Source organism: Archangium sp., assembly GCF_036277355.1.
In the GTDB taxonomy this organism is placed as follows: Bacteria; Myxococcota; Myxococcia; order Myxococcales; family Myxococcaceae; genus Archangium.
The window spans coordinates 1-57,671 of record NZ_DASUNC010000059.1 but is presented as its reverse complement, the minus strand read 5'-3'; the positions used below and the strand labels follow the sequence as shown (position 1 = coordinate 57,671).

Here is a 57,671-nt window from a genome sequence, read left to right as displayed (position 1 = left end):
CCGAGCGCAGCAGCCGCGTGTACGGGTGCCGGGGCGCCGCGAGCACCTGCGCGGTCGGCCCCGACTCGACGACGTTGCCCGCGTACAGCACCATGACGCGGTCCGCGAGGTGCCGCGCGCTCGCCAGGTCATGGGTGATGAAGAGGATGCCGATGCCGCGCGTCTTCGTCAGGCCGCGCAGCAGCTGGAGCACCTCCCGGCGGGTGGACACGTCCAGCATGGAGGTGGGCTCGTCCGCGATGATGACGTCCGGCTCCACCGCGAGGGCCCGCGCCACGGCCACGCGCTGGCGCTGGCCGCCGGACAGCTCATGCGGGAAGCGCCGGGCGAAGGACTCCGCGGGCGTCAGCCCCACCGACTCGAGCAGTGCGTGGACGCGCGCCTGGAGCTCCGCCCGCGTGGCCCGCCCGTGGCGCAGCAGGGGCCGCTCCAGGTGGTAGCCCACGGTGTGCACGGGGTTGAGCGAGGCGAACGGATCCTGGAACACCATCTGCACGCGGCCCCGGTAGTGGAGCGAGGCGCCCTGCTTCTCCGCGGCGAGCATGTCCTCACCGCCGAGCCGCAGACTCCCGCCGTCCGGCGCGTCCAGCCGCGCGAGCACCCGGGCCAGCGTGCTCTTGCCGCTGCCGGACTCGCCCACGAGCGCGACGATCTCCCCGCGCTCCAGGGTGAACGACACGCCATTGAGCAGCGTGCGCCGGGAGCGGGAGAGGAAGCCTCCCACGGGGACGCTGCGCGACAGCCCGGTGACCTCCAGCAGGGGAGGGCTCATTGATGACCTCCACGGAGCGCGGTCCGCACGGGAGCGGGCCCGTTGGCCGCGAGCGCGAGCTCCGGTGACGGCCCGGCCGCGTCGTCGGCGCTGAGATGGGGGAAGGACGACAGCAGCAGGCGCGTGTACGGGTGGCGGGCCCCGGCGCGCAGACGCTCCGAGGTGTCCACCTCCACCAGCTTGCCACCCTGGAGCACGCCCACGCGGTCGGAGATGGCCAGCAGCAGCGGCAGGTCATGGGTGATGAAGAGGACCGCGAAGCCCAGCCGCTCCTTCAGCTCGAGCATCCGCTGGAGCAGCTCCTTCTGCACCACCACGTCCAGCGCGGTGGTGGGCTCGTCCATGACCACCAGTTTGGGCTCCAGCGCGAGCGCGAGCGCGATGCCCACCCGCTGGCGCATGCCGCCCGAGAGCTGGTGCGGCCAGGCATTCACCAGCTCCGGCGACAGCCCCACCATGGCCAGCAGCTCTTGTGCCCGGGCGTAGGCGGCCGCCTTCGAGGTGCGCCCGTGCGCCGCCAGCGTGTCGTGGAACTGCTCGCCCAGGGTGAGCACGGGGTTGAGCGCGCTCATGGCGCTCTGGAACACCATGGACACCTGGGACCAGCGGAAGGCGCGCAGTGCTTCCGCGTCCAGGGCCGTGACGTCCGTGCCGTTGAACAGGATGCGCCCCTGGCTGATGCGCGCGGCGGGCGGCAGCAGGCGCAGCAGCCCGAAGCCGATGGTGGACTTGCCGCTGCCGGACTCGCCGGCCAGGCCGAGCACCTCGCCGGGCGCGATGTCGAACGACACCGTGTCCACCACGCGCGAGGGGCCACGCTCCGTCGCGTACTCGATGCACAGCTCGCGCACGCTCAGCAGCACCCCGGGCGCCTGGGGCTCGGTCTGCGCGGCCGTCACCACCGGGGCGATGGGGGCCACCGCGGGAGGGGCCTTGAGCGCCGGGTTGGTCAGCTCGTCGATGGCGGAGCTGAGCAGCGTGAGCGAGAAGCCGACCAGGGCGATGCACACGCCGGTGGGGACGAAGATCCACCACGAGCGCGTCAGCAGCGCCGCGTCGTTGGAGGCCCAGTAGAGGTTGGTGCCCCACGTCACCGAGCCCACGTCACCCAGGCCGAGGAACTCCAGGCCCACCTGGGCGCCCACGGCGTAGAGCGTGTTGCCGATGAACGAGGAGCCGAGCAGCGACGCCATGTTCGGCAGCAGCTCGCGGGAGATGATGCGGGCCCGGCTCTCGCCCGCCACCAGCGCGGCGGCCACGAAGTCCCGGTTGCGCAGGGACAGCGCCTCGGCGCGGAAGACGCGGGCGTTCCACGCCCAACCCGCCACCGTCAGCACGGCCACCATGCGCAGCGGCCCGGACGGCAGGTACGCGCCCAGGACGATGGCCAGCGGCAGTCCGGGGATGACGAGGAACACGTTGGTGGTGAGCGACAGCACGTCATCCACCCGGCGGCCCAGGTAGCCGGCCGTCACGCCGATGAGCGCGCCCACCAGCGTGACGAGCAGGCCCACCGCGAAGCCCACCGCGAGCGTCTCGCGCGCCCCCACCACCGTCTGCGCGAGCACGTCCTGTCCCTGGCCCGTGGTCCCGAAGAGGTGGGCGCTGGAGGGCGGCTGGTGGGGGCGGCCCACGAGGTCGCTCGGGTTCATCACCAGCCAGGGCCCCACCAGGGCCATGACGAGGAAGAACAGCAGGATGCTCCCGCCCACCGCGGCCTTCCGGTGGCGGAGCAGGCGTCGGATGGAATCAAGCATGGGCGCGGGTCCTCGGGTCCAGCCAGAGGCAGAGCAGGTCCACGGCGAAGTTGGCGGCGAGCACCGCCAGGGTGATGACCAGGAAGAGCCCCTGCATGAGCGGGTAGTCCTGGTTGCGCACCGCGAGGATGAGCAGGTACCCGGTGCCGGGGTACGAGAAGACGATCTCCGTCAGCAGCGAGCCGCTGAGCACGAAGCCCAGGGCCATGCCGAAGCTGGTGACGTTGGGCAGCAGCGCGTTGCGCGCGGCGTAGCGGAACATCACCTGGCGCGGGGGCAGCCCCTTGGCATGGGCCAGCCGGAGGGTGTCCGTGCCCAGCGTGGCCACCATGGTGTTGCGCATGCTCAGCATCCACCCGCCCAGCGTGGCCACCACGATGGAGGCGGCCGGCAGCACCGCGTGCCGGACCACGTCCGCCGCGAAGGTGAAGGACAGCCCCGGCTCCAGGTCATGCGAGTACGCGTGGCGCAGGGGGAACCAGCCGAGCCCGAAGCCGAAGAGGTACAGGGCCAGCATGGCCAGCCAGAAGTAGGGGAAGGCGCCGAGGAAGGCGAACGCGGGCGCCACCACCGAGTCCAGCCACCCGCCGCGGTTCCACGCCGCGAACACCCCGAGCAGGGAGCCCACCACGAAGCTGATGATGACCGCGCACCCGGCCAGTCCCAGCGTCCACACCAGCCCCGTGCCGATGACCTCCGACACGCGGGACGGGTAGTAGGCGTAGGACAGCCCCAGGTCCCCGGTGAGCAGGTGCTTCAGGTAGGTGAAGTACTGCATGTACAGCGGGGCATCCGTGAAGCCGAAGGCGGCGCGCAGGGCCTCCATGGCCTCGGGCTGCACCCGGCCCTCGAAGCGCGCGAACATCGCGGAGGCCGGGTCTCCCGGGGCGAGCCGGGGGATGACGAAGTTCAGCGTGAGCGAGGCCCACGCGGCGATGAGATAGAAGCCGAGCCGCCGCAGGAGGTAGTTCATCTCAGGGCTCCCTCGGGGCGAGCGTCGTCAGCACCAGCAGGCTGTCGGGCTCGGCATGGGGGGACAGGCGCGCGTAGGGATTTCGAGCGCTCGGAAAGCCGGTGAAGCGCTTGGTGCTGGCCTCGCCCCAGGACGGGTTGGGGAAGAGGGGAATGGCCGGCGCCAGCTCGGAGAAGCGCCGCTGCACCCCGGCCATCAGCTCCTTCTGCTTCTCGGGCGAGCTCTCCGTCTCGAAGCGCGTCAGCAGCGCGTCCGCCTCCCCGTCGCCGAAGCGGTGCCAGTTGGCCGCGGCCACCTCGCCCACCGGACGCACCGTGCGCGGCGACAGCAGCCACTTGTAGAAGGTGTACGGCGTGGGCCCGTCCAGCGACCAGGCGATGGCGAGTTGGAACTCCCCCTTCTGCAGGCGCGCGTACCAGGCGCCGAACTCGTACGTCTTCAGGTGCGCCTGGACGCCCAGCTTGCGCAAGTCGCGGGCCAGCACCTGCCCGGCGCGCACCCAGTCCGACCAGCCGCCCACCACCTCGAGCTCCAGCTCCAGCGGCTGACCATCCGGCATGCGCCGCAGGCCATCCGGGCCGCGCTTCAGGCCCGCCTCGTCCATGAGCCGGTTGGCGGCCGCCTCGTCATGGCGCACCCACGCGCCGCTGGCGGCCTCGGCGTCCCGCCAGCCCGTATACGAGTCATTGAGGGCCGTGGCATCCGCCGGGCGCGTGTAGCCGTACATGGCGATGTCCACCAGCCGCTCCCGGTCCAGCGCCATGCTCAACGCCTTGCGCACGCGCACGTCATCGAAGGGAGGCCGCGTGGTGTTGGGATAGAGGAAGACGGTGCTGCCGTAGAGCGGGAACCAGCGCGCGTGGTGCTCCGGATCTCTCGACACGAAGGTCCGGTCCACCGCGGGCACGAAGTTGCCGGCCCAGTCCACCTCGCCCTCCACCAGGGCCAGGTTGGCCTGGTCGTTGGTGGGGAAGGCCAGGAAGCGCAGCGCGGAGACGGCCGGCTTGCCGAGCTGCCAGTAGTTCGGGTTGCGCCCCAGCTCGTACACCTGGTTGCGGAAGACGTTCACCTGGGTGAAGGGCCCCGTGCCCACCGGCTCCGGGTTGGTGAACGTCACCGGATCCGCCACCTTCTCCCAGACGTGGCGCGGGACGATGGGCTGGTGCGCCAGCTCCGAGAAGCCGGGGATGTAGACGCGCGAGAACTGGAAGGCCACCGCGTGCGTCCCCTCCGCGCGCACGTCCTCCAGGAAGCGCCACGCGCCGCCCGAGTCCAGCGCGGGGTGCTTCTGGAGCAGCTGGAAGGTGAAGGCCACGTCCTCGGCCGTGAAGGGCCGCCCGTCGCTCCAGCGCACGCCCTCGCGCAGGGTGAAGCGCAGCGTCCGGTGGTCCTCGGACCAGGCGTGCGCCGTGGCCAGCCATGGCTTCCACTCGCCGGAGGAGGGGAGGAACACCTCCATGCACTCGTAGACGCCGGCCCGCGTGGGCCAGCGCGAGCCCGCCCCGGTGAAGAGCGGGTTGAAGTTGCGCACCCACGCGCTCTGCTGCTCCACGGAGACGAACAGCGTGCCCGGCTGCCGCGGGCGGGGCTCCGAGGAGGAGGTACAGCCCACCAGCAGCACCACCACCACGGGCACCAGCAGGAGCACGGGCTTCATTGCGCCCTCGAGTATACGCGGACGTAGTCCACCTTCATCTGCTGCGGGAACACGGTGGTGCTGTCCGGCGGCCCCACGTAGTTCCCTCCCACCGCCACGTTGAGGATGATGAAGTGCGGATGGTCATACACCCACCGCGTCCCGGCGGGCAGGCGCGCGGGCGTCGCCTCGAAGAAGGTGACACCGTCCAGCAGCCAGCGGATGCGGTTGGGCTCCCACTCCACGGCGTAGACGTGGAAGTCCTCGTGGAGCTTCCCTCCGCTGACGGCGTGCTCGGCGCCGATGTTGCCCCCGCCCGAGTAGCCCGGCCCGTGCAGCGAGCCGCGGGTGAGCGCCGGGAGCTGGCCCCGGTACTCCATGATGTCGATCTCCCCGCACTCCGGCCAGCCCACCTCGTCGATGTTCGCGCCCAGCAGCCAGAACGCCGGCCAGAGGCCGCGCCCCACCGGCTGCTGGATGCGCGCCTCGAAACGGCCGTAGGTCTGCTCGAACTTCCTGCGGGTGTTGATGCGCGCGGACGTGTAGCTCCGCCCGAGGTAGCTCTCCTTGCGCGCGGTGATGACGAGGTTGCCGGTGCCGTCCAGCGATGCGTTCTCCGGCCGCGCGGTGTCGTACTCCAGCTGTGCGTTGCCCCATCCTTCTCCTCCCACGTCGTGCACCCAGCGCTCGGGGGAGGGCGGGGTTCCCGCCGGTCCATCGAACTCGTCCTGCCACACCAGCTGCCATTCCGGGCCAGGCTGCGAGGGGGAGGAGGGCGTCACGTCGGGCTTGTTGGCCCGGTTGGCCGCCGGGTCACAGGCGAGTGTGCCCAGCGCGACGAGCCACGGGAGGAGACGGAGTCGGGTCATGCTGTCTTCCGGACGTGTTGGAGGGGAAAGAGGGAGCGGTCGCGCAGCGCCGCCTGGAGCACGAGGGTGGCCGCGCCGACCGCGATGGCCCGGTCTCCCAGCGCGGAGGTGACGATGCGCGTCTCCGCCATGGAGGTGGACAGCGCCCGCTTGCGCACCGATGCGCGCAACGGATCCAGCAGCAGGTCTCCCACCGAGGAGACTTCTCCGCCGAGCACGACGATGGCCGGGTTGAGCAGGTTGAGCAGGCCCGCCACGGCGATGCCCAGGTAGTGGCCCAGGCTGTCGATGACCTGCCGCGCGGCCGGGTCTCCCGCGCGCGCGCCTTCCACCAGCTCGCGCACCGTGGGCGTCCGGCGGCCCTTCAGTCCCATCAGCTCCTTGGCGCGCTCCATCAACGGCGCGGTGCCAATCAGGGTGACGAGGCACCCGCGCAGCCCGCACACGCACTGCTGGCCCGCCGGGTCCACGGCGATGTGGCTGATTTCTCCGGCGGTGCCGCCCGAGCCCCGGTAGACGTCGCCGTGGATGATGAAGCCGGCGCCAATACCCGTGCCCAGCTTGATGTACGTCAGATCCTCGCCCCCCAAGCCCGCGCCCCAGTAGCGCTCGGACAGCGCGCCCAGGTTGGCGTCGTTGTCCACGAACACCGGCATGTTGAAGGCGGACTTGAGCGACTCCTGCACGTCGTAGTCGCGCCATGCCGGCACGATGAGCGGGGACAGCTTGCCCGGGGTGGCGGGGTGGACGGGGCTCGGCACGGCCACGCCCATGCCCAGCACGGAGCGGCGCGGCACGCGCTCGGCGTCCAGGCACTCCTGCACCAGTTCCTTCACCTTCTGGAGTGTGCCCCTGGGGTCCTCGCGCACCGCATGGGGCGAGTGCCGGTGGGTGCGCACGCGCCCGCGCAGGTCCGTGAGGACCACCGTCACGTGCGTGGCGCCCATCTCCACGCCGATGATGCTGAAGGCGTCGTCACAGAAGCCGATGAGGGTAGGGCGGCGGCCTCCCCGCGATACCCCGGCGCCGATGTTGCGCACCAGGCCCGAGTGCTCCAGGTCCGCGACGATGGCGGACACCGTGGACGGGCTCAGCTGCGTGCGCCGGGCGATCTCCGCCCGCGACAGCTGCTGCTCGCGCCAGATCATGTTCAGCAACAGGCTGCTGTTCTGCGCGCGCATACCCGCCGCATCGACCGTCGTCGCCGTTTCCGCCGTTCCCACTTTCATCGTGCGCTCACGCTCCATTCGGCCGCGGGGAAGCAACCACCTTCCCGTCCTCGTCGCGGCCGGGGCCGATTGTGTACTGCTTCGGCCCCCTCGTGAGCGGCACTTCCTCCAATTTCAGCCCGAAGCCCCCGGTGCTCGGCCCCATGCCCTCCAGGAAGGTGACCTCCTCGTCACGCGGTGCACCCCGGGTGGAGAAAGACACCGGCCCCGTACCTTCCGGGGCCTCCCTACGGGCCCCCGCGGGCTTGCCCATGCCGACCAGACCCACCCCGCAGACCACTCCCGCCACCGCCCATGTCCATGCGAAACGCTCGTGCCGCCGCATATCGCCCCTCCGCGAGTGGATTCCTTCATCCGTACGACGAAGAAACCGGATGCCAGCGGAATCCTGTCTGCCCTTGCGCGGCGCGTTATTCCTGGACGCTCCGCGTCAGCGGAAGACCCCGCATCCCCTCCCCACGTCACCGCAACCGAGTTCGTTTGAGTAATGAAGAAAGTACCAGCGACTTGCTAGAGATTGCAAGCATCCGGTGGTCGCAGGTGGGGGGCGTGCGCGCATCCGCGCATGACGCGTTGCGCTGCGTCGTCCGCCCGGAAATGAAATGTCTGTTGCGAACCCAACAATACCAGGCGGTTTTACCGACCTCTATAGGAATCCGGTCCTCCGTGCCTAACATGGGGACTTCCTTCGGACGGTGGAGTTTCTCGTGTGCCCGTGCGGAGGACTCGACCGGAGAGAAAAACCATATGCGAAACAAAGCTGCAGGACTGGCAGTGGGGCTGGTGCTCGCCACGCTTCTGGCGGGAGGGGCCCTCGCCGCGGCGACGTACGGGGTGCAGCCCTCGGGCTCGTCGGCGATCTTCTATGTGAACACCACGTCGTGGGCGGACATCCACTACAAGGTCAACAACGGCGGCCAGCTCAACGTGCGGATGACGGTCATCAATGGCCGCAACGAGTTCACGCTGACGAACCTGGCCTCGGGCACCGTCGTCGACTACTCGTACACGTACTGGGACGTTGCCTGTAATTGCGCCTACGACACGACGTGGGCGCGCTACACGCACGGCACCACGGGCGGCACGGACGCGGGCACGGGCGGTGGCACGGACGCGGGCACGGGCGGTGGCGACACGGGCAGCATCGTGCCCCTGTACAACAACACCACGTCGCTGGAGCCGGCCACGGTGCAGGAGACGGCCACGGCCATCATCACCCGCGTGGGCGACCGCGTCCGCGACCGCCATGCGCGTGAGGACCAGTACCAGGCGTATGACCACTACCTCTCGCTGTACTTCGAGAACCGCACGCACTGGATCGAGATCGTGGACGAGGTGGCCAAGGGCGGCAGCCGCATCGTCGTCAACCTCTACACCCTCTACCCGTATGACAGCCCGGACTTCCGCGCGTTCTTCCGCGGCCTCAACACGGAGGCCGAGTACTTCCACAACGCGGACTTCACGACGGTGAACGACTACCAGTACACCGCCAGCGTCAACTTCAACGCCAAGGAGGGCCGCGCCATCCGCATCGGTGACCGGATGGAGCTCGAGGTCGGTGTCTTCCTGCGCCAGCCCGTGAACGGCCGCTTCAACTACTACTCCACCATCATGCTGTACATGGTGGGCACGGGCGGCATCGTACCGCTCGAGGTCTCCGGCGCCGTCCAGGACTCCTTCCCCATGCCGGCCATCGGCCAGAGCGGCGGCCGCACCACCGGCAACCAGCACCTGTCCAACGAGCCGGACAACCACTTCCTGCAGATGGCGCTGAACATGGCGCCGGTGAACGCGCAGCCCTTCGTCGAGGGCCGCCGCCTCCACCACACCGACTTCGGAGATGGCAGCCACTCCGAGCCGGGCAACCCCGTCCTCACGGCGCAGGCGAACAAGCTCGGGCCCAACTACATCGCGCGCTCCTGCATCGCCTGCCACGTGCGGAACGGCCGCGGCCTGCCGCCCGCCGTCAACACCTCGCTGAGCAACTACACGGTGAAGGTGGGCCGCGTCAGTGGCACCTCCGTGACCGCGGAGCCCTTCCTCGGCTACCGCATCCAGCCGCGCAGCACCAGCGGCACGCCCGAGGGTGACGTGCGCATCGCGAGCTGGACCACCACCAGCGGCACGTTCACCGACGGCACGGCCTACCAGCTGCGCAAGCCCACCTACAGCTTCCTGAACGTCACGCCCACGAACTACTCGGCGCGCATCACGCCGCAGTTGGTGGGCATCGGCCTGCTGGAGGCGGTGCCCGAGTCGGCCATCGCCGGCCTGGCGGACCCCAACGACAGCAACGCCGATGGCATCTCCGGCCGCATGCAGACCGTGACGGATCCCGAGACGGGCGCCACGCGCCTGGGCCGCTTCGGCTGGAAGGCGGGCGCCGCGAAGGTGCGCCACCAGATCGCCGACGCGTTCCGCAACGACATGGGCGTCACCAACCCCGTCTTCACGACGCTGGACTGCGGCACGTCGCAGACCGGTTGCTCGGGCACCAGCACGGAGCTGAACAACACGGACCTCGACAAGCTCACCCGCTACATCGCCCTGCTCGGCGTCCCGGCGCGCCGTGACTACCGCGACACGCAGGCCCTCCAGGGCGAGACGCTGTTCCGCAACGCGGGCTGCGCGAAGTGCCACACGGAGACGCTGACCACGAGCGCCTACCACCCGAACGCGGAGCTGCGGAGCCAGACCATCCACCCGTACACGGACCTGCTGCTGCACGACATGGGCACGGGCCTGGCGGACAACCTGCCGGAAGGCCAGGCCTCCGGCTCCGAGTGGCGCACGCCTCCGCTGTGGGGCATCGGCCTGACGGCGGGTGTCAGCGGCGGCGAGGCCTACCTGCACGACGGCCGCGCGCGCAACCTGACCGAGGCCATCCTCTGGCACGGCGGTGAGGCGCAGGCCGCGCAGCAGGCCTTCGTCCGGATGACCAGCACCGAGCGCGCCGCCCTGTTGCGCTTCCTGCAGTCGCTGTGACGCGGGACGGATAGCACTGTTCGGGGGACCGCTCCGCGGATGGGCGGTCCCCTCCGCTCTTCACTCCGGGTGTAGGCTGCGGGGCATGAACCGCCTGCCACCCGGTCCCAGGAACAATCTCCTCGTCTCGCTGAAGTATCTCCGCGAGCCCTACGCGACCCTGCTCGAGGCGGGGCGGCGGTACGGAGACCTCTTCTCGTGGCCGGGCTTCGCCGGGAAGATGGTGGTCACCGGACATCCCGAGGGCGTTCGGACGCTGTTCACGGCCGATCCCGACACCTACCTCGCGCTCGGCGCGGAGATGCTCGCGCCCATCCTCGGCGAGAGCAACCTCATCCTGCTCAGCGGTGAGCGCCACCGGGCCATGCGCAAGCTCCAACTGCCGCCCTTTCATGGCGCGCGCATGCGGGCCTACGGGCAGCTGATGCTCGACGTCGCACGGGAGCACGCCGCCCGGTGGACGCGCGGCCGGCCCATCCCGGTCCACCGGACCATGCAGGAGATCTCCCTCCAGGTCATCCTCGAGGCGGTGCTCGGCCTCCGGGAGCCGGCGGAGCGGGAGTCCTTCAAGACGACCGTGCTGGAGGTCATCGACGCCCTCAAGCCGTCCTTCATGTTCATCAAGCCGCTGCGCCGGCCGTTGCTGGGCCTGAGTGCCTGGGCGCGCTTCCAGCGGAAGCGGGAGGAGATCACCGCGCTGTTCGCGGACGTGCTGCGCGCGCGCCGGGCCTCGCCGGAGCCGCACGAGGACATCCTCAGCCTGTTGCTCTCCGCCCGGTTCGACGACGGCCGCGCGCTCACCGATGACGAGCTGCTGACGCAGATGCTGAACCTGATCGTCGCCGGTCACGAGACCACCGCGAGCTCCCTGGCCTGGGCCTTCCACTTCATCCACCGGGAGCCGGCGGTGAAGGCACGGCTCGTGGAGGAGCTGCGGGGCCAGCCGGAGCCGCTCGAGCCAGAGGCCATCTCGCACCTGCCCTACCTGGATGCGGTGTGCTCCGAGGCGCTGCGGCTCAACCCCGTGGCACCCATCATCGGCCGGACGCTGCGCCAGGGCCTCACGCTCCAGGGCTACGAGCTGCCGCCGGGAACCGACGTGGGGAGCTCCATCCTCCAGGTCCACCGGCGCCCCGAGCTCTACCCGGAGCCCGAGCGTTTCCGCCCCGAGCGCTTCCTCGAACGCAGCTACTCCCCGTTCGAGTATCTCCCCTTCGGTGGCGGTGCGCGCCGGTGTATCGGCGCGGCCTTCGCGCTCTACGAGATGAAGCTCGTGCTGGCGGCCATCCTGAGGACGTACGACCTGCTCCCCGCGAGTGATGCGCCCGTGGGCGTGTCGGTGCGGAACACGACCGTCGGGCCTCGCGGGGAGGTGGGCCTGCTGCTCGCGTGAGGCCGGGGACTACGGCTGGGTGAAGCCCGTCAGCCACTGCAGGTTGGGGTCCGCGGACCCGCCATGGGTGCCGTTGAGCCACTTCTGGTCCCGGGACGTGAACGCGGTGGGCGTGCCCTTCGTGGCCCCCGATGGGAGCGGAATCCTGGCCTTCAACTGTGGAGGGCCAGGATTCCTGGTGTCCCGCGAGCGGCTGCTGCGCGACCTGGGCCCCCGCCTGGTGGAGCTCGTGCGCCACGTGGAGGGAGCCCTGTCGCGCCGTTGAGCGGACCCTCACGCGCTCAGTGGCGGCGCTCCACCTTCACCTTGAAGGTGCACTCGCGGGAGTTGCCCGCCAGGTCCGTCGCGGTGACATGCACGCGGATGGTCCCCACCGGGAAGAAGGAGCCGGACCGGCGGCTGTAGTGCACCCGCGGGCAGAGGCCCGTGTCATCGTTCACGCTCGCCGGAGGGTAGGAGACCCAGGTGCCGCCCCGGCTCGTCGCCTTCACGCGAATGGAGTCCGGGCAGCGCAGGTCCGGACGCGTCTCGTCGTCCAGCACGCGCTCGGGAAGCGCCCACAGCTCCTCGCCGTGGGTGCCATCATCCGCCATGAAGAAGATCCGCCCGCCCGAGTGGGCGAACCGGGTGGGGACGGACGACGCGGGGCCGGGGTTGATGTCCTGGAGCAGCGAGGTGCCCTCCTCCGTTCCATCGCTCACCCACAGCTCCAGTCCGGAGACGCCATCGTCCGCGGCGAAGACGAACCGCTCCCCCACCCTCTGGAGGCCGCCTTCCGAGCCCGTGGCCCCGAGGCCGTCGATGCCACTGCTCGGGCCCGGCCAGATGTCCTTGACGCGCCGGGTGCCTCCCGGCGTGCCGTTGCTCCGCCACAGCTCGAAGCCCGTGGCCCCATCATCGGCGCTGAAGAACACCGTGCTGCCCACCGTCGTGAGCCCGTTGGGGAAGGACGAGCCGGGCCCCGGGACGATGTCCGCGGCCCGCCGGGTGCCCCGCGTCGTTCCGTCCGTCACCCACAGCTCCCAGCCGGTGGTGCCGTCATTGCCCGCGAAGTACACCACCGGCTTCCTGTCCTCGCGCCAGCCCTCCATCAACAGGGGCACGGCACCGGGGAACAGCTCCTTCAGCCGGTAGGTGCCCCCTCTCGTCCCATCGCTGCGCCACACGTCGAAGCCTCCGCCCTCGTTCGCCGCGAGGAAGACGAGCGTGTCGTCCAGCTCGTGGAACTGGAAGGGGCCGGAGGACTCGGGGCCCTCGAGGAGGTCCTCGACGAGCCGCGTGCCCGCCTCCGTTCCGTTGGTCACCCACAGCTCCGTGCCGTGGACGCCATCATTCGCGGTGAAGAAGACCTTCCTGCCCACCCTCCGCAGGTCCAGGGGCAGGGAGCCCTCGGGGCCCGGACGGATGTCCTTCAGCAACCGGGTGCCCTCCGGCGTTCCGTCGCTCACCCACGGCTCGAAGCCCGACACACCATCATTCGCCTCGAAGACGAGCCGGTGGCCCAGCGGGGTGAGGTAGCCGAACTCGGAACGGGCCGGGCCGGGCCGGATGTCCTTGACCAGCACCGTGCCCGCCTCGGTTCCGTCGCTCTTCCACAGCTCCAGGCCGGTGTCGGGCGTGCCGGCGGGAAAGTAGTACTCCCCCCGGAAGCTCGCGCTGCCGATTCCATTGATGTCGGGGTCCACGATGCTGGAGTCCGGCCCCGGGTTGATGTCCTTGACCAGCACCGTGCCCGCCTCGGTTCCATCGCTCTTCCACAGCTCCTGGCCGTGGACACCGTCATTGGCGCCGAAGAAGAGCCTGCCCTCCACGTCCCGAGGGAAGAGGACGAACCCGTTCGCCGGGCCCGGGTTGATGTCCCGCACCAGGTAGGCGGGCCCGCTCGACTCGATACAGGCGGGCCTGGGTTTCCAGGAGGCCTCGGTTTCTTGTTCCGCGCGGGCCGTTCCCACGGAGCCCATGACCAGACCGGGCAGCACCACGGCCGCCGTGTACCAGGATTTCATTGTCTACCCCTCCCCACGGGAGACCGGCTCCCGCGTCCGCCAAGGTGTGTCCGCCCAGGCCCCCGCCACCATCGCGCCCGGGTCGAGCGGACGCGTCGTGCGCCGCACGTTGGGTGAGCGCCTCTCTCCCCAGCGAGCAGGCGGGCGCCAACGGCGGCGGTTCGTGGCAATCTGCGCCGCCCGTGCCGACGCCTCCCGCACCGATGACTCCTCCCTCACCCCCCAAGCCCGTCGCGTGGGAGCGGAGACTCGCCGTCGTGGGCGCGCTGCTCGCCGTCGCGGTGGTGGCGCTCAAGCGGGGCCGCCAGCACCCGGACGAGGTCTTCCAGTTCCTGGAGCCGGCGCATGGGCTGGCCTTCGGGTATTGGCTCCCGGCCTGGGAGTGGGTGGTGGGGCTGCGCAACTGGGCCGTGCCCGGAGTGCTCGGAGGCGTGCTCGCGCTGTGCGGGCGGATGGGGCTCGAGCACCCGTGGGCGATGGCCTCGGTGGTGTGGGCCTGCTGTGCCGCCGCGCAGGCGTGGGGCACCGTGGCGCTGTTCCGGCTCGTCGAGGAGCGGGATGGGCGCGAGGCCGCGCTCCTGGCCTCGGCCGTCCACGTCACGTGGGGCGGGTGGCTGCTCTACGCCGCGAGGCCCCTGGCGGACTCGCTGAGCGTGGCCCCGTTGCTCGGCGCGCTCCTGTGGGCCTGGCGCGCCCGCGTCCGGGACGGCCTGCGCGAGGGCTTCTGGAGTGGTGTGCTGCTGGGCCTGGCCTTCGTGGTGCGCTACCCCTCGGCGGTGTTCGGCGTGCCCATCGCCGTGAGTCTGTTGGCGGCGCGGCGCTGGCGCTCGCTGGCGGGTGGCGCGCTGGGCGTGGGCGGAGTGCTGCTGGCGCTCGGCCTGCTCGACGGGCTCACATGGGGCGCGCCCTGGCACACGCTCTGGAAGTACTTCGAGTTCAACATCCTCAGTGGCGGCTCGGAGAAGTTCGGCACGCAGCCGGCGTGGTGGTACCTGCCCAAGCTGGTGGGCATGGTGCCGCTGCTGCTCGTCTGGCACTTCGGGCGCGGGCTGGCCCGGAGGGATCTGCTCGGGGGCTCCTTCGTCTTCTACCTCGGGGTGATGTCGCTGCTCGCGCACAAGGAGCTCCGCTTCCTGGTGCCACTGCTGCCGCTGTTCGTGGCCCTCGCCGCGGGACCGGCCTGGGCCACCGTCTCGCGGTGGGTCCGCTCCCCGCGGGCGATGGGCGGGCTCGTGGGGGCGTACGCGCTCTCCTCGCTGGCGGCGGCCACCGTGCAGATGCCGGGTGGGCTGGCCACGGAGCAGCTCGACGCGCTCGTCTTCGCCGGACGGGACGAGTCCCTCACCGGGCTCATCGTCGCGGGCCAGCAGGAGTGGAACATCAGCGGCCGCTTCTACCTGCACCGCGACGTGCCCCTGCTCGTGCGCCCCGATCATCAGGTGGGAGAGCTGGAGGGCCCGCTCACGGAGGCCCGGTTCTCCCACGTGCTCGTGAGCGGTGGGGCGCTCGGCGAGCGGCAGGTGGAGGCCGCCGGGTTCTGCGTCCAGAGGCGGTGGGGCAGGGTGGTGCTCTGGAAGCGCTGCCCCTCCGCGAGCGGCTCCGGGGAATTGCTCACGTCTCCTTCCGGGCCGTGAAGGTGACGCGGGCGCTCCGAGCAGGGGACCGGAACGCCTGAGCTTGTCTCACTGCACGAAGGTGAGCGAGCCCGCGGGCAGCGGGGTACCCGAGGGCCACAGCACGTAGGCCGAGCGGCGGGAGTGGTCCCACGCCTTCATCAGCTCCTCGCGCTTGTACGTCACGTTCACCCGCTCGTCGTTCGGGAAGGCGGGGTCGTTGCAGATGACGTCCCCCTCCGGCGTGAAGCCCTTCACCACGATCAGGTGCCCGTCCGAGCGCTGGATGGGCGAGCCGCTCAGCTCTCCCTTCTCGTAGGCGATGCTGATGCTGACGGGAATGCCCTCGGCGATGAGCCGCTCCACCTGCGCGAACGAGTCGAAGCGCGCCACCAGGCCGTGCAGCGCCCCGTCTCCAATCGCCGAGCCGTAGGCGGTGTTGAAGGGCCAGTTGCCCGTGCCGTCGTACACCGTGTCATACGTGTACTCGGCGGCCACGGGCACCGGCACCACGAGCTCGTTGCGGCCCAGCTTCTGGCCCCAGTACGCCAGGATCATCGACACCGAGGTGGGCGAGCACCACACGCCTCCCTTGGGCGGGTAGAGCATCTGCGAGCGGCCCGGCACCTCCAGCACCGTGCCCCAGGCGCGCTTGTCCGAGGGCTCGTCCGCGGCCTTGCGGGCCGAGTCCGTCATCGCCGCCGTCAGCGCACGCACGCGCGGGCTCACCCCGGGCTTGGAGGAGAAGAGCCACACCTTCATGCGCAGCCCGTCCGCCTTCTTCTTGAGCACCAGCGTGTCGGTGAAGACCTTGCCGCGCTCGTCCTCCTGCCGGTCCTTGCTGTGGCGCGCCACGGTGCCGTTGTCGAAGGCCCAGACGCCGAAGTCGTAGTCCTTCGTCCACTCGCCGTCGACGCGCGCGGCGAGCGTCAACCTCACCCACGTGCCCGGCGGCGTCAGCACGTCGAACGAGGGCACCACGTTGTCGAAGCCGCCCGTGATGGTGTGCTCCTCCGAGGCCGCGCTGCCGAAGACGTAGCTGCCCACGGGCACCGGCGTCTGCACGTTGGGCGGCGTGTGGCTGGGGAACGGGTCCGCCTCGGAGCGGGCCGTGGCCGCGTCGAGCTCCAGCGCCCCGTCCGGGGTGAGCGCGGTGCCCTCGCGGGTGAAGCGCTCGAAGTCACGCGTCTGCGCGCTCTTCCTCCAGATCTTCGCCACCGGGCCTTGCTCCTCGGGTGTGGGCCGGGCCTGCCACACGCAGGCCGTCAGCGTGGATGCCAATAGGACCAGAAACAGGGGATGCCGGGTCTTCGTCGGGGTCGTCATGAGGCTCGCTCGGGTGCTGCCGGGGAAGGAGGGCGGGGGCTTACTTCGCCAGCTCGGACAGGAGTTGGTGGACGAACTCGGCGCCGGGCTGGAGCGAGGCCGAGGGAATCCGCTCGTTGGGCGCGTGGGCCGTGCGCGCGTCGTCCGGCGTGAGGGCGAACAGGTCGATGCCGTAGGCGTGGATGCCCGCGCGGCGCAGGGCGGTGGACTCGGTGGTGCCGGTGGACATGCGCGGGAAGACGGGAGCGCCCGGCCACACCTTCTTCGCGGCGGCCGTGGCGGCGCGGAACATGGCGTTGTCTCCCACCGGCGAGGCGGGCGAGTCCGGCGGCGTCATGTTCAGCTCCACCTGGATGTCCTGGTCCGCCACCGCCTCGACGAGCCGGGCGCGGAACGCCTGGATGTCCTCGTCCGGGAGCAGCCGGCAGTTGATGGTGGCCTCGGCGGTGGCGGGGATGACGTTGGGCCGGGTGCCGGCGTTGAAGACGGTGGGCACGCAGGTGGTGCGCAGCACGGCGGCCAGGGCCGGCTCCAACCGTGCAATGGCATCCACCGCCTCCTGGGGCGGGTTGTCTGGTGAGGCCGCGAGCCGCTTCAAGGCCTCGCCCAGCTCGCCGCCCGTCACCTTCACGCGGCCCTCCACGTTCAGCCGGGTGACGGGGGTGAGCCGGGTGGGGAAGGTGAGCGCGCCAACGCGGGCCACCGCCGCCGCCAGACGCACCATCGGGTTGGGCGCGGCCGGCGGGACGGAGGAGTGGCCGCCGGGGCCGGTGGCCTTCAGCGTCACGTTGCGCGACACCCGCTCCGCGGCCTGGAGGTTGACGAAGCGCACCCGGCTCCGGTCCTCGGACAGCTCCGTGAGGCCGCCTTCGTTGATGGCGAGCTCCGCCTCGCGCAGCTCGGGGCGGGCCTCCAACAGCTTGTCGATGCCGGCCTGGCCGCCCGCCTCCTCGTCCGCGCTGAGCACCAGCACCACGTCGCGCTTCAGCTTCACCTTGTCACTCTTCAGCCTGCGCAGCGCGAGCACACTGGCCGCGGCCATGCCCTTGTTGTCCTGGACGCCGCGCCCGTAGAGGAAGCCATCGCGCTCGGTGAGCGTCCACGGGTCCGAGGCCCACTCCTCGCGCCGGGCGGGGACCGTGTCCAGGTGGGCGAGCACCAGCACGGGGCGCGCACCGCCACTGCCCTTCAGCCGGGCGATCAGGTGGGCGCGTCCGGGCACGGGCTCGAAGAGCTGGGACTCGATGCCGGCCTCGCGCAGCCAGCGCGCGGCCACCTGGGCGGCGGCGGTCTCGTTGCCCGGCGGGTTGGAGGTGTCCACGGCGATGAGCTCGGAGAGGAGCGTGCGCATCTCCTCGGCCGCTCGGGGCGGGGCGCTTCGAGACGGTGCGGCGGCGTGGCCGCAACCCGGCACGGCCAGGAGGGCGAGAGCGAAGAACAGGGGGCGCATATTGTCAGTCTATGGTAATGGCCGCTCTCCCTGGGAGGCTCATCGCATGTCACTTCCGATGGATGTCCGAGTCATCGAGCTACCCCTCCGCCACGCCTGGACGATCTCGCGGGGGACCAGCACCTCGAAGCGCAATGTCATCGTCGAGCTGCGTGAGGGCAACCTCGTAGGCCGCGGCGAGGCCGCCCCCAACGTGCGCTATGGCGAGTCCGCCGAGACGGTGACGGCGGCGCTCGAGAAGCTCGCCCCGGCGCTCGATGGCGACCCGCGTCATTTCCGCGTCCTGTCCGAGCGCATCGAGGAGGCCCTGCCGGGCAACCACGCGGCGAAGGCGGCGCTGGACATCGCGCTGCACGACCTGGCCGGCAAGCGCCTCGGGGTGCCGCTCTACCGGATGTTCGGGGTGGATCCGTCGCGGATGCCCATCACGTCGTTCTCCATTGGCATCGACGATCCGGCGGCCATGGCCCAGAAGGTGCGTGAAGCCGAGCCGTACCCGGTGTTGAAGATCAAACTCGGCGCGCAGTCGGTGCGCGAGATGTTCGGCGCGGTGCGGGCCGCCACGCCCAAGACGGTGCGGGTGGACGCCAACGAGGCGTGGACGCCGGACGAGGCGTTGAAGCACATCGAGTGGCTGGCGACGCAGGGCGTGGAACTGGTGGAGCAACCGCTCCCGGCGGCGGATGTCGAGGGCGCGAAGTGGCTGCGCCAGCGCTCGCCGCTGCCGCTGGTGGCGGACGAGGCGTTGATGATGGCCTCGGACGTGCCGAAGCTGGCCGAGGGCTACCACGGCATCAACGTGAAGCTGCAGAAGTGCGGCGGCATCCGCGAGGCGCTGCGCATCATCGAGACGGCGCGCTCCTGCGGGTTGAAGATCATGCTGGGGTGCATGGTGGAGACGTCGGTGGGCATCGCCGCGGGCGCGCACTTGGGGCCCTTGGTGGACTGGCTGGACCTGGACGGCAACCTGCTCCTCGCGTCGGAGCCCTTCCAGGGGCACCCGGTGGTGGACGGGCGCATCCGCCTGGGTGAGGGACCCGGACTCGGCGTGGAGCCGCGGTCCACTCCATGACGGAGCCGCTCGTCCAGAATCCGATGGCGGTGCTCGCGGTGCTGCTGACCGTGCTGGCGCTGCTCTTCGCCGCCGAGCGGCACCCGGTGGTGGGGCGCGTCTTCAAGGTCGTGCCCATCGTGGTGCTCGTCTATTTCGTGCCCACGCTGCTGTCGAACACGGGCCTCATCCCCACGAAGTCGGAGCTCTACGGCTTCGTGTCGGCGTACCTGTTGCCCACGAGCCTGGTGCTCCAGGTGCTGTCGATGGATCTGCCGGCCATCTCCCGGCTGGGGCGCAGCGCGGTGTGGCTCTTCCTGGCGGGGACGGCGGGCATCATCGTCGGAGGGCCGCTCGCGTACCTGCTGCTGGGCTGGCTGGTGCCGGCGGACCTCGGAGAGCAGGCCTGGAAGGGCCTGGCGGCGCTGAGTGGCTCGTGGATCGGCGGCAGCGCGAACTTCGTGGCCATCGGGCAGAGCATCGGCACGCACGACAACACCTTGAGCATGATGGTGGTCGTGGACGTGGGCGTGTCGAACATGTGGACGGCTGTGCTGCTCTACTTCGCGGGCCGCGAGCTGGCCATGGACACGCGCATGGGCGCGGACCGGCGGGCCATCGACGTGGTGCGCGAGCAGGTGGAGCGCTTCCAGGCCTCGGTGTTGCGGCCCGCGAGCCTGACGGATCTGGTGTGGATCCTCACCCTGGGGTTCGGCACCACGGTGGCGTGCACGGCGGTGGCGAAGTTCCTGCCGGACATCGGCACCATCATCACGGGCTTCACCTGGGTGGTGCTGCTGGTGACGACGGTGGGTGTCGCGCTGTCCTTCACCCCGCTGCGCAAGCTGGAGGGTGCAGGGGCCAGCCGGGTGGGCATGTTGTTCCTCTACGTGCTGGTGATGACCATTGGCGCCCGGGCCGACTTCCGGCGGCTGCTGGACGCGCCCGCGCTGGTGGCGGTGGGCATGGTGTGGATGGCGATTCACGCGGCCTTCATCCTGGGGACGCGGCGGCTGCTGCGGGCGCCCATCTTCTTCGCGGCCGTGGGCTCGCAGGCCAACGTGGGCGGAGCCGCCTCGGCGTCGGTGGTGGCGGCGGCCTTCCACCCGGCGCTCGCGCCCGTGGGCGTCATGCTGGCGGTGGCGGGCTACGTGCTGGGCACCTACGGCGGACTGGTGTGCGCGGTGCTGCTGGAGCAGGTGCACCGGATCATCCACTGAGGCGGGCGGGTCCCCTGGGGGCTCACCGGGGCTGCGCCCGCCTCATGCCTCGCCCGCGCGTGGAGCGGGAACTGGTCCCTGGTCCTCGGGACGAACGCGGCCTTGCCGGCGCATCTCTCGCGCCAGGAAGGGGGCATTTTCCTCGAAGAACCATAGGGGAACCGGCTGGGATGGCACCCGAGGTGCCCAATACATGTTGAACCACCGGCGGCGCATGTTCTTGCACTCGGTGGAGTTGAGCTTCAGGCGGCCGCACGTGTGCTCCACGCGCTGTTTCAACTCCGCATCGAGGTTCTTCGCGGGCTCGACCTCGAAAGTATCCAGGTTGAGCACGAACCAGCCGTCCTGCACCTCGAAAGGGTCCAGGACGTCTGGAAATGCGTTCTTGCTCGCATTCATCAGCGAGCATGCGAGCCGATAGTTGTTCCACTCGTAGGCTTCCTGGGGAGCCGTACGGGTGATGGCGACGAAGTGATCAACCGTCGGGCCGGTGATGGGCTCGATGTAGAAGCACGAATAGGCGCAGATGCCGCCGTAGGCCTCGTGAAGCGCGCCGAGGGCTCGGGTCCAATAGTCATACTTCCGGAGCACTGCGGGGCCCAGGTCTTCGGGCCGGTCCGCTTGTTGCTGGATGCGAGGGCCTGGGCGGCGAATCGTTGGCGCTTGTCCCGTCAGTTCGGCCAGGGCACTCAGCCCGGGTTGCCGGACTTCCCCGTCGAAGTCGAAGTCGGGTGGACGTGGTTCGGGCTGCTGCTCGACATGGATCATGGCTCGAATCCCGATTGCCTCGCCCAGAACCGCCACTGCACCCAGAAGGGGTCCACATCCGGAAGGCTCTCCCGCAGCTTCCCCAGAACCTCATCGAACTCCGCGCGCTGAACATGCTCGCGGCGCATCAATCCCTCCGCCTGCTGGAGCGCCTGCTCCGCTTCGAGGGAGCGGGGCTCCTTCAGGTCGAACAGGTCGGAGATGAGCCAGGAGTTGGCATCACCCCGCCGCCGCCAGGTTTCCCGCTCCAGGTTCACCGTCCCATTGACCAGTTCCATGTGCCAGAGTGCGTCCTGGCTGGGATCGAACAGCGGCTCCAGGGAGGCGAGCAGAAGCGGTGAGTGGGTGACCGCGATGACCTGGACCTTGACGTCATCCGCTCCTGAGAGCGCTGAGATCGCGCTCAGCAAGGAGCGTAGGATGGTCCTCTGCCAACGAGGATGCAGGTGTGCCTCGACCTCATCGACCAGGAAGATGATCTGCCGGGTGGCCTCCTGGTTGAGCAGACGGCTTGCCTGGATGTGCTCATGCCAGGCCCAGACGAGCAGGTAGGCCAGGGAGATGATGCGCTTGAACCCCGCCGAGGCATGCACCACCGGTACTTCCTGGTTGTACTGCGTCCGGAGGGTCGGCATGTCACGGACGTCTTCCAGGCTGATGCGGGTGAGCTCTCCTGGAACGATGCGCTCCTCATCAGAGGGGGAGAGCACTTCCAGTACCTTCAAGAGCTGCTGGTAGGGCTCGTTGTTACGGCCTTGCCAGGATGCCCAGTCACGAATCAAGCCATTGCAGAGGACTCTGCCATCCGGCTCCAGTCCATCCCAGACCTGAGAGGGCGCGAAGTGGTACGCGCGAGGACGGCGGTCTGATGCCTCCACCCCGAGGGGGACATCCTTCCAGGAATTACGTGCTGGATCCCAAACCGAGAATGAGCCGTCCACACGAGCATAGAGGACCAGCCCTGGGTTCCCAGGCTGCCGTGGTTTGGGTGTCCAGGCCTGAGCCTGGAAGTCGTAGGTGCTGGAGTATTCGAGGGAGGTGAGCCTGCTCGTGTATCGGAACGCGATGGCGGGCTCTATGTCCTGGCCCCGGTGAGGGCTTGCGGGATACCCGGCCCAGGAACGGGTCAACGCCCACCAGGCAACGTCCAGGATGAACGTCTTTCCGAGCCCGTTGTCTCCCGTGAGGAGATTCAGCCGGGAGGCGAAGTCGAATTCCAGCTGCGGTGCCGGTCCGACGTGATGGAGCTCCAGCCGTTCGAGCATCGTCTCTCCGAGCGCAGGTTGCTCGTCCTGGAAGGGGTATAGGCCAAGCGACGGGAGGGGACAAATGCCAGAATGCACCGGCGTGCACCAGGGTGAACCGGCGCTGGTGGCCGATGGAGTGGCCGTCTTCGAGTGCTGAGCCAGGCCTCATTCCTCGATGAGCCGCACCGCCTCGTGGGTCCCGTTGACGTAGGCGGGCACGGGCCGCTCGGGGCAGGAAGTGGCCCCGCTTCGCAGCAGCTCCCTCACACGCTCGAGGGCTTCGTCGAGCGTGGAGATGCGCTCCGAGTCCCGGAGCCGCAGCGCCTGCCGGTCATAGAGCCGGGGCCGGGCGATGGCCACCAGCGGTGTCCCCGTGGCGCGCGCCTCCTGGACGGTGTTGTAGCCGCCCGCGCCCACCAGGACGTCGATGCCTCGCATGACCGACAGCGCGGGCCAGAGCCTCGGTGGAGCGCTGGGAGACAGCAGCCGGACGAAGGCGCGCATTCCGTGCGTGCGCTGGAGCCTCTCCGCGAGCACGGCGGACTCGTCCACCTCCTCGGGCCGGCCACAGGCCAGCACGGCCACCACGGGCACCGTGTCCTGTCCGGCCGGTACGCCCAGCTTCATCCGCGCGGTGGGAACATCCAGCAACTCCCCGGCATCGAGCAGCAGCCACGGCGGCGTGCTCACGGCGCGCGGGTGGTGGGCGAAGGGCGCGGGCTCGCCGGGGACGAGCAGCCGATCGAAGGTGTCGACGAACCGCGCCAGTCCGAAGCGCTCCACGTAGTCCGGGTGCAGGTCCCGGTGCACGAGCACCTTCCGCGCCTTCATCCCGGGCAGCAGCGGCGCGAGCTCACCGCCGAGTCCCCGCGGGAAGGTGTCCACGACGAGCACCTCGGGGCGGACACGGTCGAGCAGCCGCTCGATGGACTCGCGCACGGCGTGCTTGTCGAGCTCCGCGCCGAGCCGGTGGACGTTGCCCTCGCCCAGCTCGTTCTCCAGGGCCAGCCCGGGAGCGAAGGGGCTGTTCGTGACGAGCTCCACCCGGTGTCCCCGCCGCCGGGCCGCGCGCCCGAGCGCCACGGCGCGCGTCAGGTGCCCCATGCCTCCGCCGAGCGCGTAGAGGAGCCAGCGTTGCCCGCTCATGGCTCAACTTCCGCCCATGTCCTCCTCGAACTCGCGCCGGTCCCGGGCGCGCTGGCGCAGGGGCAGGCCATCGGCTTCGGTGAAGTCGTTGGGATCGTTGAGGATGTCATGGCCCCAGTATCCGTGGTCGTAGTAGCCGTAACCCCGGTAGTAGTAGCTGGAGTAGAGATAGGGATCGTCGTCCACGCCCTCGGGGGCGCGGCGGAACTTCGAGGCCTGGGCCTCCTCCTGGCGGGTGGCCTTGAAGCACCCGGTGCAGATCTGCTGCCCGTTCCACGGATGGCCATGCTCGGCGCAGATGGGCTTGTCGCACTGCGCGCACCGCTGGGTGGCGGGCCGGGGGCAGTCATGCGCGAAGAGGAACCCGGCTTTCTCCTGACAGGGACCGAGCATCTCGCGAGGGGGAGGGGACATGGGTGCGTGCGATTTCCTGGCGGCGCCGCGTGGCTCAGCCCGCGCGCGAGTGCACGGCCTTCTTGTCGAGGGCTCGTGACAGGTTGAGGATCTGGTAGAGGCTCAGCAACGCCGTCGCCACCACCCGTTGGCCGTTCAGGGGCGTGGGTCCGGTGCTCCGGGTCTCGGGGTTCGGGCGGGGCTCGTTGCCGGCACTCCACGGGTTGCCCAGGTAGAGCGTCATGTCGACGCGGTCCGCCTCCACGGTGAGGTCCTCGAGCTGGGTGCCCGTCATCACCTGCACGGCGCCCTGGGCCCGGGAGCCGATCCGTCCGAGGTGCTGGTAGCGCTCGGGCTTCACCCGGAGCCGCACGCGCAGGAACGCATCCGACAGACGCTTGTTCTGGTACTTCGTCTTTCCGCGAGCGTTGGTCTTCGTCCGGCTGCGCAGCTGGAGGCGCTCGGTCATCTCCAGGCGCAAGTGCGTCCCATCCAGCAGCCGCGCCTGCAGGGAGAGCCACGGATCCAGGTAGTGCCTCACCTTCCAGCCGCTCGGCGTCCTGCTCTCGTTCTGGTACTTGTCCGGGTGCGAGTCCTCGCGCAGGTCGAGCTCGAGCGTCACCGGCTCTTCGGGAGCCATGTCGGCCCGGAGCAGCCCCACCACACGGGAGGCCAGCTCGTAGCGCCGGTTCTCCAGGTTCAGCCGCTTGTAGCGCTTGCTCATGAGGAAGGAGACGAGGCCCCCGAAGAACATGAGCACCCCCATCCAGAGCAGGAGGGAGGGGCCGGATTCCTCGTCCGACATGGCGAGCCCGATGAACCCCACGGGCAGGCTGCCAATCATCGAGAGGACTCCAACGCTGTGCGTTCGGAGTTCCTTCTTCTCATGGACGCGATCGAGGTCGCCCAGGTGCTGGAGCTCCTCGGACACCTGGGTGCAGGGGGCCTGGGCGCGGTAGATGCGCTCTTTTCTGAACTGCTCGACGTCGACGGCCAAGGTCCGCTCTCGGAGTGAAAGGAAGGAGGATCGTAGGAGTCCCTCATCCCACCGGTCAATCAGGGGGTTGGTGCCGGGCGCCCCCAGGCGGGATACTGCGAGGGCCGTGTCCTCCTCCGGAATCATCTACGCGTCCTTCGATCGCTTTCCCGCGCCCAAGGGAGCGGCGGTCCACATCCGCGCCTTCGTCGAGGCGCTCGGCCGGGCCTTTGGCGGGGTGGAATTGCTGGCCATCGGAGGCGAGGCGGGCGAGCCGCCACCCGAGGGCGTCCGCTTCCATCCGATGCGGGCCCAGGGGCCGGATCTCATCCAGCAGGCCATGTGCTTCCGGGGAGAGCTCGCGGCGTGGTGGCGGGGACGGGAGCGGGCGTCCGTGGTGCACGTGCGCTCCATCTTCGAGGGCTATCCCATCGCCCGGCGCAAGGAGCAGCTCACCGAGCACCTGGTGTTCGAGGTGAATGGCCTGCCCTCCATCGAGCTGAAGTACCACGCGCCCGCGGTGGCGGAGGACGACGAGCTGCTGCGCAAGCTGGTGGCGCAGGAGGACGTGTGTCTGGAGAAGGCGGACCTGCTCCTCACGCCGAGCGCGGTGACGGCGCGCCACCTGGAGTCGCGTGGCGTGGCACCGGGCCGCATCCGCGTCATCCCCAACGGGGTGGACACCGGGCTCTTCACCTACCAGCCGCCGAGGCCCTGGGCGGAGCGGCCCGTGCGCCTGCTCTACAGCGGGACGATGACGTCATGGCAGGGCGTGCACCACGCCATCGAGGCGTGCCGTCTGCTGCGCCGTGACGTTCCGGTGCTGCTCACGCTGGTGGGCCCCACGCGCCGGGAGCAGCGTCGCGAGCTGCTGGACATGTGTGGCGAGCTGGTGGGCGAGGGCGCGGTGGAGCTGCTCGACGCGTTGCCGCAGGCGGAGCTGGCGCGGCTCCACCATGCCTGTGACGTGGTGCTGGTGCCGCTGCCGCCCAATGACCGGAACCTCGTGCAGGGGTGCTGTCCGCTGAAGCTGCTGGAGGCGATGGCCTCGGGCACGCCAGTGGTGGCGAGCGACCTGCCCGTGGTGCGCGCGGTGGCGGAGCACGGCGTGCACGCGTTCCTCGTGCGCCCGGGTTCGCCCAAGGCCATCGCCGAGGCGGTGCGCGACTTGAGGGCGGATCCGGCGCTGGGCCTCCGGATGAGCCAGCAGGGGAGGGCCCACGTCGAGCGGGACTTCACCTGGGCGCGGGCGCAGGAGTCCCTGGTGGCGGCCTACGAGGAGGCCTTCGGGATGGTGCGGTCCAGCACGCGCTGGAGCGCCGTGGCCTCGGCCTGTGCCTGAAAGCGCTCCTCGATGCGGGCGCGGGCCGCGGTGCCGATGGCGGCCCTGCGCTCCTCGGACAGGCTCAGCACGTCGACCACCGCCTGTCCCAGGTGGTTGAGCAGCGCCTTGGGCACGAGGAAGCCGTTGTGCCCGGAGTCGATGGCCTCGGGGATGCCGCCCGCGTCGCTGGCGACGACCACGCGGGCACAGGCCATGGCCTCGAGCATCGCGTTGGGCATGCCATCCCAGAGCGAGGGCTGGAGGTAGACGTCGCACAGGCGCAGGTGGGCGGCCACGTCCTCGGGCGCATCGAGCCGGCCGGTGACGAGGATGCGCGCGGCGGCCTCGGGGTGCTCGGTGCGGAAGGCGGTGAGGTGCTCCTGCTCGCGGGAGCGCACCTCGCCGATGACGAGCAGACACGCGGGCCGCACCTTGCGCACCTCGGAGAGGGCGGACAGGAGGAAGGGGACGCCCTTCTTGTGGCGCAGCTCTCCGGAGAAGCCGAGCACGAGCTCACCGGGCTGGATGCCGAGGCGCTCGCGCAGCGCGGGGTCCGCCGGGCCGGTGTGGAAGAGGGTGGTGTCCACGGCGTTGGGGATGACCTCGACGCCCGGGTCCCGTCCGAGCAGCATGGCCATCTTGCGTCCGAGGTCTCCCGAGGCGGCGGTGAGGACGGTGGCGCGCTGGAGCGTCCAGAGGAGGCGGGCGAAGTCACCCGGGGGGAACATGGCCTGGTCCACGTCATTGCCGCGGGCGCTGACGGTGGAGGGAATGCCGGCGAGCCCGGCGAAGGTGACGGCCATGAATCCCGGGGGCGAGAGGTAGTGCCCCCAGACGAGCTGGTAGCGGTGGCGCGAGTGCAGGTAGTCGAGCACGTCGAGCGTGTGCTGCATGGACGTGTCCGTCTGGCCGAAGAGGCCGAGCCGGTGCAGCGTGGCGCCACGAGCGGAGGCGGCGACCTCGCCCGCGTCGAGCGTCTGGAGGGCGCCGGGAGGCAGGGTCCGGGTCCAGGTGAGCACGTCCACCTGGGCGTCCAACCGGGCGAGGGAGCCCGCGGTGCGTGCGCCGCTGCGCGCGAGTCCTCCCAGGTCAGGAGGGAAGCGTTCCGCGATGAGGAGGATGCGTGGGCCGCTCGGCATGAGTCCGCTTCCTGCTTCCTCAGGCGAGAGGAGGCGCGGTGGTCCCCACCTGTGGCTCCTGGGCCTTGGGCCGGCGCAGCACCGAGGCCGCCACGCCGCTCAAGCCAATCAATCCCACGAGGTTGGGGAACACCTGCAAGCCATTCATCAAGTCTCCCCAGGCCCAGATGGTCTCCACCTTGCCCATGGCGCCGAAGACGACCAGGCCGCAGTAGATCCACCGGTAGGGTTTGGTGATGCGCAGGCCAAAGGCGTACTCGAGGAACTGCTCGCCGTAATACGCCCAGCCGATCAGCGTGGTGTAGCCGAACAGGAAGGCACAGAAGGCCACCACCCATCCGCCCACCGTGGGAATCGCCGTGTTGAAGGCCTGAGCCACCACCGCCGTGCTCGTGAGCCCGGACGTCCACGCGCCGCTCGCCAGAATCACCAGCGCGCTGATGGTCGACGTCACGCACGAGACGATGAACACCTCCATCACCGCCTGCAGTCCCTGCTTCACCGGTGCATCCGTCTGTGCCGTGCCATACGCCACCGCCGCCGTGCCGTACCCCGCCTCGTTGGCGTAGATGCCTCGGGCGATTCCGTAGCGCATCGCCGTCATCATCCCCACTCCGAGCGCACCGCCTCCGGCCGCCTCCATGGAGAACGCCTCGCGCAGGATGAGCGCGAACACCGACGGCAGCTGCGCCGCGTGCGTGAGGATGACGATGAGCCCTCCCGCCAGGTACAGCCCCACCTTCAGCGGCGCGAGCTTCTCGGCCGCGCGGCCGATGCTCTTCACGCCGCCAATCACCACCAGCCACGTGAGCACCGCGAGCCCCAGGCCCGAGTACAGCGGGGGAATATTGAACTGGCTCTGCCACACCACGGCGATGGAGTTGGGCTGCGTGAAGGGCGTCGTCGTGAGCGCGGCCACGCCCGCGATGACCGCGTAGAGCCACGCCAGCTTCGGCGAGCCGAGACCGTCCTTCAGGTAGTGCATGGGCCCCGCCGACAACCGGTCCCCGTGCACCTTGCGGTACTGGATGCCCAGCACGGCCTCGCAGAACTTGATGCTCGTGGCGAAGAAGCCGTACACCCAGATCCAGAACAGCGCGCCCGGCCCACCGCTCACGATGGCCGTGGCCACGCCCGCGATGTTGCCCGTACCAATCGACGCGCCGAGCGCCGTCATGAAGGCCTGGAAGGGGCTCAGCGTCCCAGCGCCGCTCGCCTGGGCTGGCACCATGGCCCTCAACCCCTCCCGGAAGCGCGCCACCTGGACGAACCGCAGCCGGATCGTCAGGAACACACCAGTTCCGAGCAGGAGGGCCATCGTCCAGGGGCCCCAGACGGCATTACTGGCTACGTCGATCGCGTTGCGGATGGGTTCGGGCAGCATGGAGTCCCGTCATAATCCCATCCGCGCCTCCGGGGCACCCACCGGATAAAGAGAGGATCATCGTGACCGCCCCCGCCACTCCCCAGGAGCTCTTCGCCCTCTGGGCCGACGTCCGCCTCCAGGGCCTCCCGCCCCCCGCGCTCGTCCGCCACCCCCACGTGCAGTCTCAGCTCCGCCGCCTCGCCGAGTCGGTGCCGGAGCTCTTCCGTGTGGAAGAGGTAGGACGCTCCGTGGAAGGACGCCCGCTCCACCTCGTCCGCGTGGGCTCCGGCCCCCGCCACATCCTCCTCTGGTCCCAGATGCACGGGGACGAGCCCACCGCCACCACGGCCCTGTTGGACCTCTTCGAGTACCTCCGTCTCCACCGCGCCCACCCGCGCGTGGCCCGGATGCTCTCCGCGCTTACCCTGCACGCCGTGCCCATGCTCAACCCCGATGGCGCCGAGCGTTTCCAGCGGCGCAACGCCCAGGGCATCGACGTCAACCGCGACGCGCTCGCGCTCCAGACGCCCGAGGGCCGTACCCTCAAGGCGCTCCGCGACAGGCTCCAGCCGTCGCTCGGCTTCAACCTCCACAACCAGAGCTGGCGCACCGCGGTGGGCGATGGCTCGCGCAGGCCCGCCTCCATCTCCCTGCTCGCGCCTCCGTTCGACGCAACGCGTGGCGACAACCCGGGCCGGGTGCTCGCCAAGAGGGTCTGCGCCGTCATCCGCGACGCCCTCGAGCCGCTCGCCCCCGGGCAGATCGGCCGCTACGACGACTCCTTCGAGGTCCGCGCCTTCGGCGACAACCTCGTGCGCTGGGGCACGCCCACCGTGCTCATCGAGACCGGACCGTGGCCCTCGGCCGAGCCCGACGAGCCGTTGCTCCGGCTCAACTTCGTGGCCCTCGTCTCCGCCCTGGAATCCCTCTCCACCGGCGCGGTGGAGCACGCGGACCTCGAGCGCTACGAGTCCATTCCCCTCAATGACAGCAAGGGCATGCTGCACCTCGTCATCCGCGGTGCCCACGTCTTCGGCGAGGCGGGAGACGCCTTCCTCGCGGACGTGGGCGTGGCCGCGGCCCAGGCGGTGCGCACCCGCGAGGGCTCGGCCTCCGTCGTGCTCTCGGGCTCCATCGAGGAGCTGGGAGACTTGCGCGTCTACGGCGCCGTGGAGGAGGTGGATGGCACCGGGCTCATCGCCGTGCCGCTGCCCTCGCGGGACGTGAGGGTGGGGGACTCGCTGCCCCTGCCGCCCCGGAGCGAGCTCTCACTCCGGGTGGGTCTGCCCGCGGAGCTGATGCTGCTGCGACAAATGGCGCTGCCCGGCAATTACCGCGTGGAGCGAATCATTCGCTACGCGCGCTGAATTCCCAACTTTCGAAAATGTGACTAAGGTGTGACCCACTTCCCAGGAGGGGTCAGCATCTTGTCTTCGCACGTTCGACTTGCTCGCGCGTGGTGTGTCCTGCTGTTGCTGCTCGGGTCCAGCGCATGGGCCCAGGGCACGGCGGTCATCACCGGCAAAATCATCAACTCGGCCGACAAGAAGCCACTGCAGGACGCGGTGGTGACGGTCACGTCTCCGAGCCTTCAGGGCGAGCAGACGGTGGTGTCCGACGTCAGCGGCCAGTACCGGATTCCGCAGCTGCCGTCGGGCAACTACACCCTCCGGGTGGATGCCGACGGCTTCCGTCCCTTCTCGCGCGGTGACATCCAGCTGCGCATCGACCGCACCATCCGCTTCAACGTGGAGATGCTGCCCGAGGGCGGTCTGAGCGAGGAGATCACCGTCACGGCCGCTCCGCCCACGGTGGACGTGGCCTCGAGCGCGTCGGGCCTGAACATCGACGCCGCCATCCTGAAGAACCTCGCGGTGAGCCGGCCGGGCTCGAAGGGCTCGGCCTCGCGCTCCTTCGAGTCGCTGGCCGAGATGGCGCCGGGCGCGCAGGAGGACACCTACGGCGTGAGCATCAACGGTGGCACCTCGCCGGAGAACCAGTTCGTGGTGGATGGCCTGTCGGTGAACGACCCGGCCGTGGGCACCATCGGCACGCCGCTGTCGGTGGAGTTCGTCAAGGAGGTCAACGTCATCACCGGTGGCTACATGCCCGAGTACGGCCGCGCCACGGGCGGCGTGATGAACGTGGTCACCAAGTCCGGCTCCAACGAGTTCCACGGCTCCGTGTTCGGCAACATGGCTCCGGGCTTCCTGCAGATGGCCGGCCCGGTCATCCAGCAGGCCGGCAGCGTCATCTCCACCCAGGGCACGCCGTGGAACCAGGGGGACTTCGGCTTCGAGGTGGGTGGCCCCATCCTCAAGGACAAGCTGTGGTTCTACGCGGGCCTGGCGCCCTCCTTCAATCGCATCCAGGTGTCGCGGCAGATCAGCGCCCTGGACATCTGCACGGCGGTGGACAAGGCGAACGGTTGCGACGCCGTGGGCGCCGCCCGTGTCGACCCGGAGACGCGCTTCCAGATCGCCACGCCCATCGAGGGCGGCCGGACGGATCGCTTCGCGGACGAGCGGACCGTGCAGTACATCGGCAAGCTGACCTACCTCTTCAACGCGGACCACAACCTGTCGCTGTCGGTGTACGGCACGCCCAACTGGTCGGGTGGCGCGGGCCGGTACGCCTTCAGCCGCGATGGCGCGGCCGAGGTGTGCAGCGGGCTGTCCTGCTCCGTCCAGGGCGCCTATGAGGCCATCGCCACCCGCCGCACGGGCGGCGCGATGGACATCGTCGCCAAGCAGACCTCCTCCTTCTTCGACAAGAAGCTGCTGGTGGACGCGACGCTTGGCTGGCACCACCAGAATGCCTCCACCCTTCCGTCGGATGGCTCGGGGCTCGGCACCGGCCAGGGGCTCTCCGCGCAGTCCAACATCGCCTGGCGGCGCACGCGCAGCGTGGGCTCGACAGTAGACCCCGTTACGGGCAACCGGGTGCCGGTGACGTTGCGCGACTACCACAGCATCACCGAGTTCGAGCAGCTCGAGGACCCCTCCGTCTGTGACTCGCCCGCGGGCATGCCCGATGGGATGTACGCGACCCGCTGCCCTGTCGCCACGTACGCCAGCGGTGGGCCCGGCACCATCAGCGTCTCGGCGCTGGACCGCTACCAGGGCAAGGTGGTGGGCACGTACCTGCTCGAGGCGCTCGGCCACCACGTCGTCAAGGCCGGCATCGATGCCGAGGGCGCGAGCTTCTACAACAAGCGCGCGCGCACCGGCGGCACGCCCTGGCAGGAGTGCACCAGCGGCGCGTGCTTCTTCACGCTCAACCAGTACGGCTACCTGAGCGGCCCGGACACCATCGTGCCGCTGCCCTTCAAGGAGGGCACCTCCACCTCGGCGACGGTGGGCGGCTTCGTGCAGGACAGCTGGTCCATCATGGACAAGGTGACGGTCAACGTGGGCGTGCGCTACGACACGCAGACCATCTGGGGCCTGGACGGCAAGATGGGCCTGAACCTGCCCCACCAGTGGTCGCCCCGCGTCGGCGTCATCTACGACTTCACCCAGCAGGGCCGCTCGAAGCTCTACGCCAACTACGCGCGCTTCTACGAGAACGTCCCGCTGGACATGGCGGACCTGTCCTTCCCCCAGCAGCAGCTGCTGACGGCCACGTACAACGCGCCCAGGTGCGATCCGCGCGACCCCGCGGACCTCGTCGAGGGGGGCGACTGCAACGTGAACTCCAACCGCCAGTCCATCGGCAATCCGGAGAACCCCAACCAGTTCTGGGGCGGCGAGGGCGGTGACCGGGTGCCGGTGGATCCGAACATCCGCGCCCAGTCCAGCGACGAGTTCGTCCTGGGCGCCGAGTACGAGGTGCTGCTCGGGCGCGTGGGCCTCCAGTACACCCGGCGCTACCTCAATGACGTCATCGAGGACATGAGCCGCGACGACGGCACCACCTTCTTCCTGGGCAACCCGGGCAAGGGCTTCTCCACGGACTTCCCGGAGGCCCGCCGCGACTACGACGCGGTGAACGCCTACTACACCAAGAGCTTCTCGGACGGGTGGCTGGCGCAGGTCAGCTACACGTGGTCCTCGCTGCGCGGCAACTACTCGGGCCTCTTCCGCGCGGACACCGGGCAGATCTCCCCCAACCTGACGCGCGACTTCGATCTGCTGTCGCTCACCGTCAACCGCGACGGCCCGCTGCCGGGTGACCGCACGCACGCCTTCAAGGCCTTCGGCGCCAAGGAGTTCCGGCTGGCCAAGGACCTGAGCCTCGACATCGGCGGTGGCTGGCGCAGCCGCTCGGGCGCGCCGCTCAACTACCTGGGCTTCCACCCCCGCCGCAGTGGCGCGGAGACGTTCATCCTGCCGCGTGGCAGCGCGGGCCGGCTGCCCTGGGTGCACAACATGGACGGCCACCTGGGCATCACCAAGAAGCTCGCGGGCAACTACGCGCTCAGCCTCTCCCTGGACGTCTTCAACATCTTCAACTTCCAGGAGGTGACGGCGAGGGATCAGGTCTTCACCACCACCCGCGTGCACCCCATCGAGCAGAACGGCAAGCCGGCGGACCTGGAGGCCTGCCGCACGGAAACGCCCAGCCCCGACTGCCGCGTCTACGTCACCACCGCGCCGCTGGACAAGCCGGTGGCCATCACCAACGCGGACATCAACCCCAACTTCAAGAAGCCCACCGCGTATCAGCCGCCCCGCTCCATCCGCTTCGGCATGAAGCTGAGCTTCTGAGAAACGCTCCTGGGAGAAACATCATGACTCTTCGACTGATTGGATTGGGCACGGGAGCGGTGCTGCTCGTCTCCACCCTGGGCGCCTGTGATGCCCAGCAGCAGGACCCGCAGTGCGTGGTGGCGCGCGCCGTGTCGGACGGCTCCACCGGCTCGTTCGCCACCAGCTATACCCTGGCTCCGGGCGAGGACGCGGCGGCCTCGTGCGCGCACCTCAAGCCCGAGGCGGTGGGTCTGCAGAAGTACTTCAGCCAGAACCCGGCCTCGACGGACAGGGACCCGAACGTGAAGGACCGGGTGGGCATCCGCTCCCAGCCCTGGTGGGTGGTGAGCAAGAAGTACACGGTGGATCCGGACGCGACGGTCGCGCGCCAGGCCGTGGGCGATCTCACGACGGACGCCCCGGGCCCGGACAACTACTGCGAGGTCCCCCGCTTCGACGGCCCGACCCGCGTGGAACTGCGCTCGGCCACCGTGGGCGAGCCGGGCCTGAGCCTCACCTACGCCTGGTCCAACGTGCGCATCTACAACACGCCGGACATCCCGGGCACGTTGTTCGTCGCGGACCTGAGCTACACGGAGAACGACTGCACGGCCAGATACAAGGTGAAGGGCATCTGGCCGGTCGTGTCCTGCGCCACCAGCGGCAAGCCGGATGAGGCGAAGTGCGACCCGAAGGCGGATCCCTCCGTGGGCCGCCTGCGCGGCTCGGGCATCAACCCGAGCTTCGCCGTGAAGTGCGATCCGGACGCGCTCATCTGCGTGCTGAAGGATCCCTCCGCCGCGTTCCCGTAGCCGTCCGCCGGAGCCTCCGCGTCCTCCCCTCGGCAGGTGGGGACGCGGAGTGCCCGCGTGCTAGTCGCAGGCCCCCCATTGGTACCGGAGGGGACTCACCCGCTTCATGCCGTCCGCCTGGGCCTCCCACAGCTCGAAACCGCCCGGGCCGAAGCGGGTGGAGAGCACCCAGTAGGGATGCCCCTCCAGCATCATCGCTCCCAACGGCTCGCGGACGTTGTCCTCCCGCTCCATCTCCTCCGAGATGACGAGGCACTCGCGCGAGGACTCGATGATGCGCATCGCCGACTCGTTCCCGCGCAGCCAGAAGAGGGACCTGCACAGGTGGGAGAGCGGCTCGGCGCCATTCGTGGCGCGCAGCTCGCGCTCCTGCCGCGCGTAGCAGATCCACTCGGTGCCGGCGACCGGCGAGCACTGCGCGCGCTCGTCCGCGGGGCGCCGGGTCTGGGTCCAGGCGGTGGAGGGCTGCTCGGCACTCGCCGCCTGGTGGCGAAGCTGTTCCTTCAGCAGCTTGAGCTCCGCGGCACTCCGCACCTTCAGGGCGTCCTTCACGGCGGCCTGGAGCTTGTCGGGCCCCTGTTGGAGGGACTGGAACTCCAGCTTCCGGGAGGCCGCGAGGCCCTCGAACACGCCCTCCGTCTCGCCCTTCACCCGCAGGGCCCAGAAGCGCGTATCGCAACCCGAGGGGAGCAGGACGGACGTCTTCTCCGTCTGGAGCGTCCGCGCCTTGGGGGTGAGGACGAACCACTGGGAGGGGGCCGTCAACGGCCCGGCGAGCGGCTCCCAGCGCCCCTTCCGGTACACCAGCTTGGGCTCGACCACCTTCTGCTCATCGCCCGAGGAATCCAGGGTCGCGAGCACCAGCTCCTTCGTCACATCCTCTTCCTGTGCGTTCTGGCCGAACAGCGGCTGGAGGTTTTCCCGGCATTGGATGAGTCCCCACTTCAGCTCACGCTGGATGTCCCCCCCGCGCTGGCCCGCCGCCGTGAGGATCGCCGCCGAGAGCTGCCGGACGACAGGCGTGGGGTGCCCGAGCAGCCGCCGCGCCTCCTCCACGGTGGCCGGGGTCTTCGCGGCGCGTTCCAGGTAGATGGCATTGCCGTCGTTGCAGGTGAGCAGGGTGGCCGCCAGGTCCGCCGCGGCCTTGTTCTTCGAGCCCAGCGCACGGAACAGCCAGCTCAGGCGATTCTCGGGGGAGCCGATCTCGGAGAGCATCTGCTCCCGCCTGGACGCGGTGATGTCCGGGCCGGGCGTGCCCAGGATGGTGATGGCGGCGTCCGGACCGAGCGCGGAGAGGGCCTGCCGCGCCGGCTCGTCCTTGTCCGACGCGTACCGGCGGAAGAGCCCGGCGGCGTCTGGCCTGGGCGGCTCCGGTTCGGCGGCCACGGCGGGGAGGCTCAGCCCGAGTGCGAGCAGCAGCGCCCGCCAGGACGGCCCGGCGGTGAATCCTCGAGGGGAAGGGGAGTGCATGAGGGATTCTTATCCCCCTCCCAACCCCCCGGGGGACTCGCCATTTTGTGTGGGATGGTGTAGGGTATTTGGTGCCATGCACGCCTACGCCGTCGAGCTGTCGAAGGAACTGGGCCTCAAGCCCGAGCAGGTGGACCGGACCCTGGCGCTGAGCGAGGAGGGGGCGACCGTGCCCTTCATCGCCCGCTACCGCAAGGAGGCCACGGGGGGCCTGGACGAGGTGCAGATCCAGGCCATCCTGGACCGGGCCGCCGAGCGCGCCGAGCTGGATGCGCGCCGGGAGACCATCCTGCGCACCATCGAGGGGCAGGGGAAGCTGACCCCGGAGCTGGCCCAGGCGATCCAGCGCGCGAAGACGCGCACGGAGCTGGAGGACCTGTACCTCCCCTACAAGCCCAAGCGCCGCACGCGCGCGGCCATCGCCCGGGAGCGGGGCCTGGAGCCGCTCGCGGACCTGCTCTGGAAGCAGGAGGCGGGGAAGAAGGACGACGTGGCCGCCCGTGCGCGCGCCTTCGTCGACGCGGGCAAGGAGGTGCCGGACCTGGAGACGGCGCTCGCCGGGGCGCGGGACATCTGCGCCGAGCGCGTGGCGGATGACGCCGGCCTGCGCCGCACCGCGCGCGAGATGTGCGTGCAGAAGGGCCGCCTGCGCTCGGCCGTCGTGGCCAAGAAGAAGGGCGAGGCCACCAAGTTCGACAACTACGCGGACCACGAGGAGGACCTGTCCAAGGCACCCTCGCACCGCATTCTCGCGCTGCTGCGCGGCGAGGCCGAGGAGGTGCTGCGCATCCAGCTGGCCCTCCCGGATGACGAGGTGAAGGGCACGCTGTCCTCGCGCGTGGTGACGAAGCCCCAGTCCCCGTTCGCCCCCGAGCTGCGCGCGGCGGTGGAGGACTCGTGGGACCGGCTCATGGGCCCCTCGCTGGAGTCCGAGCTGCGCAACGAGCTGAAGGAGCGCGCGGACCGCGAGGCCATCACCGTCTTCGGGCAGAACCTGCGCCACCTGCTGCTCACCGCGCCCGCGGGCAGCCGGCCCGTGCTCGCGCTGGACCCGGGCCTGCGCACCGGCATCAAGGCGGCCATGATGGATGGCACCGGCAAGGTGGTGGACACCGCCACGCTCTACACGGAGAAGAGCGGCAGTGAGCGCGCCGCCGCGGCGAAGCAGTGCGGGGCCATCATCCTCAAGCACAAGCCCGAGCTCATCGCCGTGGGCAACGGCACCGGCAGCCGCGAGGCGGAGACGTTCGTGCGCGAGGTGCTCAAGGCGCTCGGCTCGCAGGTGCCCGTGGTGTCCGTGAGCGAGCAGGGCGCCTCCATCTACTCGGCCTCCGAGGTGGCGCGCGAGGAGTTCCCCGACCTGGACGTGTCGCTGCGCGGCGCGGTGTCCATCGGCCGCCGGCTGCAGGATCCGCTCGCCGAGCTGGTGAAGATCGACCCCAAGAGCATCGGCGTGGGCCAGTACCAGCACGACGTGGACCAGGGCCTGCTCAAGAAGAAGCTGGGCGAGGTGGTGGACTCGTGCGTCAACGCGGTGGGCGTGGACGTGAACACCGCGTCCCCGCAGCTGCTGGAGCACGTGTCCGGCATCGGCCCCACGCTGGCCAGGAAGATCGTCTCGCACCGCGCCGCCAAGGGCCGCTTCACCACGCGCCGGGAGATCCTCAAGGTGAGCGGGCTGGGCCCGAAGACGTTCGAGCAGGCCGCCGGCTTCCTGCGCGTCCACGGCCCCGAGCCGCTCGACGCGAGCGCCGTGCACCCCGAGCGCTACGGCGTCGTGGAGCGCATGGCCAAGGACCTGGGCGTGGACGTGAAGCAGCTGGTGGGCAACGCCGCGCTGGTGCGGAAGATCGACCCCAAGCGCTACCTGGGGCCGGACCTGGGCGAGCTGACGCTCAAGGACATCCTCGCCGAGCTGGAGAAGCCCAGCAGGGATCCACGCGGCGACTTCACCGCGCCCTCCTACCGCGAGGACCTGCAGAAGCTGGAGGACGTGAAGGAGGGGATGGTGCTGCAGGGCGTCGTCACCAACGTCACCGCCTTCGGGGCCTTCGTGGACGTGGGCGTGCACCAGGACGGGCTCGTCCACGTGTCCCAGCTCTCCACCCGCTTCATCAAGGACCCCAGCGAGGCGGTGAAGGTGGGCGACCGGGTGACCGTGAAGGTGTTGAGCGTGGACCTCACCCGCAAGCGCCTCGCCCTGTCCGTGCGCGCCGTCACCGAGGGCACCTCGGGCGCGTCCGTTGGGGCTCCACGCTCCTCGCGTCCCGAGCCCGCTCCGGCGGCCAGCAAGCAGGGGGGCGTGAAGCAGGGGGGCGGCAAGGCCCCCGCTGCGGCGGCTCAGAAGCCCTCGGCCGAGCCCTTCAACAACCCCTTCCGCAATCTCAAGCGCTGAGACGAGGGCCCCGCCGCCGGGCCCCCCAATCGCGCCGGGCTCGTATATCCTGGCCTCCCCGAATTCGCGGGAGTGCCATGAAACGACTGCTGCCAGGAGTGATCGGCCTCGCGCTGCTGTGTTGCGGCGTGGCCGCGGCGCGGGACAAGGACCCCATCGTCCTGGGTCTGCACGCGGACATGAGCTCCGGCTCGGCCCTGGCGGGCGAGGCCCTCCGCCGGGGGGCGCTGCTCGCCATCTCGGAGATCAACGAGCAGGGGGGCCTGCTGGGAGGGCGGAAGTTGGAGCTGGTGGTGAGGGATCACCACGGCGTGCCCGCGCGGGCCACGGAGCAGCTGCCGGAGCTCGCGAGCACGCCCCACCTGGTGGCCCTCCTGACGGGGCTGCACGGCCCGCCCGTCGTCCAGAACCTGCGCTACATCCACGAGCACCAGCTCATCGTCGTGAGCCCCTGGGCGGCCACCACCGGCGTGGTCCACCACGACTGGTCGCCCAGCTACACCTTCCGCGTCTCCGTGAATGACTCGCAGATGGCCGAGTACCTGGTCGCGCAGGCGCTCGCGCGGGGCCACAAGCGGCTCGGGCTCATCGCGGAGAAGACCGGGTGGGGCCGCAGCAACGACAAGGCCATCACCGAGGCCCTCGCCCGGCGGCACCTGGCGCCCGTGTCCGTGCAGTGGATCAACTGGGCGGACGCGGATGGGGAGGAGCAGCTGGCCGCGGTGGAGCGGTCGGGGGCGGAGGCCCTGCTGCTGGCGGCCAACGCGCCCGAGAGCGCCGCCGTCGTGAAGGCCCTGATGCGCAGGCCCGCGGACAAGCGGCTCCCCATCTACGCGCATGGCGGCATCAGCGGACCGGACTTCGTGCGCCAGTCGGGAGCGCTGCTCGCCCAGGTGGACCTGCGCGTGGTGCAGACCTTCTCCTTCATCGGCAACCCGGGCGCGCGGGCGAAGGCGGTGGCCGCGAAGTACCACGCGCTGTTCGGCACCCGCTCCGAGGAGGAGATCTTCGGCCCGGCGGGCACGGCGCAGGCCTATGACGCCGTCTGGCTGATCGCGCTCGCCATCCAGAAGGCGAAGTCCACCGAGCGGGCCCGGGTGCGCGAGGCGTTGGAGCGCCTGGGCCCCTACGAAGGCCTGGTGCGCACCTACCAGCCCGCCTTCACCCCCGCCCGCCACGAGGCGCTGAGCCCGTCGGACTACAAGCTGGCCACCTTCAACCCCCGCGGCGTGCTGGTGCTCGCCCATCCGTAGGAACCCCCCACCGTGAATCTGCTCCGGAGCTTCCAGGGCAAGCTCCTCCTCTTCTTCCTGCTCATCGACGTGGTCATGGTGGGCTTCCTCGTCGCCACCGTGTCGCGCGGCGCGCGCCAGGCGCTCGAGACCGCGAGCCGGGAGCACCTGCTCGAGCTGGCCCGCTTCGCCTCGGACGGCATCGACGAGCAGCTCCAGTTGCGGTGGAACGCGGCGCATTCGCTCGCCTCCAACCCCTTCATGACCAACAGCGTCATCGATACGCTGGGCCGCAGCGACTACCTCGAGCCCCTCATGCAGCGGCTGAGCCTGCCGGGCAAGGGCGGGGAGGAGAGCGATCTCTGGCTGCTGGACTTCATGGGCCGTGTCATCGCCCGCAACGGCCGCAGTGAGAGCGTGGGCTCCTTCGCGCAGGAGCCCTGGTGGCCGAAGGTCCGCGAGGGCGAGCCCCAGGCCCTGGTCACCTCCGAGGCGGGGGTGCCGCACGTGCTCTTCGCCTTTCCCGTCATCTACCAGCGGCACACCGAGGGGGCCCTGGTGGCCCGGTTCGATCTGTCCTTCGTGGGAGGAGGCGCCGCGCGCCAGGGGCTCGAGGTGGTGCTGATGGACGGGGAGCGGCTGCTGGATGGCCACCTGCCACCCCAGGTGATGGCGGCGCTGAAGCCGCTGTCCTCCGGGTCCGGCGGGAGCAACACCGCCCTCATCGACGACACGTTCTACCTGGTGGTCCCGGTGGAGGGCTTCGCGCGGGCGCATGGCTTCGGCTGGTCCCTGGTCCTCTCCGTGCCGGCCGAGCGCATCTCCGGTCCGGTGGAGGTGTTGCGCCAGCGGATGATCCAGGGCGGCGTGGTGACGGCGGTCTTCCTCATCCTGCTGATTTTCTGGCGCACCCGGCTGCTGATGCGGCCGCTGCAGCAGCTCCAGGTGTCCATGCGGCGCATCATCGACGGGGGAGACCTGAACGAGCGCATCCAGGTGCGCACCGGGGACGAGCTGGGCGCCATCGCGGGCACCTTCAACCTGATGCTCGAGCGGCTGGCCCACCGGGGCGCGGAGCTGGAGCGCTCGCGGGAGCACCTGTCGCTGCTGGCGCAGATCACCTCCTCCTCGCCCAACGCCATCCTCATGGTGGGCGCGGAGGGCTGGGTGCTGGTGTGCAACGAGGCGGCGGAGAAGCTCTTCGGGTGGCCCCGGCTGGAGATGCTGGGGGCGTCCTTCCTGGAGCGGATGGTGCCCGAGGAGTCGCGCGAGCTCGTCCTCGGCCTGATGGAGCGCGCCAGGGCGGGCGAGTCCGTGGAGGCGGAGCTCTCGCTCGTCACGCATCAGGCGGGAGCCATCCCCGTGCAGCTGGCGATGTCGCGGGTGCTCGACGCGGCGGGGGAGGTGCTGGGGCACGTGTGCATCGCGAGGGACATCCGCGAGGTGAAGCGGCTGCGCGAGTCGCTGGTGCAGTCGGAGAAGATGGCGGCGGTGGGCACGCTCGTGGCCGGCCTGTCGCACGAGCTGAACAATCCGCTCGGCATCATCCTCGGCTTCGCGCAGGCGCAGTTGATGCGGCCCACGCTGGACAATGGGGCGCGCACGGCGTTCGAGTGCATCGAGACGCACACCCAGCGCTGTGCCCGGCTGGTGCGCACGCTGCTGGACTTCTCGCGCAGGAGCGGCCCGGCCCGGGAGCGCATCGAGGTGGGGCGCATGCTCGAGCACGTGTACGAGCTGGCCAGCGGCCAGGCCGAGCGGGGGCAGGTGCGGTTGAGAATCATCGAAGCCCCGGCGGACCTTCCCGGGTTGGAGGCCAACGTGCCGGAGATGGAGTCGGCGTTGCTGAATCTGGTGGGCAACGCGTTGGATGCGACACCGCCGGGGGGGACGGTGTCCATCGGGGCGCACGTCTCTCCGGCGCGCGATGGCATGGAGTTGTTCGTGACGGACACCGGGAGCGGCATGGCGCCGGACGTGCGCCAGCGCATCTTCGATCCCTTCTTCACCACCAAGCCGGTGGGACAGGGGACGGGCCTGGGTCTGTCCATCACCCGCAGCATCGTCGAGTCGTACGGTGGCCGCATCGACGTGGAGACGGCCCCCGGTGCCGGCACCACGATGAGGTTGTGGTTCCCGGTGGCGCCGGTGCACCCCACGGAGGTGTCCGCGTGAGCTCCCCCATGCCTGAGCAGATCCTCGTCGTGGACGATGAGCGGGACATGCGCCTGCTGCTGCGCTACCAGCTGGAGCAGGAGGGCTACGCCGTCACCGAGGCGTCCGACGGCAAGGCCGCGCTGAAGCTCCTGCGAGAGTGCGCGCCCGGGTTGATCATCACCGACGTGCGCATGCCCTTCATGAGCGGGCTGGAGCTGCTGCGCGAGGTGAAGCAGGTGCTGCCCGCCACCGAGGTCATCGTCGCCACGGGTTACGCCGAGGTGGAGACGGCCATCGAGTGCATGCGGGCCGGGGCGTTCGATCTCATCCGCAAGCCGTTCAACATCCACGAGATGTATGCGTGCGTCACGCGCGCGCTGGAGCGGTACCGGCTCAACGCCTCGGCGGACCTGGTGCGGGCCAGCCAGTCCTTCTTCGAGACGAACGAGTTCGACCGGATTCCCCAGGCCATCGTGGAGGGGAGCCGGACGCTGATGGTGGCGGACGCGGTGGTGCTGATGATGCAGGAGACGCAAGGGCGGCTCCACGTGGCGCACGCGTGCGGCCTGTCCTCGGAGGAGGAGAGCGGGCTGCTGTGCGAGCTGGGCGAGCGGGTGGTGCGGGCGCTGCCCTCGGACAGGACTCCGGCGCTGGCGGCGCCCGGCCTGGAGGATCGGCGGCTCGGCTCCATCCAGGCGTTGGGGAGGGGGGCCTCGGTCATCCTCCATCCCCTGTTGGTGGGGGAGCGGGTGCTGGGGGTGCTGGCCATGATGCGCAGGGATGGGCTGCGCATGTTCGGCAGGAAGGAGATGGATCGCGCGGCGATGCTGGCGAGCCACGTGGTGCTGGCGCTGGAGAACGGGCGCCTGGCGTTCCAGCTCGCGTCCTCCGAGCGGCTGGCGACACTGGGGCAGGTGGCGGCCGGCATCGGGCATGAGATCAACAACCCGGCGGCCTACGTGCTCAGCAACCTGGGCTACATCCACGAGCAGGTGGTGGCGTTGCGCCAGGGCGAGCCAGTGGACCTGCGGGAGCTGGAGCAGGCCGTGCTGGACGCGCGGGAGGGCGCGCACCGCATCAGCGACATCGTCCGGGACATGCGCTCGCTGGGGAAGACGGATGCGGAGGCGGGGGGGTGGTTCGAGCTCAACGAGGCCATCCGCTCGGCGCTGCGCATCGCCCGGCTCGAGACGATGCGGCAGGCGAGCGTCGAGACGGAGCTGCCGGGAGGGATCGAGGTGAAGGGGAGCCCGGGCCCGGTGTCGCAGGTGTTCGTGAACCTGCTCGTCAACGCGGCGCAGGCGCTGGAGGCGGGGGAGGGGCCGCGCAAGGAGATCCGCGTCACCGCCCGGCGCGAGGCGGACATGGCCGTCATCGAGGTCAGTGACACGGGGCCTGGCATTCCGGCCGAGGTGCTGTCGCGGCTCTTCCAGCCCTTCTTCACCACGAAGGGCTCGACGGGGACGGGACTGGGGCTGTCCATCAGCCGGAACATCGTGCGCCGGCTCGGGGGAGACCTCTCCGTGCGCAGCGTGCCGGGGCATGGGACGGTGTTCACCGTCTCATTGCCGGCGCGTCCGGTGGAGGGGGAGGCGCAGGTTCCGGTGGTGCCAGCGCGCTCAGCGGGTTAAGGCTGGCGCATGAACTTCCGACATCTCGGTAGCAGCGGTCTGATGGTCAGTGAGATCTCCTACGGGAACTGGCTGACCCATGGCTCCCAGGTCGAAGAGGTGGCGGCGCTCGCCTGCGTCCGCGCCGCGCTCGACGAGGGCATCACCACTTTCGACACCGCGGACGTCTACGCGGCCACGCGCGCGGAGGAGGTGCTCGGCCGCGCGCTCCAGGGCCAGCGCCGCGAGGGCCTGGAGATCTTCACCAAGGTGTACTGGCCGACCGGGCCGGGGCCCAACGACCGGGGCCTGTCGCGCAAGCACATCCTGGAGTCCATCAACGGCTCGCTGCGGCGGCTGAAGACGGACTACGTGGACCTGTACCAGGCGCACCGTTACGACACCGAGACGCCGTTCGAGGAGACGATGCAGGCGTTCGCGGACGTGGTGCGCCAGGGCAAGGCGCTCTACATCGGCGTGTCCGAGTGGACGGCGGAGCAGATCCGCGCGGGTGTGGCGATGGCGAAGCAGCTGGGGTTCCAGCTCATCTCCAGCCAGCCGCAGTATTCGATGCTGTGGCGGGTGATCGAGGGCGAGGTGATTCCGGCGTCGAGGGAGCTGGGGGTGGGGCAGATCGTCTGGTCGCCGATTGCCCAGGGCGTGCTGACGGGCAAGTACAAGCCGGGGCAGAAGCCGCCGGAGGGGAGCCGGGCGACGGACGAGAAGGGCGGCTCGCGGTTCATCCAGCGCTTCATGACGGATGACGTGCTGACGCGGGTGCAGCAGTTGAAGCCGGTGGCGGACGGGGTGGGGCTGTCGCTGGCGCAGCTGGCGGTGGCGTGGGTGCTGCAGAACTCGAACGTCGCGTCGGCGATCATCGGCGCGTCGAGGCCGGATCAGGTGAAGGAGAACGTGAAGGCGGCGGGGGTGAAGCTGAGCGCGGACGTGATGAAGAAGATCGACGAGATCCTCGGCCCCGTGGTGGAGCGGGATCCGGCGAAGACGCGCCAGAACGCCCCGGAAAAGCGTCCGTAAAACCCGGCCCAAGGGGACACCATGAGCCCACGGTGCCCCCACTCCCTCGCCCTCCGGGAGAGGGTCGGGGTGAGGGTGCCCGGACCCGTCCTCCCACCCGTGGCCCGGAAGAGGGCCACGGGTTGCTCATGCCGGGAGTGAGTCGTCGATGGGGAAGGGGACCCCCTCGCCCCCGAGCCGCTTCGTGCGCGCGAGCAGTTGGTGGAAGCGGTCCGTGCCATTGCGCGCGTCGAACTTCGCCGCGATGCCCTCGGCCTGGGAGGCGAGCCAGCCGCGCAGCGTGCGGGTCTCGTAGGTATCCCCGGGCGAGTACAGCGCGAAGGCGCGCGGCAGGGAGAGCACCACCCGCTCCCGGCCCTCCACCACGGCCCGCTCCAGGAGGGCGAGCGCGGCGGAGTGGAAGGTGAAGCGGTCCCGGTGGCTGGCGTGCTCCAGGGCCCAGCCCACATGGCGCTCGAAGAGCTTCAGTCCGCGCTCCACGTTGCCGGTGAGCGCGAGGAACTCCAGGTGCTCGCCCACGGTGGCGAGGAACTCGCGGTTGCGCTGCACCAGGGCATAGCCGCGCAGGTGGCTGTCCCTCGCCTGCTCCAGCCGTCCCAGCTTGAAGAGCGGGTAGAGCACGCTGCCCAGCGTCAGGTGCGGCACCTCCGCGCACCCGTTGCGCCCCTCGAGCAGCGGCCGGGCCTTCTCCAGCACCACGGCGTACTCGCCCCGGTCGATGTGGTGGTCCAGCTCGTCATCGAGCTCGCAGGCGCGGCAGTCCGTGAGGTGGTCGCGCGGCTCGCGTACCCACTGGGCCCAGAAGTCCTCCGCCACCTCCGCGTCGCCCATGTCCCGGGCGGCCTGGTAGCGCAGCTTCAGCACCGCCCGCCGTCCCGCGCCCGCCTTCGCGAAGCACTGCTCCACGTCGTCCAGCGCACCCGCTATCTGCTTGCGGCTGATGTGGGGGAACTCGTCGAGCCGGCCCACCACCCACTTCTGCTTCCAGAGCAGCGGCTCCGGCGGGTAGCGCACGGGGTCTCGCTGCTGCTGGCCCCGGCACCAGGCGAAGGCGACCAGGGCCCTGTCGGGGAAACCCCCGAAGGTGGCCGCGTCGATGAGCGCGTCCCGTACCTCGTAGGCGAGCGGCCCGTCCGCGTGTGCGTCCGCGAGCCGGGCGGCCTCCTCGAGCGCCATCACCTTCGCCTCGCCCGGCTCCAGCCTCTCCGCGCGCCCGAGCAGATTCTTCACCTGCTCGCGCCAGTCCTGCTCCCTCAATGCATGCCCCCAGTGCCTTCGTCGTCATCCAGCCGCGCGGCGATGAGGCCGAGCAGCCCGCGGTTCAACAGCGCCATCTCCCGCGCGTTGAGCGGGCGGTGTCCCAGCAGCAGCGCCTGCACGTACAGCATCTCCACCGACAGCGTGAGCTGCGCGGTGTCCCGCACCCGCGCGAGCCGGCGCACCACGGGGTTGCGGAGGTTGAAGCACAGCTGCGGCCGCTCCTCCTCGGGGGACCCGGCCAGCGCGCCCTCCAGCACGGAGGCGTACAGCTCGTCCGTCTCCTCGCGGGCGCGCTCCACGTCGCGCCGGAAGGCCCCGTCGTCCACGTCCCCGTAGAGCGTGGGCACCTCGGGCGGGAGGAACTTCTTGATGGTGACCTCGCAGCGGAATGGCTCCAGCGCCTCGGTGGCCACCTGCCGCAGCCGCGCCACCGTCTGGCGCTCCTCGGCCGTCAGCTCCTCGAAGTCCTGGGGGAGCTGCGCGGCGGAGAAGAGCTCCACCCGGGCGCCGGGCATGACGCGCGGCAGCTTCTCCAGCAGCGCGGTGTCATGCGTGTAGGCCCCGTTGAGGATGCACAGGCCCTGCGCCGCCGCCACGCGCGCCACCTGCCGGAAGGCGTCCAGCGTGTTGACGTAGCGCACCGAGGGGTAGGACTGGCGGTATTGCCCCAGCGTCATCATCCCCAGCGTCGTCTCGAAGGGAAGCCAGTGGATGACGAGCCGGAAGAAGTCGTCGTCGTCCAGCGCGAGCGCCTTCACCGACAGGCCGTGCAGGGCGATGAGCCGCTGCAGGGTGCGCGGGTCGCTGTGGGCCAGGTCCACGAGGTACTGGCGCAGGGACTGGCCGAGCGACTCGCGGGCGCGCGCCAGCGTGGCGTCCTCGTAGAAGGCCTCGCGGCTGGCGGTGGGGCGCAGGCCCTGGGCATTCACCACGCACTTGACGAAGAAGGCCCACTCCGGGAGCAGGTTCTCCGCGCTCTCGGACAGCAGCATGTCCTTGAGGTAGACGCGGTGCTTCTGGCGCGCGTTGAAGTGGGGCGAGAAGGGCAGCACGAAGGCCACCCCCTCCACCTGGCCCGCCTCGGCGCGCAGGGGGATGCAGTCCACGAAGTCCTGGCCGAACACCTCGCGTCCGTAGGCCAGCAGTACCGTCCGGCGCTCTCCGGCGCTCTCGTACTCGCGGCGCCAGGGGGGCGGGGCCGGGTTGAGGTGCTCGGCGCGGCCGTCCACGGTGAGGTGGATGGGGAAGGGCAGCAGGCCGCCGTAGTGCACCGCGAGCTGCCGCACCCGATCCGCGGTGAAGTACTCGGCCGCGTCCTCCCGGGCGACGAGGAAGACCTGGGTGCCCGGGTGCTCCAGCGGGTGCTCGGAGGGCCGCACGGTGTAGGTGCCGTCATGCCGGCCCCGCCACTCCATGGTGCGCCCGTCCCCCTTCGCCGAGCGCGTCACCACCAGCAGCTCGTCGCACACCATGAAGCAGGACAGCAGGCCGATGCCGAACTGGCCGATGAAGTCGTCGCGGCGCGCCTCCAGCGTCTCGCGCTTGGAGCTCTCGCCGATGGTGGCGAGGAAGCGGTGCAGCTCCTCCTCCGTGAGCCCCACGCCGTCGTCGGTGAAGAGCAGGGTGGGCAGCCCGCCGTCCTGCTTCTGGATGAGCTCCATCCGCACCGTGCCCGGGTGGGAGGGCTCCAGGTGCCGCCGGGCGCGGATGGCGTCGGTGGCGTTCTGCAGCAGCTCCCGCACGAACACGCCGGGCGTGCTGTAGAGGTGGTGGGAGAGGAGGTCGATGACCCCTCGGAGGTTGACCTGGAAGCGATGGTCCACGGGCGGCGCAGCCTATAGCGGGTATGCCGCGAGCCGTACGCCCTCATGGGTCATGCTGTCCACCGGCGCATGAGCCGCCAGATTTGCCGCTGGACGATTGCCCGCCCGCCGAATATGCGGCCCCTCGACCGCGGGGTGCCCGGGTGGCACCGCGGGAGTCCTGACTCGTTTCGAGGAGGCGTACGCAATGCGCAACAAGTTCATGGCAGTGACGGTGGGAGCGCTCCTGGGGCTGTCCGGTATGGCGGCCGCGCAGCCGCCCGAGGGCAAGGGTCCGCCCGCCGGGAAGGGGCCGGCGAAGAAGGAGGCCGCGGCCACGGCGGGCAAGACGGAGCTCACCTGGTGGGGCCACGCGGCCTTCGTGCTGCGCACCCCCGGTGGTGCCACGCTGGCCATCGACCCGTGGTTCTCCAACCCCAAGGCCCCGCAGGGCGCCCAGTGGCCGGAGCAGGTGGACGCCATCCTCGTGTCCCACGGGCACTTCGACCACGTGGGCGAGACCAAGGCGCTGCAGCAGAAGACCGGGGCCCAGGTGTTCGGCTGCTACGAGCTCATCAGCCTCCTGGGGATTCCCCAGGACAAGGCGGTGGGTGGCAACGTCGGCGGCACCTTCAAGGTGAAGGACGCCACCATCCACTTCGTGGAGGCGGTGCACTCCAGCAGCTACGCCGCGGACGAGAAGAGCCCCTCGCAGTACGCGGGCGCGCCCATGGGCTTCGTCATCCAGATCGACAACGGCCCCACCCTGTACCACGGCGGTGACACCGGCCTGTTCGGCGGGATGAGCCAGATCGCCGAGCGCTTCAAGCCCACGTACGCCCTGCTGCCCATCGGCGGCCACTTCACGCTGGACCCGACGGGCGCCGCCCAGGCCGCCCGGCTGCTCGGCAACCCCACGGTGGTGCCCATGCACTACGGCACGTTCCCCCTGCTGGCTGGCACGCCCGACAAGCTGGAGGCGGACCTGAAGAAGGCGAAGAGCAACGCGAAGGTGAAGCCGCTCGAGCCCGGCAAGGCCACCGCGCTGTAGTCCGACGTTCCGGCCCCGCCTCCTCTGGGGGTGGGGCCGTTGGCGCCGGGACGCCAAGTGGGGTATTTCCTGGCTGTCTGTCTGGTGCGCGGCACCTGGGGTGGACTTCCAATGGATCTAGGCAAGGCGGGTTGGCTCTCCTCGATGCTCGAGGAGTCGGTCGCGGCCCACGTACGTGCGCCCGCTCCGGTGGTGCCCCCGGGCCTCTCCGACTCCAGCTCCGGCCGCGCCCGTGCCCGCTCGTACCTGCGCCGGATGCTGCGCGCCAGTGGACTGCTCTATGGCACGCCCGCCGATGGTGGGGTTCCCGCGGAAGGTGTGTCCTCCGAGCCCTCCGGGCCGGCGGCTCCCGAGGAGGTGCTCTTCCGCGCGGTGGTGAGGACCTTCGCGCGCATGGCCCTGGACATCGCGGCCCTCGCCGGAACGCCTTTGGGGCCTCGCCGTGAGCAACTGTTGCTGCTCTTCGCCGTCCTCACCGGCCAGCTCGACGAGGCGCAGGCCATCGAGGAGAAGCTGCGCCAGGGGCACGAGGCGCCGAAGCGGCTGTGGGGCAGGGTGGAGGACGCGCTGGAGCGGCGTGCGCTCTCGCTGTCGGGGGATCCGGCGTATGGGCTCGTGCTGCACAACGGGGCGCTCTACGCGGATGGGCACATGTTCGGGCGGCAGGCGCTCGACTATTTCTCCCGCGGAGGGTTCAACCGCGAGATGGCCCGGCGGCGCATCGACTTCGCGGCGCGGCAGAAGGCGTTGCTCGTGGAGGTGCTCACGGGCCTGGCCTGTGTGGACCGGCAGCCCTCGTTCTCCGCGCGCCGCGCCATCCTCCGGCAGGTGGAGGACCTGGGGCTGCCGGACGCGCTGGAGGGGGAACTGCGGACGGCGGTGAGACAGTCCTTCGAGCGCCGGGGCTCCTTGAGCACGGCGGTGAAGGACGTGCGCAGCGTGGACCTGCGGCGGTTCATCCTGGAGCAGACGCTGCTGGCCTCGCTGGTGGATGGACGGCGGACGCGGGGCGAGCGGGCCTTCATCGATCAGCTCGCGCATGCGCTCCGGGTGCCGGAGAGCACGGTGCACCAGCTGGAGCTGGAGGTGGCCGAGTTCTACGCGAAGAACCGCTCGGTGGTGGATGTGTTCACGGTGTCCTCGGCGGCGAATCTGATGGGCGAGGACATGGTGTCCCGCATGCAGAACACGCTGGAGCGGAACTTCCACCGGCTGATGCAGGAGGTCCGCGAGACGGGTGAGCTGTATCACCTGCTCACGAAGGTCGCGCGAGGACAGACGCTGACGGCCGAGGAGCGCCAGCGGATGCGGGCGCAATTGATTGACGTGGCGAAGGCGATTCCAGCGCTCGCCATCTTCGCGGCGCCGGGAGGGATGTTGTTGCTGGTGGCGCTGGCGAAGGTGCTGCCCTTCAACCTCCTGCCGAGCTCCTTCCAGGACGAGCCCGAGCCCGTGAGTCCCGAGGGGGAGGGCACGGGCGGTGGAGACGAGCCCCCGGTCCGCGAGGTGGGCTGACTCCGGCTCGGAGTGGGTGTCTCCCTTCCTCCCTGATAGAATCACGGGCCCGCGTTCAGTGCGCGCGGCTCGATGGGGAGGTGCGGCTTGACCGTTCGTCTCGTTGGCGCTTGTCTGAGACGTGCGTGGCTGTTGTCTCGCGCCACCATGTTGGCGCTGGTGGCCCTGTGGTTGGTTCCGCTCGTGGGATGCGGCTCCGCTGTTCGCACTGTGCGCCTGGACACGGGGCAGGACAGGTTGCTCGTCTTTACTCCGCGCGGCGCCGAGCAGCCCGTGGAATTGCGGACGGGCGAGTTCAAGGCATCACTGGCTGCATTGGTGCGGGATGTGCGGCCTGCCTCCCATCCGCTGCAACACGCCCGGCGGTTGATGCTCGATTCGCTGTGGCACGAAGACATCTACCTGAGGTGGACGGAGGGGCGCCTGGAACTGGACTCCGGGGGAGAAGCGGCTCGGCGAACGGCCCAGGAGTGCCTGGCGCTGACGCACGCCTACGGGCGCTGGTGCGAGCGTCAGGGCCGAGTCCGGGACTGTCTCTCGCTCCTGACAGAGGGGCCTGTCCTCACCGCGGATGGACGGTACGCGCTGGCCATGGAACTGGCCCTCGGCTCGGTGTGGAACGAGACGATGGACGCCTTCAAGGGCATGGCCAGCCCCGAGGCGGTGCGAGCCACTCTTGTCTCCGCGATGGCCATGTATATGTCGCTCTGGCTGCTGCCCGAGCCCGTCTCGAAAAGCGTTGCGGCGACGTTGACCGCCGGGCTCATCGTCTACCTGGGCGTGGACACCGTCTGGAGTCTCATCCAGGGCTGGAGGCTGCTGGTGGCGGAGGTGGATCGGGCCACCACCTTCACCGAGCTGCGCGAGGCGGGCGAGCGTTTCGGCCGGGTGATGGGGAAGAACTCCGCGCGTGTCTTCCTCCTGCTGACGACGGCGGCAATTGGGAATACAGCGGGGCTCGCGGTGAAGGGGCCGGGGTTGCCCGGGGCCGCGCGGGCGACGGTCCTGGCGGAGTCACAGGCGGGCTTCCGGTGGGCCGCGGTGGGCGAGGTACGCTCCGTGGCCGTGTCCGCCGAGGGCGCATTTACCATTGCCCTCGCTCCAGGCGCGGTCGCCATGTCGGCGCAGGGCCCGGGTGGTGGCACTTCCTCCGGAGAGACGACCGTCTATATCTCCAGGGACAAGGTTACCCAAGAGGTGGACTATGTGGGCATTACCGATAAGATGGCGAGGCGCTCCGCGGAGCAATTCAGACAAAGAGGCCTCCACATTGATGCGCTCATGGAACGGCTGCCGAGGGAGGATGCGCGGGCTGTCGAGCAGGCGTTGATTGAGATTCATGGCCTCAGCAAGAACGGAGGGACGCTGATGAATCGCATCAACAGCATCGCTCATTCCAACCCGAAGTACGCCGCCGCGCTGCGCCGGGGGCTGGAGCTTCTCGAGTCCATCGGCTACACAGGAAGGTGACATGACGAAACGGCGCAGGCGGGCACGGCTCGGAGATGTCCTGGAGGTCAGCACGCCTCGTGGATTGGCTTATATCCACTACACCTATTTCACCGAGGAACCGTATCGGGAGGTCATCCGCATCCTGCCCGGCTTCTTCGCCACGCGTCCGACAGAATTCACGGAGTTGGTCAATCACCCGAAGGCGTTCTTCGCCTTCTACCCGGCGCGAGCGGCAGTCTCCCAGGGCGCTGTCGAGGTTGTTGCCCACCATCCGCTGTCACCCGGCCAGGCGTTCCCGGCCGTGTATCGGTGGGCGGGAGCAAGGAGTCGGGAAGGCAGGGTCCTGGCCTGGCGGATTTGCGAGGGCACGAAGGAAACGCTGGTTCGGGACCTCAGCGACGAGCAGCGTTATCTGCCCATCTTCTCCATCTTCCTTCACGACTCCCTGGTGTCCGCTTTGACGGATGAATGGCGGCCCGAGCATGACATCGGCATCCCCCCGGCGCTGAGTGAATCGTCCCCCAAACCGGAGGTACCCAAGCCTCCGGACGATTCGGTCCCGCATCGCGTCCAGCACTTCCTCTATTTCCCGAAGGCGAAGGACGGCAAGGCCGTGGCGGACCATCTCTCCGCGCAAGGCTTCACGGTGGAGCGCCGCAAGAGCGCCGAGGGGAAGAACTGGCTCGTCCTGGTCACGCACACGGTGGGTCCAGAGTCGCGGGACCTGGACTCGGTACGTGAGTCCCTGGAGCGCCTCGCCCAGGCGCACTCCGGGGAGTACGATGGTCACGAGAGCGCCGCTCCAGGGTGACAATCCCTCTCACGCCTTCTGCCGCTGAAGCCTCGCCACCAGCCGCCGCAGGTCCTCGTTCGACCTCACGTACTCCGTGCTGCTCTTCTCCTCGGTGAGCTGCTTCTCCAGCGTGGGCAGTGCGCTGCGCGCCAGGGCCGCCGCGTCCTTCGCGTCCTCCACCAGCCACTCCGTCCCGAGGATGAGCGCCATCCGCGTGTCCGGGTCCTTCTCCGTCATCCGCGCCAGCAGTGCCCCCACGTGCACCGCCGTCCTGCCACGCCCCACCTCCAGCGCCGCGCGCGCCACCACGCCCTTGTCCGCGTCCTCCAGCTTCTTCACCCAGCAGCCCGTGTCCGTCCCGCACGCCTTCGCCGCCTCCAGCCGCTTGCCGTGCCGTGCAATCATCTCCACCCGCTTCTTTCCCAGCGCCCCCGGGTCTCCGCACCCCTCGCCTCCCAACGCCTCGCACTCGGCCGCCGTCCTCGCCGGCTCCGCCGCCGCCAGCTTCTCCAGCACCGGCAGCTCCCGCGCGTCTCCCAGCATCGTCAGCGCCTCGAGCGCCGCCTCGCGTGCGTACCAGTCCCCCTGGCCCGCCGCCTTCTCCAGCGCCGGCAGCGCGTCGCGTCCGCCCAGCCGCGCCAGCGCGTACGTGTACTCCCCGCGCACTCCCGCATCCGGCTCGGACACCAGCGCCGCCAATGGCTTCACCGCCGCCGTCGAGCGCATCCTCGCCAGCGCATCCGCCGCCCGCGTCCGCACGATGGCCTGGATTCGCGGATCCTCGTGCTTGAACTCGAGCTGCTTCACCAGCGACGCCTCCGCCCGGTGCTCCCGCAGGTCTCCCAGCAGCTGCGCCGCCTTGAAGGAGTAGCTCGCCGGGTTGATGCCGTTGCGCTGCGCCCAGCTCGACAGCTCCGGGTTCTTGCCCTCCAGCACCGCGAGCAGCGCGTCCGACGCGGGCTGGCCCAGCTGGAAGAGCGAGAACGAACTCTCCACGTAGAAGGACACCCCCCGGCGCTCCTTCGTCAGCATCCGCACCAGCGTGGGCACCGCCCGCGCGTCCCCGATACGGCCCAGCGCTTCAATCGCCTTCTTGTTCAGGAAGAGCTCCGCCCCCTCATCCGTGGCCAGCGCCATGAGGGGCTCCACCGCCTCCTTCACGCGCATCTGCCCCAGGGCCTGCACTGCCTCGATCTGCGTGTAGTTGTCCCGCGCCTTCAGCAGCCTCAACAGCACGGGCACGGCCTTGGGGTCTCCAATCTCTCCCAGCGCCGAGGCCAGCTCCTTGTTCAACTGATTGCCGGCCGAGTCCGTCGCGCTCAGGTCCACCGCGTTGCCCAGCGGCTCCACCGAGGCGGGGCTCTTCACGTCGGCGAGTGCCCGCGCCACCGCGGCCTTCACCTCGGGCTTCTCGTCCGAGGCGAGCTGCCCGTGCAGGAAGGGCAGGAAGCTCGCGCTGAGCTTGCCCGAGCTGCGCAGTGTCTCGAGCACCCGGACCTTGTCCTGGGTCCGCCGCGCCTTGCCCAGCGTCTTTTCCCAATACTCCGGGGATGTCGGGTCCACCTTGCACCCGGAGAGAAGGAGCACGAGCGCGAGGCTCGTTGCGGCAAGCAGGCGAGACATGGGACCCCCCAGTGGGTTGTAGGTGCTTTCCCTGTAAACCCATCCTGTCGGAAGGGGCAAACCGACCCGGGAGATTGGAGTACGCTGCTCAACGCCATGTCCGTTGATACCCAACCTTCCACCCGTCCTCATGTCGTGCGCCGGAAATACCTGGTCGATCCCGGGTTCCAGCTCCGGTACATGCTCCGGCTCGCCGCGCTCGGCGGAGGCGGGGTGTTGCTCGTGGGCGTGCTGGCGTACCGGGCGCACCGGGCCGCGGTGGACAGTGGCGCCTCGCCCCTGGACCTGGCCGCCGGTGGAGAGACGATTCTCTGGCTCACCGGGCTCGGCGCGCTGTGCATGGTGGGGCTGATGGTCCTCATGGGCCTGGTGCTCACCCACCGCGTGGCCGGCCCCGTGTATGTGATGAGCCTCTACATCGCGACGCTCGCCGCCGGCCGCTATCCGCGCATGCGCCCGCTGCGCGAGAAGGACGAGCTGCGCGGCTTCTTCGACCGCTTCAGCGAGGCCGTGGACCGCATCCGCGAGCGCGAGGCCGAGGAGGCCCGGCTCCTCTCCGAGGCCATCGAGACCCTGCGGCCCCTGGCCACCACCCAGGAGACCCAGGCCGCGCTCAGCATCCTCGGCTCCCTGCGCGCCCGGAAACGTCAGGCCACCGAAGGTCCCACCTCGGGTGCGCTGAAGACCGTTGCCTGAAGTCCTCCGGTACAGCAGAAGGCTCTCCCCTATGACCCGCCCCCGCATCGTCTTCATGGGCACGCCCGAGTTCGCCGTGTCCTCCCTGGCCGCCCTCTTCGACATCGGAGACGTGGTGGCCGTCGTCACCCAGCCGGACAAGCCCAAGGGCCGTGGCCAGGCGCTCGCCATTTCCCCGGTGAAGGCCTACGCGCTCGAGCGCGGCGTGCCCGTGCTCCAGCCCCAGAAGCTGCGCACCCCTCCCTTCTCCGAGGAGCTGCGCAAGCTCGCCCCGGACGTCGCCGTGGTGACGGCCTACGGAAAGATTCTGCCCAAGGACGTGCTGGAGACGCCGGCCCGGGGGTGTCTCAACGTGCACGCCTCGCTGCTGCCGCGCTTCCGGGGGGCCGCTCCCATCCAGTGGGCCATCGCCCATGGGGACCCGGAGACGGGCGTGGCGTTGATGGTGATGGACGAGGGCCTGGACACCGGCCCGGTGCTGGCCGAGAAGCGTCTGCCCATCGCCCCGGACGAGACGAGCGCGACGCTGCACGACAAGCTCTCCAAGCTGGGCGGAGAGCTGCTGCGCGAGTCCCTCCCCGCGTACCTGCGCGGCGAGCTGAAGCCGAAGCCGCAGCCCTCGGAGGGTGTGGTGCTCGCCCCCATCATCGAGAAGGAGGAGGGGAAGCTCGACTTCACGCGGCCGGCGGTGGAGCTGGAGCGGCGGCTGCGGGCCTTCACCCCGTGGCCCGGGGCCTTCACCACGCTGGAGGGCAAGCTGTTCAAGGTGCACCGGGCGAAGGTGGGGCAGGGCAGTGGGGCGCCGGGCACGGTGGTGTCCGCGGGGCCGCAGGGGCTGGAGGTGGCGTGTGGCGAGGGCTCCCTGGTGCTGCTGGAGGTGCAGCCCGAGGGCAAGCGGGTGATGACGGCGGGCGAGTTCCTCGCGGGCCGCAAACTGGCGCCGGGCAGCCGGCCCTTCGAGAGCTAGGAAGAAGAGGACACGCGACATGGGCAAGAGGCTGCTGGTCCTGCACGGGCCGAACCTGAACCTGTTGGGCGAGCGGGAGGGGAAGCAGGGCGGACGGCTCGCGGACCTCGATGCCGCGCTGTTGGCCCGGGCCACGGAGCTGGGGCTGGAGTTGAAGGTGGTGCAGTCCAACCACGAGGGCGTGCTCATCGACACCCTGCATGCCGAGCGCTCCCGGCTGGACGGCGTGGTGGTGAGCCCGGCGGGACTCTTCGGCTCCTACCCGCTCATGGAGGCGCTCGAGTGGGTGGGCGTGCCCGCCATCGAGGTGTACCTGGAGCGGCTCGGCGAGCGCGAGTCCGTGGTGGCCGAGGCCTGTGCCGCCACCATCGAGGGCCAGGGCTTCCACTCGTACCTCGAGGCGCTCGAGCGCTTCGCCAGCGGCGACCTCACCGGGGAGCTGACGGAGGAGGAGTCAGAGGACGAGAAGGAGTCGGAGGACGAGGACGTCGAGGACCTCGAGGAGGCGGAGGATGAGGAGGCGGAGGACGAGGCCGGGGAGCCGGAGGGGAAGGGCAAGACGCTCGGCCGCCGCAAGAAGGACATTCCCCGGGAGAAGTCCCTGGCGCTGAGGCCCTCGGGGCCGCTGGCGCGTGCCGCCGATGCACCGGCGAAGGCGCTGGTCGTTTCGAGCGGGAGCCGCAAGACGCTGGGCCGCAAGGTGGTGGAGGCACCGGCCGCGCCTGCCGCGCCCTCGAAGACGCTGGGCCGCAAGGAGAAGGGCGCGCAGGGGACGCCCGCGGCGGACTTCCTCTCCCGGGCCCTGGTGCGGCAGAAGATCGCCGACCGTCTGGGGGGCAGGCTGACGTCGGCGGAGCTGGCGGCGTGGGCGCGCTCGAAGTGGATGGAGGTGCAGCGCGGGGCTGCGGCGGAGAGCGGCTACGAGGACATGCTGGAGGACCTGCTGCTCACGCTCTCCTCCGTGCCCGCCAGCAAGCTGTCGGATTCGGAGCTCGTGAACATGATGACCCGGCTGGACAGGTGAGCTGTGTCCTCGAACTCAATCCTTGACGGCCAGATGCACGTGAACTCAGATGAGATGACCTGAGCGCAAACAGGCCCCCGTTTCTTCGTTGGCTGGAAAGGATTGAATCCATGACCATGACGAGCAGAAGGAGTGGCAATTCCGTAGGCGGGTGGGTGGTTGGGTGGGGAGCCATCGTGGTGGGGCTCCTGGGGGGATGTGGTCCATCCACCTCGGAGTTGGATTCGTCTCAGTCTCCTGGCGGGGGCCCGTTGCTGGCCATGGAGGGCGCGCGGTTGGTGGTGGATGGGAATCCCTGGGACAAACCCGTCGGGCTCAGCCTCAACGGGCTGTCGTACAGTGGATTGAGCAAGAACGGGTTGAATCACAACGGGTTGCTCAACACAGGGCTGAGCGAGAATGGGTTCGCCGCCTCCTCCTTCAGGGAGTGGTTCAATGACGGCTCCACCGCGCTTTCCGACGAGGTGATGCGTTATGTGGTGCGGTGCGCGCTTGCCAAGAACAAGGTTCTGACGTGGCTCAACCCGGTCACTCAGGAGAAACACTCCTGGTCCGGTGGGCTGGGATTGGCCCCGGACTGGGCCAGCGGGAACCCAGCCACCGAGAAAGAGCAGCAGATCATCACCGCTTGCCTGGCGGCGCACGTGAACAAATACGGAGCGCAGATACCCATCTCCATTCTCGGGGAGACGGCACAGGGGATTCCGCTCGGGCTCCAAGAGGGTGAACGGGAGGTGTTCTCCCTGCGGGAGGGGGCCTTCTTCGGCAATCTCTTCCAGGAGGAGGGCGCTTTCGCCTGCCAGGATTCCACCTTCAACATCCCGCCTCAGGAGAGCTCGCTGCGTACCTGCGCGGACTTCCAACCGGGCAAGAAGGGGGAGTCACAATGCACGCCGCTCCAGGTCGTGGGTTTCTGCAATGGGGCGTTGCGGTGTGAGTTGGACGCCACCCGAACCTACTTTCACACCTGCCAATATCAGGGCAAGACATACCGGGCACTCACCACGCATCTGCGTCCGCTGGACTTCGCCCGGTGCGGCGATGGGGTGTGCCAGCTCTCCGAGTCATGTGGAGCGGGCCATCTCTCCAATTCCTGCGCGGCGGACTGCGGGCCCTGTCCTTGAGAGGGTCTTGAGCTGGGGCAGGCGGGCTCGTGGTACAGGGAGGGCAGGGTGAACGCATGCGCCATCGCCATCCAGGTTCTGAGCCGTGTCCGGGCCACGGACGCGTACCTCACGGTGTTCTCGTTCCCGTAGGGGATGGCTTGCCGGCACATCCCCTCCCCGCGCCGCGCTCCTGTCGGGTTGTGCCCAGACATGTTCTTCCGGGGGGCCGGGCCCTGGTTTTCAGGAGCCATGCCTTGGTTGGATGTGTGCCATGTCCACTCGTCCAGGCCATGAGTGCTCGTCGCGCACGGCGGGGCCTCGGCCCTTGTGGGTGGCATGGG

43 protein-coding genes (1 of these 43 running past the window's edge) are annotated in these 57,671 nt (G+C 69.9%); 23 read left to right on the top strand and 20 right to left on the bottom strand.

The genetic code is table 11. The features are described from left to right. The 6 genes in view from VFZ09_RS15140 to VFZ09_RS15115 are tightly spaced (at most 1 nt apart) and all read right to left on the bottom strand, a layout consistent with a single transcriptional unit that may run on beyond the window. A protein-coding gene (locus VFZ09_RS15140; RefSeq protein ID WP_329728282.1) for an ABC transporter ATP-binding protein crosses the window boundary here: on the bottom strand, positions 1–772 show its 5' portion. The gene continues 224 nt to the left of window position 1, outside the view; the window shows 772 of its 996 coding nt (coding positions 1–772); its start codon is at positions 770–772; its stop codon lies beyond the left edge, outside the window. After that, positions 769–2,529 (bottom strand): dipeptide/oligopeptide/nickel ABC transporter permease/ATP-binding protein, encoded by a 1,761-nt coding sequence (locus VFZ09_RS15135; protein ID WP_329728281.1) that lies wholly within the window; start codon positions 2,527–2,529, stop codon positions 769–771. The genes VFZ09_RS15140 and VFZ09_RS15135 overlap by 4 nt, the downstream gene beginning before the upstream one ends. Beyond that, positions 2,522–3,502, bottom strand: a complete 981-nt coding sequence (locus VFZ09_RS15130) for an ABC transporter permease (RefSeq protein WP_329728280.1) — start codon at positions 3,500–3,502, stop codon at positions 2,522–2,524. Before VFZ09_RS15130 ends, VFZ09_RS15135 begins: the two co-directional genes overlap by 8 nt. A gap of 1 nt (position 3,503) precedes the next feature. Continuing rightward, positions 3,504–5,159 carry an ABC transporter substrate-binding protein gene (locus VFZ09_RS15125; protein ID WP_329728279.1) on the bottom strand — a complete coding sequence of 552 codons (1,656 nt, stop codon included), beginning with the start codon at positions 5,157–5,159 and terminating at the stop codon, positions 3,504–3,506. Next, the gene (locus VFZ09_RS15120) at positions 5,156–6,007 is read right to left on the bottom strand and encodes a glycoside hydrolase family 16 protein (protein WP_329728278.1); all 852 of its coding nucleotides are present in this window, start codon (positions 6,005–6,007) and stop codon (positions 5,156–5,158) included. The genes VFZ09_RS15125 and VFZ09_RS15120 overlap by 4 nt, the downstream gene beginning before the upstream one ends. Continuing rightward, positions 6,004–7,236: an ROK family transcriptional regulator gene (locus tag VFZ09_RS15115; RefSeq protein ID WP_329728277.1), complete on the bottom strand. Its 1,233-nt coding sequence runs from the start codon at positions 7,234–7,236 to the stop codon at positions 6,004–6,006. Before VFZ09_RS15115 ends, VFZ09_RS15120 begins: the two co-directional genes overlap by 4 nt. Before the next feature lie 747 nt (positions 7,237–7,983). Here VFZ09_RS15115 and VFZ09_RS15110 point away from each other — a divergent pair. The 3 genes from VFZ09_RS15110 (at position 7,984) to VFZ09_RS15100 (ending at position 11,879) form a co-directional block, all read left to right on the top strand. Beyond that, positions 7,984–10,221, top strand: a complete 2,238-nt coding sequence (locus VFZ09_RS15110) for a di-heme oxidoredictase family protein (protein ID WP_329728276.1) — start codon at positions 7,984–7,986, stop codon at positions 10,219–10,221. Positions 10,222–10,306: 85 nt separating this feature from the next. After that, the gene (locus VFZ09_RS15105; protein ID WP_329728275.1) at positions 10,307–11,614 is read left to right on the top strand and encodes a cytochrome P450; all 1,308 of its coding nucleotides are present in this window, start codon (positions 10,307–10,309) and stop codon (positions 11,612–11,614) included. 73 nt (positions 11,615–11,687) lie between these two features. Then, entirely contained in the window at positions 11,688–11,879 is a 192-nt protein-coding gene (locus VFZ09_RS15100) for a hypothetical protein (RefSeq protein ID WP_329728274.1), read from the top strand. 16 nt (positions 11,880–11,895) lie between these two features. On the opposite strand, the gene VFZ09_RS15095 is transcribed toward VFZ09_RS15100, so the two are convergent. Beyond that, positions 11,896–13,620, bottom strand: coding sequence for an ELWxxDGT repeat protein (locus VFZ09_RS15095; protein ID WP_329728273.1), 1,725 nt, complete (start codon positions 13,618–13,620; stop codon positions 11,896–11,898). Positions 13,621–13,877: 257 nt separating this feature from the next. On the opposite strand from VFZ09_RS15095, the gene VFZ09_RS15090 reads away from it, so the two are divergent. Next, positions 13,878–15,254, top strand: coding sequence for a glycosyltransferase family 39 protein (locus tag VFZ09_RS15090; RefSeq protein WP_329728272.1), 1,377 nt, complete (start codon positions 13,878–13,880; stop codon positions 15,252–15,254). Positions 15,255–15,302: 48 nt separating this feature from the next. Here the strand turns inward: VFZ09_RS15090 and VFZ09_RS15085 are convergent, their stop codons facing one another. Beyond that, positions 15,303–16,559: a peptidase C39 family protein gene (locus VFZ09_RS15085; RefSeq protein WP_329728271.1), complete on the bottom strand. Its 1,257-nt coding sequence runs from the start codon at positions 16,557–16,559 to the stop codon at positions 15,303–15,305. A gap of 40 nt (positions 16,560–16,599) precedes the next feature. Next, positions 16,600–18,009 (bottom strand): M20/M25/M40 family metallo-hydrolase, encoded by a 1,410-nt coding sequence (locus VFZ09_RS15080; protein WP_329728270.1) that lies wholly within the window; start codon positions 18,007–18,009, stop codon positions 16,600–16,602. Positions 18,010–18,055: 46 nt separating this feature from the next. On the opposite strand from VFZ09_RS15080, the gene VFZ09_RS15075 reads away from it, so the two are divergent. Together VFZ09_RS15075 and VFZ09_RS15070 are read left to right on the top strand one after the other, a co-directional pair. Continuing rightward, positions 18,056–19,081, top strand: a complete 1,026-nt coding sequence (locus VFZ09_RS15075; protein WP_329728269.1) for a dipeptide epimerase — start codon at positions 18,056–18,058, stop codon at positions 19,079–19,081. Next, entirely contained in the window at positions 19,078–20,280 is a 1,203-nt protein-coding gene (locus VFZ09_RS15070) for a DUF819 domain-containing protein (RefSeq protein WP_329728268.1), read from the top strand. The genes VFZ09_RS15075 and VFZ09_RS15070 overlap by 4 nt, the downstream gene beginning before the upstream one ends. Before the next feature lie 42 nt (positions 20,281–20,322). Here the strand turns inward: VFZ09_RS15070 and VFZ09_RS15065 are convergent, their stop codons facing one another. From VFZ09_RS15065 to VFZ09_RS15045, 5 genes are all read right to left on the bottom strand, one after another. Then, positions 20,323–21,048 carry a hypothetical protein gene (locus VFZ09_RS15065; protein ID WP_329728267.1) on the bottom strand — a complete coding sequence of 242 codons (726 nt, stop codon included), beginning with the start codon at positions 21,046–21,048 and terminating at the stop codon, positions 20,323–20,325. Then, positions 21,045–22,313 carry an AAA family ATPase gene (locus VFZ09_RS15060; RefSeq protein WP_329728266.1) on the bottom strand — a complete coding sequence of 423 codons (1,269 nt, stop codon included), beginning with the start codon at positions 22,311–22,313 and terminating at the stop codon, positions 21,045–21,047. Before VFZ09_RS15060 ends, VFZ09_RS15065 begins: the two co-directional genes overlap by 4 nt. A 147-nt stretch (positions 22,314–22,460) precedes the next feature. Continuing rightward, a complete protein-coding gene (locus VFZ09_RS15055; RefSeq protein ID WP_329728265.1) occupies positions 22,461–23,441 on the bottom strand; it encodes a hypothetical protein in 981 nt (326 codons plus the stop codon). 3 nt (positions 23,442–23,444) lie between these two features. Beyond that, positions 23,445–23,855, bottom strand: a complete 411-nt coding sequence (locus VFZ09_RS15050; protein WP_329728264.1) for a hypothetical protein — start codon at positions 23,853–23,855, stop codon at positions 23,445–23,447. 34 nt (positions 23,856–23,889) lie between these two features. Further along, positions 23,890–24,831 carry a hypothetical protein gene (locus tag VFZ09_RS15045; RefSeq protein ID WP_329728263.1) on the bottom strand — a complete coding sequence of 314 codons (942 nt, stop codon included), beginning with the start codon at positions 24,829–24,831 and terminating at the stop codon, positions 23,890–23,892. Between the two features lie 106 nt (positions 24,832–24,937). Here VFZ09_RS15045 and VFZ09_RS15040 point away from each other — a divergent pair, with 106 nt between their 5' ends. Further along, positions 24,938–26,152 carry a glycosyltransferase family 4 protein gene (locus VFZ09_RS15040; RefSeq protein WP_329728262.1) on the top strand — a complete coding sequence of 405 codons (1,215 nt, stop codon included), beginning with the start codon at positions 24,938–24,940 and terminating at the stop codon, positions 26,150–26,152. On the opposite strand, the gene VFZ09_RS15035 is transcribed toward VFZ09_RS15040, so the two are convergent. Continuing rightward, positions 26,083–27,273 (bottom strand): glycosyltransferase, encoded by a 1,191-nt coding sequence (locus tag VFZ09_RS15035; RefSeq protein WP_329728261.1) that lies wholly within the window; start codon positions 27,271–27,273, stop codon positions 26,083–26,085. The genes VFZ09_RS15040 and VFZ09_RS15035 overlap by 70 nt on opposite strands. 19 nt (positions 27,274–27,292) lie before the next feature. Beyond that, a complete protein-coding gene (locus tag VFZ09_RS15030; RefSeq protein ID WP_329728260.1) occupies positions 27,293–28,657 on the bottom strand; it encodes an amino acid carrier protein in 1,365 nt (454 codons plus the stop codon). Positions 28,658–28,719: 62 nt separating this feature from the next. Between VFZ09_RS15030 and VFZ09_RS15025 the strand changes: the two genes are divergently transcribed. Genes VFZ09_RS15025 through VFZ09_RS15015 form a run of 3 tightly spaced genes read left to right on the top strand, consistent with a single transcriptional unit; the run spans position 28,720 to position 34,142 of the window. Beyond that, the gene (locus tag VFZ09_RS15025; RefSeq protein ID WP_329728259.1) at positions 28,720–30,006 is read left to right on the top strand and encodes a M14 family metallopeptidase; all 1,287 of its coding nucleotides are present in this window, start codon (positions 28,720–28,722) and stop codon (positions 30,004–30,006) included. A gap of 60 nt (positions 30,007–30,066) precedes the next feature. Next, complete coding sequence (locus tag VFZ09_RS15020) at positions 30,067–33,348, top strand: TonB-dependent receptor (protein ID WP_329728258.1); 3,282 nt, start codon at positions 30,067–30,069, stop codon at positions 33,346–33,348. Between the two features lie 23 nt (positions 33,349–33,371). Next, complete coding sequence (locus VFZ09_RS15015; RefSeq protein ID WP_329728257.1) at positions 33,372–34,142, top strand: hypothetical protein; 771 nt, start codon at positions 33,372–33,374, stop codon at positions 34,140–34,142. A gap of 60 nt (positions 34,143–34,202) precedes the next feature. Here the strand turns inward: VFZ09_RS15015 and VFZ09_RS15010 are convergent, their stop codons facing one another. Beyond that, positions 34,203–35,612 carry a hypothetical protein gene (locus VFZ09_RS15010; RefSeq protein ID WP_329728256.1) on the bottom strand — a complete coding sequence of 470 codons (1,410 nt, stop codon included), beginning with the start codon at positions 35,610–35,612 and terminating at the stop codon, positions 34,203–34,205. Between the two features lie 76 nt (positions 35,613–35,688). Between VFZ09_RS15010 and VFZ09_RS15005 the strand changes: the two genes are divergently transcribed. The 5 genes from VFZ09_RS15005 to VFZ09_RS14985 all read left to right on the top strand — a co-directional run bounded on the left by VFZ09_RS15005 (position 35,689) and on the right by VFZ09_RS14985 (position 44,041). Next, the gene (locus VFZ09_RS15005) at positions 35,689–38,007 is read left to right on the top strand and encodes a Tex family protein (protein WP_329728255.1); all 2,319 of its coding nucleotides are present in this window, start codon (positions 35,689–35,691) and stop codon (positions 38,005–38,007) included. A gap of 77 nt (positions 38,008–38,084) precedes the next feature. Further along, a complete protein-coding gene (locus VFZ09_RS15000) occupies positions 38,085–39,260 on the top strand; it encodes an ABC transporter substrate-binding protein (protein WP_329728254.1) in 1,176 nt (391 codons plus the stop codon). Positions 39,261–39,272: 12 nt separating this feature from the next. Beyond that, positions 39,273–41,414, top strand: coding sequence for a sensor histidine kinase (locus VFZ09_RS14995; RefSeq protein WP_329728253.1), 2,142 nt, complete (start codon positions 39,273–39,275; stop codon positions 41,412–41,414). 8 nt (positions 41,415–41,422) lie between these two features. Next, positions 41,423–43,027, top strand: coding sequence for a response regulator (locus VFZ09_RS14990; RefSeq protein ID WP_329728252.1), 1,605 nt, complete (start codon positions 41,423–41,425; stop codon positions 43,025–43,027). Positions 43,028–43,036: 9 nt separating this feature from the next. Further along, on the top strand, positions 43,037–44,041 hold the full coding sequence (locus VFZ09_RS14985; protein ID WP_329728251.1) for an aldo/keto reductase family protein: 1,005 nt from the start codon (positions 43,037–43,039) through the stop codon (positions 44,039–44,041). Positions 44,042–44,167: 126 nt separating this feature from the next. Here VFZ09_RS14985 and VFZ09_RS14980 read toward each other — a convergent pair whose 3' ends face one another. Both VFZ09_RS14980 and VFZ09_RS14975 read right to left on the bottom strand, forming a co-directional pair. Next, positions 44,168–45,298, bottom strand: coding sequence for a hypothetical protein (locus VFZ09_RS14980; RefSeq protein WP_329728250.1), 1,131 nt, complete (start codon positions 45,296–45,298; stop codon positions 44,168–44,170). Next, positions 45,295–47,124 carry an HSP90 family protein gene (locus VFZ09_RS14975; protein WP_329728249.1) on the bottom strand — a complete coding sequence of 610 codons (1,830 nt, stop codon included), beginning with the start codon at positions 47,122–47,124 and terminating at the stop codon, positions 45,295–45,297. Before VFZ09_RS14975 ends, VFZ09_RS14980 begins: the two co-directional genes overlap by 4 nt. A gap of 187 nt (positions 47,125–47,311) precedes the next feature. Between VFZ09_RS14975 and VFZ09_RS14970 the strand changes: the two genes are divergently transcribed. The 4 genes from VFZ09_RS14970 to VFZ09_RS14955 all read left to right on the top strand — a co-directional run bounded on the left by VFZ09_RS14970 (position 47,312) and on the right by VFZ09_RS14955 (position 51,932). After that, positions 47,312–48,154: a metal-dependent hydrolase gene (locus VFZ09_RS14970; protein WP_329728248.1), complete on the top strand. Its 843-nt coding sequence runs from the start codon at positions 47,312–47,314 to the stop codon at positions 48,152–48,154. 111 nt (positions 48,155–48,265) lie between these two features. Then, positions 48,266–49,669 (top strand): hypothetical protein, encoded by a 1,404-nt coding sequence (locus tag VFZ09_RS14965; RefSeq protein ID WP_329728247.1) that lies wholly within the window; start codon positions 48,266–48,268, stop codon positions 49,667–49,669. A gap of 87 nt (positions 49,670–49,756) precedes the next feature. Continuing rightward, positions 49,757–51,139 carry a hypothetical protein gene (locus VFZ09_RS14960; protein WP_329728246.1) on the top strand — a complete coding sequence of 461 codons (1,383 nt, stop codon included), beginning with the start codon at positions 49,757–49,759 and terminating at the stop codon, positions 51,137–51,139. A gap of 1 nt (position 51,140) precedes the next feature. Beyond that, a complete protein-coding gene (locus VFZ09_RS14955) occupies positions 51,141–51,932 on the top strand; it encodes a ribonuclease E inhibitor RraB (protein WP_329728245.1) in 792 nt (263 codons plus the stop codon). Positions 51,933–51,941: 9 nt separating this feature from the next. Here the strand turns inward: VFZ09_RS14955 and VFZ09_RS14950 are convergent, their stop codons facing one another. Further along, positions 51,942–53,537, bottom strand: coding sequence for a HEAT repeat domain-containing protein (locus VFZ09_RS14950; protein WP_329728244.1), 1,596 nt, complete (start codon positions 53,535–53,537; stop codon positions 51,942–51,944). Between the two features lie 180 nt (positions 53,538–53,717). Between VFZ09_RS14950 and VFZ09_RS14945 the strand changes: the two genes are divergently transcribed. From VFZ09_RS14945 to VFZ09_RS14930, 4 genes are all read left to right on the top strand, one after another. Then, the gene (locus VFZ09_RS14945) at positions 53,718–54,233 is read left to right on the top strand and encodes a signal protein (protein ID WP_329728243.1); all 516 of its coding nucleotides are present in this window, start codon (positions 53,718–53,720) and stop codon (positions 54,231–54,233) included. A gap of 31 nt (positions 54,234–54,264) precedes the next feature. Beyond that, positions 54,265–55,200, top strand: coding sequence for a methionyl-tRNA formyltransferase (gene fmt, locus VFZ09_RS14940; RefSeq protein WP_329728242.1), 936 nt, complete (start codon positions 54,265–54,267; stop codon positions 55,198–55,200). 19 nt (positions 55,201–55,219) lie between these two features. Further along, a complete protein-coding gene (locus tag VFZ09_RS14935) occupies positions 55,220–56,224 on the top strand; it encodes a type II 3-dehydroquinate dehydratase (protein ID WP_329728241.1) in 1,005 nt (334 codons plus the stop codon). Positions 56,225–56,475: 251 nt separating this feature from the next. Further along, the gene (locus tag VFZ09_RS14930; RefSeq protein WP_329728240.1) at positions 56,476–57,348 is read left to right on the top strand and encodes a hypothetical protein; all 873 of its coding nucleotides are present in this window, start codon (positions 56,476–56,478) and stop codon (positions 57,346–57,348) included. The last annotated feature ends 323 nt before the right edge of the window (positions 57,349–57,671 follow it).

Coding starts and splice junctions, on each gene's coding strand:
- VFZ09_RS15135 (WP_329728281.1), bottom strand. CDS start 2,529: ATGCTTGATTCCATCCGACGCCTGCTCCGCCACCGGAAGGCCGCGGTG.
- VFZ09_RS15130 (WP_329728280.1), bottom strand. CDS start 3,502: ATGAACTACCTCCTGCGGCGGCTCGGCTTCTATCTCATCGCCGCGTGG.
- VFZ09_RS15125 (WP_329728279.1), bottom strand. CDS start 5,159: ATGAAGCCCGTGCTCCTGCTGGTGCCCGTGGTGGTGGTGCTGCTGGTG.
- VFZ09_RS15120 (WP_329728278.1), bottom strand. CDS start 6,007: ATGACCCGACTCCGTCTCCTCCCGTGGCTCGTCGCGCTGGGCACACTC.
- VFZ09_RS15115 (WP_329728277.1), bottom strand. CDS start 7,236: ATGAAAGTGGGAACGGCGGAAACGGCGACGACGGTCGATGCGGCGGGT.
- VFZ09_RS15110 (WP_329728276.1), top strand. CDS start 7,984: ATGCGAAACAAAGCTGCAGGACTGGCAGTGGGGCTGGTGCTCGCCACG.
- VFZ09_RS15105 (WP_329728275.1), top strand. CDS start 10,307: ATGAACCGCCTGCCACCCGGTCCCAGGAACAATCTCCTCGTCTCGCTG.
- VFZ09_RS15095 (WP_329728273.1), bottom strand. CDS start 13,620: ATGAAATCCTGGTACACGGCGGCCGTGGTGCTGCCCGGTCTGGTCATG.
- VFZ09_RS15085 (WP_329728271.1), bottom strand. CDS start 16,559: ATGACGACCCCGACGAAGACCCGGCATCCCCTGTTTCTGGTCCTATTG.
- VFZ09_RS15080 (WP_329728270.1), bottom strand. CDS start 18,009: ATGCGCCCCCTGTTCTTCGCTCTCGCCCTCCTGGCCGTGCCGGGTTGC.
- VFZ09_RS15075 (WP_329728269.1), top strand. CDS start 18,056: ATGTCACTTCCGATGGATGTCCGAGTCATCGAGCTACCCCTCCGCCAC.
- VFZ09_RS15070 (WP_329728268.1), top strand. CDS start 19,078: ATGACGGAGCCGCTCGTCCAGAATCCGATGGCGGTGCTCGCGGTGCTG.
- VFZ09_RS15065 (WP_329728267.1), bottom strand. CDS start 21,048: ATGATCCATGTCGAGCAGCAGCCCGAACCACGTCCACCCGACTTCGAC.
- VFZ09_RS15060 (WP_329728266.1), bottom strand. CDS start 22,313: ATGCTCGAACGGCTGGAGCTCCATCACGTCGGACCGGCACCGCAGCTG.
- VFZ09_RS15055 (WP_329728265.1), bottom strand. CDS start 23,441: ATGAGCGGGCAACGCTGGCTCCTCTACGCGCTCGGCGGAGGCATGGGG.
- VFZ09_RS15050 (WP_329728264.1), bottom strand. CDS start 23,855: ATGTCCCCTCCCCCTCGCGAGATGCTCGGTCCCTGTCAGGAGAAAGCC.
- VFZ09_RS15035 (WP_329728261.1), bottom strand. CDS start 27,273: ATGCCGAGCGGCCCACGCATCCTCCTCATCGCGGAACGCTTCCCTCCT.
- VFZ09_RS15030 (WP_329728260.1), bottom strand. CDS start 28,657: ATGCTGCCCGAACCCATCCGCAACGCGATCGACGTAGCCAGTAATGCC.
- VFZ09_RS15015 (WP_329728257.1), top strand. CDS start 33,372: ATGACTCTTCGACTGATTGGATTGGGCACGGGAGCGGTGCTGCTCGTC.
- VFZ09_RS15010 (WP_329728256.1), bottom strand. CDS start 35,612: ATGCACTCCCCTTCCCCTCGAGGATTCACCGCCGGGCCGTCCTGGCGG.
- VFZ09_RS15005 (WP_329728255.1), top strand. CDS start 35,689: ATGCACGCCTACGCCGTCGAGCTGTCGAAGGAACTGGGCCTCAAGCCC.
- VFZ09_RS15000 (WP_329728254.1), top strand. CDS start 38,085: ATGAAACGACTGCTGCCAGGAGTGATCGGCCTCGCGCTGCTGTGTTGC.
- VFZ09_RS14990 (WP_329728252.1), top strand. CDS start 41,423: ATGCCTGAGCAGATCCTCGTCGTGGACGATGAGCGGGACATGCGCCTG.
- VFZ09_RS14985 (WP_329728251.1), top strand. CDS start 43,037: ATGAACTTCCGACATCTCGGTAGCAGCGGTCTGATGGTCAGTGAGATC.
- VFZ09_RS14970 (WP_329728248.1), top strand. CDS start 47,312: ATGCGCAACAAGTTCATGGCAGTGACGGTGGGAGCGCTCCTGGGGCTG.
- VFZ09_RS14965 (WP_329728247.1), top strand. CDS start 48,266: ATGGATCTAGGCAAGGCGGGTTGGCTCTCCTCGATGCTCGAGGAGTCG.
- VFZ09_RS14955 (WP_329728245.1), top strand. CDS start 51,141: ATGACGAAACGGCGCAGGCGGGCACGGCTCGGAGATGTCCTGGAGGTC.
- VFZ09_RS14950 (WP_329728244.1), bottom strand. CDS start 53,537: ATGTCTCGCCTGCTTGCCGCAACGAGCCTCGCGCTCGTGCTCCTTCTC.
- VFZ09_RS14945 (WP_329728243.1), top strand. CDS start 53,718: ATGCTCCGGCTCGCCGCGCTCGGCGGAGGCGGGGTGTTGCTCGTGGGC.
- fmt (WP_329728242.1), top strand. CDS start 54,265: ATGACCCGCCCCCGCATCGTCTTCATGGGCACGCCCGAGTTCGCCGTG.
- VFZ09_RS14935 (WP_329728241.1), top strand. CDS start 55,220: ATGGGCAAGAGGCTGCTGGTCCTGCACGGGCCGAACCTGAACCTGTTG.